Origin of the sequence: Streptomyces camelliae (assembly GCF_027625935.1) — a bacterium.
In the GTDB taxonomy this organism is placed as follows: domain Bacteria; phylum Actinomycetota; class Actinomycetes; order Streptomycetales; family Streptomycetaceae; genus Streptomyces; species Streptomyces camelliae.
The window spans coordinates 7,233,266-7,288,554 of sequence record NZ_CP115300.1 but is presented as its reverse complement, the minus strand read 5'-3'; the positions used below and the strand labels follow the sequence as shown (position 1 = coordinate 7,288,554).

At 72.2% G+C, this 55,289-nt stretch carries 53 protein-coding genes and 1 tRNA gene (2 of these 54 running past the window's edge); 26 read left to right on the top strand and 28 right to left on the bottom strand.

The features are described 5' to 3' along the window. The 3 genes from O1G22_RS33395 to O1G22_RS33385 form a co-directional block, all read left to right on the top strand. Positions 1-694, top strand: the final stretch of a protein-coding gene (locus O1G22_RS33395; RefSeq protein WP_270084716.1) for a glycerol-3-phosphate dehydrogenase/oxidase. 923 nt of this gene lie to the left of the window's left edge; 694 of the gene's 1,617 nt are visible here — the last part of the coding sequence; its start codon lies off the left edge, out of view; the stop codon is at positions 692-694. 108 nt (positions 695-802) lie between these two features. After that, positions 803-1,474 (top strand): FadR/GntR family transcriptional regulator, encoded by a 672-nt coding sequence (locus tag O1G22_RS33390; RefSeq protein WP_270084715.1) that lies wholly within the window; start codon positions 803-805, stop codon positions 1,472-1,474. A gap of 143 nt (positions 1,475-1,617) precedes the next feature. Further along, positions 1,618-2,613, top strand: a complete 996-nt coding sequence (locus O1G22_RS33385; protein ID WP_270084714.1) for a PAC2 family protein — start codon at positions 1,618-1,620, stop codon at positions 2,611-2,613. Positions 2,614-2,674: 61 nt separating this feature from the next. Here the strand turns inward: O1G22_RS33385 and mshC are convergent, their stop codons facing one another. The 6 genes from mshC to O1G22_RS33355 all read right to left on the bottom strand — a co-directional run bounded on the left by mshC (position 2,675) and on the right by O1G22_RS33355 (position 8,336). Then, positions 2,675-3,904: a cysteine--1-D-myo-inosityl 2-amino-2-deoxy-alpha-D-glucopyranoside ligase gene (gene mshC, locus O1G22_RS33380; RefSeq protein ID WP_270084713.1), complete on the bottom strand. Its 1,230-nt coding sequence runs from the start codon at positions 3,902-3,904 to the stop codon at positions 2,675-2,677. Positions 3,905-4,026: 122 nt separating this feature from the next. Beyond that, positions 4,027-4,854: an SCO1664 family protein gene (locus O1G22_RS33375; protein ID WP_270084712.1), complete on the bottom strand. Its 828-nt coding sequence runs from the start codon at positions 4,852-4,854 to the stop codon at positions 4,027-4,029. Beyond that, the gene (locus O1G22_RS33370) at positions 4,818-5,408 is read right to left on the bottom strand and encodes a DUF3090 domain-containing protein (protein ID WP_270084711.1); all 591 of its coding nucleotides are present in this window, start codon (positions 5,406-5,408) and stop codon (positions 4,818-4,820) included. Before O1G22_RS33370 ends, O1G22_RS33375 begins: the two co-directional genes overlap by 37 nt. Positions 5,409-5,515: 107 nt before the next feature. Continuing rightward, positions 5,516-6,214: a histidine phosphatase family protein gene (locus O1G22_RS33365; RefSeq protein WP_270084710.1), complete on the bottom strand. Its 699-nt coding sequence runs from the start codon at positions 6,212-6,214 to the stop codon at positions 5,516-5,518. A gap of 46 nt (positions 6,215-6,260) precedes the next feature. After that, on the bottom strand, positions 6,261-7,049 hold the full coding sequence (locus O1G22_RS33360; protein ID WP_270084709.1) for a ferritin-like domain-containing protein: 789 nt from the start codon (positions 7,047-7,049) through the stop codon (positions 6,261-6,263). Between the two features lie 231 nt (positions 7,050-7,280). After that, positions 7,281-8,336 carry an LLM class F420-dependent oxidoreductase gene (locus O1G22_RS33355; RefSeq protein WP_225098309.1) on the bottom strand — a complete coding sequence of 352 codons (1,056 nt, stop codon included), beginning with the start codon at positions 8,334-8,336 and terminating at the stop codon, positions 7,281-7,283. Between the two features lie 136 nt (positions 8,337-8,472). On the opposite strand from O1G22_RS33355, the gene O1G22_RS33350 reads away from it, so the two are divergent. Both O1G22_RS33350 and O1G22_RS33345 read left to right on the top strand, forming a co-directional pair. After that, positions 8,473-9,456 (top strand): aldo/keto reductase, encoded by a 984-nt coding sequence (locus O1G22_RS33350; RefSeq protein WP_270084708.1) that lies wholly within the window; start codon positions 8,473-8,475, stop codon positions 9,454-9,456. Continuing rightward, on the top strand, positions 9,453-12,029 hold the full coding sequence (locus O1G22_RS33345) for a helix-hairpin-helix domain-containing protein (RefSeq protein WP_270084707.1): 2,577 nt from the start codon (positions 9,453-9,455) through the stop codon (positions 12,027-12,029). The genes O1G22_RS33350 and O1G22_RS33345 overlap by 4 nt, the downstream gene beginning before the upstream one ends. A 93-nt stretch (positions 12,030-12,122) precedes the next feature. On the opposite strand, the gene O1G22_RS33340 is transcribed toward O1G22_RS33345, so the two are convergent. Beyond that, positions 12,123-12,809, bottom strand: a complete 687-nt coding sequence (locus O1G22_RS33340; protein ID WP_270084706.1) for a hypothetical protein — start codon at positions 12,807-12,809, stop codon at positions 12,123-12,125. 47 nt (positions 12,810-12,856) lie between these two features. Between O1G22_RS33340 and O1G22_RS33335 the strand changes: the two genes are divergently transcribed. After that, on the top strand, positions 12,857-13,045 hold the full coding sequence (locus tag O1G22_RS33335; protein WP_225098313.1) for a DUF5703 family protein: 189 nt from the start codon (positions 12,857-12,859) through the stop codon (positions 13,043-13,045). 111 nt (positions 13,046-13,156) lie between these two features. Here O1G22_RS33335 and O1G22_RS33330 read toward each other — a convergent pair whose 3' ends face one another. The 3 genes from O1G22_RS33330 to O1G22_RS33320 all read right to left on the bottom strand — a co-directional run bounded on the left by O1G22_RS33330 (position 13,157) and on the right by O1G22_RS33320 (position 15,879). Continuing rightward, the gene (locus O1G22_RS33330; protein WP_270084705.1) at positions 13,157-14,032 is read right to left on the bottom strand and encodes a chaplin; all 876 of its coding nucleotides are present in this window, start codon (positions 14,030-14,032) and stop codon (positions 13,157-13,159) included. Positions 14,033-14,171: 139 nt separating this feature from the next. After that, entirely contained in the window at positions 14,172-14,405 is a 234-nt protein-coding gene (chpH, locus tag O1G22_RS33325) for a chaplin ChpH (protein WP_067050615.1), read from the bottom strand. 148 nt (positions 14,406-14,553) lie between these two features. Continuing rightward, entirely contained in the window at positions 14,554-15,879 is a 1,326-nt protein-coding gene (locus O1G22_RS33320; RefSeq protein WP_270084704.1) for a M20/M25/M40 family metallo-hydrolase, read from the bottom strand. A gap of 213 nt (positions 15,880-16,092) precedes the next feature. Between O1G22_RS33320 and O1G22_RS33315 the strand changes: the two genes are divergently transcribed. The 4 genes from O1G22_RS33315 to polX all read left to right on the top strand — a co-directional run bounded on the left by O1G22_RS33315 (position 16,093) and on the right by polX (position 23,564). Continuing rightward, a tRNA-Leu gene (locus tag O1G22_RS33315) sits at positions 16,093-16,180 on the top strand. A gap of 251 nt (positions 16,181-16,431) precedes the next feature. Continuing rightward, the gene (locus tag O1G22_RS33310; RefSeq protein ID WP_270084703.1) at positions 16,432-20,295 is read left to right on the top strand and encodes a Pls/PosA family non-ribosomal peptide synthetase; all 3,864 of its coding nucleotides are present in this window, start codon (positions 16,432-16,434) and stop codon (positions 20,293-20,295) included. Positions 20,296-20,486: 191 nt separating this feature from the next. Next, on the top strand, positions 20,487-21,824 hold the full coding sequence (locus O1G22_RS33305; RefSeq protein ID WP_270084702.1) for a M1 family metallopeptidase: 1,338 nt from the start codon (positions 20,487-20,489) through the stop codon (positions 21,822-21,824). Positions 21,825-21,833: 9 nt separating this feature from the next. Then, entirely contained in the window at positions 21,834-23,564 is a 1,731-nt protein-coding gene (gene polX, locus O1G22_RS33300; protein ID WP_270084701.1) for a DNA polymerase/3'-5' exonuclease PolX, read from the top strand. 6 nt (positions 23,565-23,570) lie between these two features. Here polX and O1G22_RS33295 read toward each other — a convergent pair whose 3' ends face one another. Beyond that, positions 23,571-23,885, bottom strand: coding sequence for a dsRBD fold-containing protein (locus O1G22_RS33295; protein WP_270084700.1), 315 nt, complete (start codon positions 23,883-23,885; stop codon positions 23,571-23,573). A 94-nt stretch (positions 23,886-23,979) separates the two neighbouring features. On the opposite strand from O1G22_RS33295, the gene O1G22_RS33290 reads away from it, so the two are divergent. Then, positions 23,980-24,354 (top strand): YchJ family protein, encoded by a 375-nt coding sequence (locus tag O1G22_RS33290; protein WP_270084699.1) that lies wholly within the window; start codon positions 23,980-23,982, stop codon positions 24,352-24,354. 6 nt (positions 24,355-24,360) lie between these two features. Here the strand turns inward: O1G22_RS33290 and O1G22_RS33285 are convergent, their stop codons facing one another. Next, positions 24,361-25,062 (bottom strand): FadR/GntR family transcriptional regulator, encoded by a 702-nt coding sequence (locus O1G22_RS33285; RefSeq protein ID WP_270084698.1) that lies wholly within the window; start codon positions 25,060-25,062, stop codon positions 24,361-24,363. 140 nt (positions 25,063-25,202) lie between these two features. Here O1G22_RS33285 and O1G22_RS33280 point away from each other — a divergent pair, with 140 nt between their 5' ends. The 4 genes from O1G22_RS33280 (at position 25,203) to O1G22_RS33265 (ending at position 29,064) form a co-directional block, all read left to right on the top strand. Next, positions 25,203-25,721 (top strand): gluconokinase, encoded by a 519-nt coding sequence (locus O1G22_RS33280; RefSeq protein WP_225098323.1) that lies wholly within the window; start codon positions 25,203-25,205, stop codon positions 25,719-25,721. A gap of 103 nt (positions 25,722-25,824) precedes the next feature. Further along, a complete protein-coding gene (locus tag O1G22_RS33275; protein ID WP_270084697.1) occupies positions 25,825-27,222 on the top strand; it encodes a GntT/GntP/DsdX family permease in 1,398 nt (465 codons plus the stop codon). A 13-nt stretch (positions 27,223-27,235) separates the two neighbouring features. Beyond that, the gene (locus O1G22_RS33270) at positions 27,236-28,000 is read left to right on the top strand and encodes an SDR family oxidoreductase (RefSeq protein WP_270084696.1); all 765 of its coding nucleotides are present in this window, start codon (positions 27,236-27,238) and stop codon (positions 27,998-28,000) included. A 38-nt stretch (positions 28,001-28,038) separates the two neighbouring features. Beyond that, positions 28,039-29,064 (top strand): L-idonate 5-dehydrogenase, encoded by a 1,026-nt coding sequence (locus O1G22_RS33265; protein ID WP_270084695.1) that lies wholly within the window; start codon positions 28,039-28,041, stop codon positions 29,062-29,064. 19 nt (positions 29,065-29,083) lie between these two features. On the opposite strand, the gene O1G22_RS33260 is transcribed toward O1G22_RS33265, so the two are convergent. The 4 genes from O1G22_RS33260 to O1G22_RS33245 all read right to left on the bottom strand — a co-directional run bounded on the left by O1G22_RS33260 (position 29,084) and on the right by O1G22_RS33245 (position 31,907). Further along, on the bottom strand, positions 29,084-29,254 hold the full coding sequence (locus O1G22_RS33260; protein WP_225098327.1) for a hypothetical protein: 171 nt from the start codon (positions 29,252-29,254) through the stop codon (positions 29,084-29,086). 191 nt (positions 29,255-29,445) lie between these two features. Beyond that, positions 29,446-30,072, bottom strand: a complete 627-nt coding sequence (locus O1G22_RS33255; RefSeq protein ID WP_270084694.1) for a cytochrome b/b6 domain-containing protein — start codon at positions 30,070-30,072, stop codon at positions 29,446-29,448. Then, complete coding sequence (locus tag O1G22_RS33250; RefSeq protein ID WP_225098329.1) at positions 30,056-30,784, bottom strand: molybdopterin-dependent oxidoreductase; 729 nt, start codon at positions 30,782-30,784, stop codon at positions 30,056-30,058. Before O1G22_RS33250 ends, O1G22_RS33255 begins: the two co-directional genes overlap by 17 nt. 118 nt (positions 30,785-30,902) lie before the next feature. Continuing rightward, complete coding sequence (locus tag O1G22_RS33245; protein WP_333492402.1) at positions 30,903-31,907, bottom strand: hypothetical protein; 1,005 nt, start codon at positions 31,905-31,907, stop codon at positions 30,903-30,905. Positions 31,908-32,246: 339 nt separating this feature from the next. Here O1G22_RS33245 and O1G22_RS33240 point away from each other — a divergent pair, with 339 nt between their 5' ends. The 5 genes from O1G22_RS33240 to O1G22_RS33220 all read left to right on the top strand — a co-directional run bounded on the left by O1G22_RS33240 (position 32,247) and on the right by O1G22_RS33220 (position 36,699). Further along, on the top strand, positions 32,247-33,143 hold the full coding sequence (locus O1G22_RS33240) for a DMT family transporter (protein ID WP_270084692.1): 897 nt from the start codon (positions 32,247-32,249) through the stop codon (positions 33,141-33,143). 21 nt (positions 33,144-33,164) lie between these two features. Beyond that, the gene (locus tag O1G22_RS33235) at positions 33,165-33,680 is read left to right on the top strand and encodes an NUDIX domain-containing protein (protein ID WP_270084691.1); all 516 of its coding nucleotides are present in this window, start codon (positions 33,165-33,167) and stop codon (positions 33,678-33,680) included. Between the two features lie 352 nt (positions 33,681-34,032). Then, positions 34,033-34,332 carry a hypothetical protein gene (locus O1G22_RS33230; protein WP_270084690.1) on the top strand — a complete coding sequence of 100 codons (300 nt, stop codon included), beginning with the start codon at positions 34,033-34,035 and terminating at the stop codon, positions 34,330-34,332. 122 nt (positions 34,333-34,454) lie between these two features. Beyond that, positions 34,455-35,477 (top strand): phosphotransferase family protein, encoded by a 1,023-nt coding sequence (locus O1G22_RS33225; protein ID WP_270084689.1) that lies wholly within the window; start codon positions 34,455-34,457, stop codon positions 35,475-35,477. A gap of 7 nt (positions 35,478-35,484) precedes the next feature. Further along, on the top strand, positions 35,485-36,699 hold the full coding sequence (locus O1G22_RS33220) for an acyl-CoA dehydrogenase family protein (RefSeq protein WP_225098335.1): 1,215 nt from the start codon (positions 35,485-35,487) through the stop codon (positions 36,697-36,699). 62 nt (positions 36,700-36,761) lie between these two features. On the opposite strand, the gene O1G22_RS33215 is transcribed toward O1G22_RS33220, so the two are convergent. Genes O1G22_RS33215 through O1G22_RS33205 form a run of 3 tightly spaced genes read right to left on the bottom strand, consistent with a single transcriptional unit; the run spans position 36,762 to position 39,819 of the window. Next, entirely contained in the window at positions 36,762-37,355 is a 594-nt protein-coding gene (locus O1G22_RS33215) for a TetR/AcrR family transcriptional regulator (protein ID WP_270084688.1), read from the bottom strand. 26 nt (positions 37,356-37,381) lie between these two features. Then, on the bottom strand, positions 37,382-39,049 hold the full coding sequence (locus O1G22_RS33210) for a class I adenylate-forming enzyme family protein (RefSeq protein WP_270084687.1): 1,668 nt from the start codon (positions 39,047-39,049) through the stop codon (positions 37,382-37,384). Then, positions 39,046-39,819: an SDR family oxidoreductase gene (locus O1G22_RS33205; protein WP_270084686.1), complete on the bottom strand. Its 774-nt coding sequence runs from the start codon at positions 39,817-39,819 to the stop codon at positions 39,046-39,048. The genes O1G22_RS33210 and O1G22_RS33205 overlap by 4 nt, the downstream gene beginning before the upstream one ends. 309 nt (positions 39,820-40,128) lie before the next feature. Between O1G22_RS33205 and O1G22_RS33200 the strand changes: the two genes are divergently transcribed. Beyond that, positions 40,129-41,415 (top strand): serine-threonine protein kinase, encoded by a 1,287-nt coding sequence (locus tag O1G22_RS33200; RefSeq protein ID WP_270084685.1) that lies wholly within the window; start codon positions 40,129-40,131, stop codon positions 41,413-41,415. A gap of 24 nt (positions 41,416-41,439) precedes the next feature. Here O1G22_RS33200 and O1G22_RS33195 read toward each other — a convergent pair whose 3' ends face one another. Then, positions 41,440-44,226, bottom strand: coding sequence for a penicillin acylase family protein (locus O1G22_RS33195; protein ID WP_270084684.1), 2,787 nt, complete (start codon positions 44,224-44,226; stop codon positions 41,440-41,442). A 230-nt stretch (positions 44,227-44,456) separates the two neighbouring features. On the opposite strand from O1G22_RS33195, the gene O1G22_RS33190 reads away from it, so the two are divergent. Continuing rightward, positions 44,457-45,059 carry a hypothetical protein gene (locus tag O1G22_RS33190; protein ID WP_270084683.1) on the top strand — a complete coding sequence of 201 codons (603 nt, stop codon included), beginning with the start codon at positions 44,457-44,459 and terminating at the stop codon, positions 45,057-45,059. 541 nt (positions 45,060-45,600) lie between these two features. Here O1G22_RS33190 and O1G22_RS33185 read toward each other — a convergent pair. Beyond that, the gene (locus O1G22_RS33185) at positions 45,601-45,819 is read right to left on the bottom strand and encodes a hypothetical protein (protein WP_270084682.1); all 219 of its coding nucleotides are present in this window, start codon (positions 45,817-45,819) and stop codon (positions 45,601-45,603) included. A gap of 166 nt (positions 45,820-45,985) precedes the next feature. Between O1G22_RS33185 and O1G22_RS33180 the strand changes: the two genes are divergently transcribed. Then, positions 45,986-47,053, top strand: a complete 1,068-nt coding sequence (locus O1G22_RS33180) for an RNA ligase (ATP) (RefSeq protein ID WP_270084681.1) — start codon at positions 45,986-45,988, stop codon at positions 47,051-47,053. 173 nt (positions 47,054-47,226) lie between these two features. Here O1G22_RS33180 and soxR read toward each other — a convergent pair whose 3' ends face one another. Next, positions 47,227-47,685, bottom strand: coding sequence for a redox-sensitive transcriptional activator SoxR (soxR, locus tag O1G22_RS33175; protein WP_270084680.1), 459 nt, complete (start codon positions 47,683-47,685; stop codon positions 47,227-47,229). A gap of 106 nt (positions 47,686-47,791) precedes the next feature. Here soxR and O1G22_RS33170 point away from each other — a divergent pair, with 106 nt between their 5' ends. Continuing rightward, on the top strand, positions 47,792-48,253 hold the full coding sequence (locus O1G22_RS33170; RefSeq protein ID WP_225098344.1) for a MaoC family dehydratase: 462 nt from the start codon (positions 47,792-47,794) through the stop codon (positions 48,251-48,253). A gap of 13 nt (positions 48,254-48,266) precedes the next feature. Here O1G22_RS33170 and O1G22_RS33165 read toward each other — a convergent pair whose 3' ends face one another. From O1G22_RS33165 to O1G22_RS33155, 3 genes are all read right to left on the bottom strand, one after another. Beyond that, a complete protein-coding gene (locus O1G22_RS33165; protein WP_270084679.1) occupies positions 48,267-48,890 on the bottom strand; it encodes a TetR/AcrR family transcriptional regulator in 624 nt (207 codons plus the stop codon). A 91-nt stretch (positions 48,891-48,981) separates the two neighbouring features. Next, positions 48,982-49,269: a YiaA/YiaB family inner membrane protein gene (locus O1G22_RS33160; RefSeq protein ID WP_225098346.1), complete on the bottom strand. Its 288-nt coding sequence runs from the start codon at positions 49,267-49,269 to the stop codon at positions 48,982-48,984. A 71-nt stretch (positions 49,270-49,340) separates the two neighbouring features. Continuing rightward, positions 49,341-50,492, bottom strand: coding sequence for an acyl-CoA dehydrogenase family protein (locus O1G22_RS33155; RefSeq protein ID WP_270086616.1), 1,152 nt, complete (start codon positions 50,490-50,492; stop codon positions 49,341-49,343). An 89-nt stretch (positions 50,493-50,581) separates the two neighbouring features. On the opposite strand from O1G22_RS33155, the gene O1G22_RS33150 reads away from it, so the two are divergent. Continuing rightward, a complete protein-coding gene (locus tag O1G22_RS33150) occupies positions 50,582-51,229 on the top strand; it encodes a TetR/AcrR family transcriptional regulator (protein WP_225098347.1) in 648 nt (215 codons plus the stop codon). A gap of 41 nt (positions 51,230-51,270) precedes the next feature. Beyond that, on the top strand, positions 51,271-51,981 hold the full coding sequence (locus O1G22_RS33145) for an ArsR/SmtB family transcription factor (protein ID WP_270084678.1): 711 nt from the start codon (positions 51,271-51,273) through the stop codon (positions 51,979-51,981). Between the two features lie 77 nt (positions 51,982-52,058). Here the strand turns inward: O1G22_RS33145 and O1G22_RS33140 are convergent, their stop codons facing one another. From O1G22_RS33140 to O1G22_RS33130, 3 genes are all read right to left on the bottom strand, one after another. Beyond that, positions 52,059-53,141, bottom strand: a complete 1,083-nt coding sequence (locus tag O1G22_RS33140) for a Zn-dependent alcohol dehydrogenase (RefSeq protein WP_270084677.1) — start codon at positions 53,139-53,141, stop codon at positions 52,059-52,061. 15 nt (positions 53,142-53,156) lie between these two features. Beyond that, a complete protein-coding gene (locus tag O1G22_RS33135; protein ID WP_270084676.1) occupies positions 53,157-54,545 on the bottom strand; it encodes an aldehyde dehydrogenase family protein in 1,389 nt (462 codons plus the stop codon). 113 nt (positions 54,546-54,658) lie between these two features. Beyond that, positions 54,659-55,289, bottom strand: partial view of an ABC transporter ATP-binding protein gene (locus tag O1G22_RS33130; RefSeq protein ID WP_270084675.1) — the final stretch only. It continues 734 nt past the right edge of the window; only the last 631 of its 1,365 coding nucleotides appear in the window; its start codon lies beyond the right edge, outside the window; it ends in the stop codon at positions 54,659-54,661.

Sequence of the window (55,289 nt, the reverse complement as noted above, 5' to 3'; positions counted from 1 at the left end):
CACCGACGAGGAGTACGAGGGCGACCCGGCGGACGTCGCGGTCAACGACAAGGACATAGCCCAGATCCTGGACGAGGCCGCGTTCTCCGTCCGGGACCAGCAGCTCCAGCGCGACCTGATCACCTACGCCTTCGCCGGTCTGCGGGTGCTGCCGGGCGGCCCCGGTGACACCGCCAAGGCCAAGCGCGAGACCGTGGTGACCGAGGGCAAGGGCGGCATGCTGTCCGTCGCCGGCGGCAAGTGGACCACCTTCCGGCACATCGGCCGTACGGTCATGCAGAAGCTGGAGGCGCTGCCGGGTCACCCGCTCGGCGACGACTTCGAGCCGATCTCCTCGCTGCCGAAGAAGCTCCCGCTGCCCGGCGTCGCCAACCCCCGCGCGGTCGCGCACCGGCTGCTGGTGGACCACCCGGCCCCGGGCCCGCGCATGGCGGCGGACACCGCGAAGCACCTGGCCACCCACTACGGCTCCCTGGCCTTCGACATCGCCCGCCTGGCGAACGAGAACCCGGAGCTCGCCGAGCGCGTCCACCCGGACGCCCCGGAGATCTGGGCGCAGGTCGTCTGGGCCCGCGACCACGAGTGGGCCGAGACGGCGGACGACGTGCTGCGCCGCCGTACGACGCTGACGATCCGGGGCCTGGCCACGGACGAGGTCCGCGCGAAGGTCCAGGACGTGCTCGACAAGAAGTGACCCTGGCAGGGCAGAGGGGCGGTTCCACTCCGGTGGGGCCGCCCCTGTCGCGTACTGTGCTGAGACATCCGATGTCCGGGGCAGGGCGCGGGCGACAGGAGGCCGGTCATGGCAGTCACCGACGAGGCGATCGAGAAGATCAAGGACATGATCGTCTCCGGTGCGCTGCGGCCCGGCGACCGGCTGCCCAAGGAGAGCGAACTCGCCGCCGCGCTGGGGCTGTCGCGCAACTCGCTGCGGGAGGCCGTACGGGCCCTGTCGCTGATCCGGATCCTGGACGTGCGCCAGGGCGACGGCACCTATGTCACCAGCCTGGACCCGCAGTTGCTGCTGGAGGCGATGAGCTTCGTCGTCGACTTCCACCGCGACGACACCGTGCTGGAGTTCCTCGCGGTGCGCCGCATCCTGGAGCCGGCCGCGACGGCGATGGCCGCGTCCCGGATCAGTGAGCAGCAACTCGACGCCCTGTCGGCCCGGTTGGACGCGCTGGGCGCCGAGCCCTCGGTGGAGGAACTGGTCGCCGCCGACCTGGAGTTCCACGGCGGCATCGCACGGGCCGCCGGCAACTCGGTGCTGTGCTCGCTGCTGGACAGCCTGTCCGGCCCGACCACCCGGGCCCGGATCTGGCGGGGCCTGACCCAGGAGGACGCCGTCGGCCGCACCCTGCGCGAGCACCGGGCGATCCTGGCCGCCCTGCGCGACCGCGACGCGGAGACGGCCCGTTCCTGGGCGACCGTGCACATCGCGAGTGTGGAGCAGTGGCTGCGCAGCACGCTGTGAGGTCCCGGCGAACCAGGGGTGTTCCGCACTGACGATCGGGGCAGTGATCCGTTCACTCCCCCGTGCAAGGGGGCTGCGGGCGCCCCCGCCGGACGCCGTAAGGTTGGTGAGTCAAGCGAGGGCACGTCGGAAGGAGGCACTGGGTGATCGAGCTGGAGGGGGTTCCCGAGCTGATCGACCCAGTCATGGTGGCCGCGTTCGAGGGCTGGAACGATGCCGGTGACGCCGCCTCCACGGCGGTCGCGCATCTGGAACGCGAGTTCAAGGGCGAGGTGTTCGCGGCGCTGGACGCCGAGGACTACTACGACTTCCAGGTGAACCGTCCCACGGTGTTCATGGACGGCGGCGTGCGCAAGATCACATGGCCGACGACCCGGCTGTCGGTGGTCCGCGTCGGCGGCGAGAAGCCGCGCGACCTGGTGCTGGTCCGCGGCATCGAACCGTCCATGCGCTGGCGCTCGTTCTGCAACGAACTGCTGGGCTTCGCGCACGAACTGGGCGTGGAGCTGGTGGTCATCCTGGGCGCCCTGCTCGGTGACACCCCGCACACGCGTCCGGTGCCGGTCAGCGGGGTCACGTCCGACCCGGACCTGGCCCAGCGGATGGACCTGGAGGAGACCAAGTACGAGGGCCCGACGGGCATCGTCGGCGTCCTGCAGGAGGCGTGCACGCACGCGGGCGTCCCGGCGGTGTCGCTGTGGGCGGCCGTACCGCACTACGTCTCCCAGCCGCCCAACCCCAAGGCCACGCTGGCGCTGCTCAACCGGCTGGAGGACCTGCTGGACCTGCGCATCCCGCAGGGCGAGCTGCCCGAGGACGCGCGCGCCTGGCAGGTGGGCGTGGACCAGCTGGCCGCCGAGGACAGCGAGGTCGCCGAGTACGTGCAGACGCTGGAGGAGGCCCGGGACACCGCGGAGCTGCCGGAGGCGTCGGGCGAGGCGATCGCCCGCGAGTTCGAGCGGTACCTACGGCGCCGGGACGTGAACCCGCCGGGCGGCCACGCCACGGCGGACGGCACGGACACGGGCTCGTGGCTGCGGGACAACCCCAGCGGGAAGAGCAGGCCGCCGAAGCCGCCGAAGCCCGATGCCGATGCCTCCGGCGGAGAGGCCGACGACGAGGGCGACTCGGAGGACTGAGCAGCAGAAGGGGCGGTACGCGCGATGCGTACCGCCCCTTCGACGTCTACCGGAGCCGAAGCTACAGCGCCACGCCCAGCAGCGCGTCCACCGCCCGCGTCACCAGGCCGGGAGCACCCGTGTCCGTGCCGCCCTCCCGCTCCTGCCGCTCCGCCCAGCGGTCCACGGCGGCCAGCGCGGCCGGCGCGTCGAGGTCGTTCGCGAGGGCCTCGCGGATCTCCTCCACCAGGGCGTCGGCGGACGGGCCGTCGGGACGGGAGACCGCGGCGCGCCAGCGGCCGAGGCGGGCCACGGCGTCCTGGAGGACCTGGTCGGTCCACTCCCAGTCGGCGCGGTAGTGGTGGGACAGGAGGGCCAGCCGGATGGCGGCGGGGTCCACGCCGTCGCGGCGCAGCTGCGAGACGAAGACCAGGTTGCCCTTGGACTTGGACATCTTCTCGCCGTGCAGGCCGACCATGCCGGCGTGGACGTACGCCTTGGCCATGGGGAACTCGCCCGTGAGCACCTGGGCGTGCGAGGCGCCCATCTCGTGGTGCGGGAAGGCCAGGTCGGAGCCGCCGCCCTGGATGTCGAAGCCCATCCCCAGGTGGTCGAGGGCGATGGCCACGCACTCGATGTGCCAGCCGGGCCGGCCCCGGCCGAGGGAGCCGCCGTCCCAGCTGGGCTCGCCCTCGCGGGCCGCCATCCACAGCATCGGGTCGACCGGGTTCTTCTTGCCCGGACGGTCCGGGTCGCCGCCGCGCTCGGCGGACAGCAGCCGCATCGCGGCCGCGTCGAGGTTCGAGACCTTGCCGAAGTCCGGGTCGGACTCGACGGAGAAGTAGATGTCGCCGTCCAGCTCGTAGGCCGCGCCGAGTTCGCGCAGTCGCTCCACGAGCGGGACGATGCCGGGTATCGCCTCGACGGCGCCTATGTAGTGCCGGGGCGGGAGCAGCCGCAGGGCGGTCATGTCCTCGCGGAAGAGGGCCGTCTCCTTCTCGGCGAGGGCGACCCAGTCGATGCCGTCCCGCTCGGCCCGCTCCAGCAGCGGATCGTCGACGTCGGTGACGTTCTGGACGTAGTGGACCTGCCGCTTGGTGTCGAGCCACACGCGCTGGACGAGGTCGAACGCGTTGTAGGTCGCCGCGTGCCCCATGTGGGTCGCGTCGTACGGGGTGATGCCGCAGACGTAGATACGGGCGACGGGACCGGGGTCGAGGGTGACCGGACCGCCGGTCGCGGTGTCGTGGATCCTCAGGTCGCGGCCCTGACCAGGCAGGGCGGGGACCTCGGAAGCGGGCCAGGCATGCATGTACATGAGCCTAACCGGCCACGAGCTGCGTATACGAATGGGATCGCGTCAGATGGCCGGTTAGACGGTCTTGTACATCGTCGCCGGATGTGCTTGCCCGGAGCCCGGGGTGCCCGTCGGCGTCACACGGGCGGCCAGGGGATCGCGGGCCACTCCCCGCTCGGCTCCGGATGCACCCCTGTGGTGAGCAGATCCTCCACACGCGCGCGTGTGGCGTCGATCTCGGCCTCGGTGATCAGTCCGGTCAGCCGCTCGCCCAGCGGGCCCGCGAGGCCCTCCCGCAGGCCTCCCAGGACGTCGACGGCCTCGGGGGTCAGCGGTTCCCCGGCCCAGCCCCACAGCAGGGTGCGCAGCTTGTTCTCGACGTTGAAGGTGACGCCGTGGTCGATGCCGTAGAGGCGGCCGCCGGTGGTGGGCAGCAGGTGACCGCCCTTGCGGTCGGCGTTGTTGATCACCGCGTCGATGACGGCGAGCCGGCGCAGCCGCTCGTCGTCGGCGTGCACGAGCAGCGCCGTGCGCCCCTCGCCGACATCGGCGAGGCCGATCGCCTTCCAGCCCGGCTCCGGCTCCTCGGCGTCGACCAGGGCCAGCAGCTCCGTCTCGGCCTGGACGTCGATCCACAGCTGGCACATGCCCTCGCCGTACGGCCCGTCGCGCAGCACGGTCGGCGGGACGAGCCCCCAGCCGGTGGCCTCGGAGACCTCGTAGGCGGCCACCTCGCGGCCCGCCAGGGTGCCGTCGGGGAAGTCCCACAGCGGGCGCTCGCCGGCCACCGGCTTGTACACGCAGGAGGCTTCCCGGCCGTCGAGAGCGACCGTGCAGAACAGCGCGGCGTTCGACGCCTCGCGGATCCGGCCGCGCACGGTCAGCTCACCGCTCGCGAGCAGCTCCGCGTCGGCCGTGCCGGAGGCCGTCACGCTCCCCGGCGGTATCCGTTCTGGCGCGGACATACGTGTCCTTCCGGATCGAGCGGGAGGCTGCACAGCGGACACGGCGGCCGCCCGGCGTTGACGACGTCGAGAGCGCGCTTGGCGAAGGCCCTGGCCTGCGCGCCGGTCAGCCGGACCCGCAGCATCGGGGGCCCGTTCTCCTCGTCCTGGAGCAGTCGCTCCTCGGCCTCGGCGAGGTCCTCCTCGGTGTCGGCGTCCAGCTCCACGAGGGCCTGCGCCTCGACGATCATGCGCTGTTCCTCGCCGTCCCAGGCCAGCGCCATGGTGCCGACGCGGAACTCCTCCTCGACGGGGGTGTCCAGCGGGCCGGTGTCGGCGATCTCGGCGGGCGCGACGGCGGGGACGGCCGCGCTGCCGCCACTGCGTCGCACGACCTCGTCGAGCAGTTCGTCCATGCGCTCGGCGAGGGCGGCGACCTGGGTCTTCTCCAGTGCCACGCTGGTCACCCGGGAGCCTGACGTGGCCTGGAGGAAGAACGTACGGCGCCCGGGCAGTCCGACCGTGCCGGCCACGAAGCGGTCCGGCGGGTCGTAGAGGAACACCTGACGGGACACGTCCTGTCTCCATTGGATTCGAGAGCTTCAGCGGTGCCGGCCACGCGGGTACGCGACTGCGGTGGATCCGACTGCGGTGGATCGCTTCACCCTACTGCGGCCGACGATCACGGTGCGCCCGCACCGCCCCCGACCGGTGCGTCGCCCTCTCCGGTGTCCCCGGCCGGTTCCTCGCGCGGGACGAGGGAGGCGAAGTCCCCGGTGTCGCCGAGCCGGATCAGGAAGGGCCTGAGACGGGTGTAGCGGATCGCGGTGACGGAACAGGGCTCCACGGAGATCCGCTGGAAGAGGTCGAGATGAAGTCCGAGGGCGTCGGCGACCAGCGACTTGATGATGTCACCGTGCGAGCACATCAGGTAGACGGCGTCGGCGCCGTGCTCGCGCTCCACGCGCGCGTTCCACTCGCGTACGGCCTCGGCGGCGCGGGTCTGCATGGCCCGCAGGGACTCGCCGCCGGGGAAGGCGGCGGCCGACGGGTGGGCCTGGACGACCTCCATCAGCGGCTCGTCCTTCAGCTCGGCGAGCTTGCGGCCGGACCAGTCGCCGTAGTGGCACTCCCCGATCCGCTCGTCGGTGTGGAGGCGCAGCTCAGGGCGGGCCTCCAGCAGCGGCCGCAGGGTCTCCTGACAGCGTTGCAGGGGGCTCGTGACGACCTCGGAGAGGGGCAGGCCCGCGAGCCGTGCGGGCAGTGCGGCGGCCTGCGCGGCACCCCGCTCGTCCAGGGCGACGCCCGGTGTCCAGCCGGCGAGCACGCCAGAGGTGTTGGCAGTGGACCGTCCGTGCCTTACGAGGATCAGCGTGGGCATGCCGCCCAGGGTAGGCGTAACCGCAGGTGCACCGCTGAGCGGGAGGTCACGCGAACTCGGGGGCCGGGGTGGCGGGCCCACCGAGGGCGTCACGGCGCTCGGGCATGCGCAGATCGGCCATGCGGTGCCAGCCGGCGAGGCGTTCGTAGGCGTACACCGCGTGGATGCCGGCTGCGAGCAGCACGGACTTGGCCCGGGACCAGCCCAGGATGCGGCCCATGTGGGCCATCACGGCGAGGCTGACGTCCCGGTGGACGGCGATCTCGGCGAGCGCGTACGCGCGCAGCGTCCGCTGGATCAGCCGGCCGTGCCCGGCTGCGGCGAACCGCAGCAGTTCCTCGTGGGTGTAGGCGAGGTGGTTGTCCTCGTCGGCGGAGATCATCCGGACGGCCCGGCCGACCTCCGGGTGGCCGGCGAAGTACCGGAGGAGCAGCTCCATCTGTTCGGAGGCGCGCTGTTCGGTGACCCTGCTGTGCGAGAGGTACACGATGAGGTCCCGCTCGCCGAGCGGCTCGTCACGCCGGAGCCGGTCGTGGGCGAGACCGATGCCGCGCCGCTCCAGGAGCATCGTGTAGTCGGTCTCGGGCGGTACGGCGACGGGGGTGAGCCCGCGCCTTCTCAGCAGGGCGTGGAAGATGCGTCCGTGCTTGTCCTCGTCGGCACCGTGGCGTGCGATCTTCGGGGCGAGCGCGTGTTCCCCCGGCGGTACGAGTGCGGCGATCCGGCCGTTCTCCCAGCCGCCCTGGGACTCGCCGCCGGCGGCGATGGAGCAGAAGAGCCGGAAGGACTCGTCGTGGTCGAGGATCTCCTGGAACAGACTCCTGGCCGAAAGCATCGACGCCACCTCTCCGCAAAAAGCAAGATTCCGCAGCATTCGCGACATTCCGCAAAGGACGAGTCAAATACGGGCGGAGAGGGGCCGCAACACGGGCGCCCGAGGACTCGGCCGAAAGAAGGAACGCCGGGGTCGTAACCGTGTGGCGCCTGGCGCGTTGTTCCCCGTGACGGCCGTGGCGGGGAAGACCCCCGAGCCCCCACCACGGCCGCGGAATCCTCTGCGAGAGCCTTACGCCAGCCCGGCGCGCTCCAGGGCCTCGCTGCCGGCCCGCAGGGAGGCGAGCCGTTCCTCCAGGGTGAAGCCGGCCGGGGCGAGGCTGAGGGTGGTGACCCCGGCGTCCGCGTAGGCCTTCATCCGGTCGGCGATCCGGTCGACGGAGCCCAGCAGTGTCGTCTTGTCGATGAGGTCCTGCGGAACCGCCGCGGCGGCACCCGCCTTGTCCCCGGACAGGTACTTCTCCTGGATCTCGGCGGCCTCCTTCTCGTACCCCATGCGCCGCGCGAGCTGGTTGTAGAAGTTCTGCTTGGCGCTGCCCATGCCGCCCACGTACAGCGCGGTGTAGGGCCGGAAGGTGTCGGCGAGCCGGGCCACGTCCTTGTCTTCGCCGACGGCCAGCGGCAGCGTCGGGCAGACGTCGAACCCCTCAAGGCTCTTGCCGGCCTTCTCACGCCCCGCGCGCAGGTGCGTGATCGTGGTCTCCTCCAGGTGCTCGGCGGAGGGGAAGATCAGCAGGGCGCCGTCGGCGATCTCGCCGGTCTGCTCCAGGTTCTTCGGGCCGATCGCGGCGATGTACAGCGGGATGTGCTCGCGCTGCGGGTGCACGGTCAGCTTGATCGGCTTGCCCGGGCCGCCCGGCAGCGGCAGCGTCCAGTGCTCGCCCTCGTACGTCAGCCGCTCCCGCGTCATCGCCCTGCGCACGATCTCCACGTACTCACGCGTGCGTGCCAGCGGCTTGTCGAACCTGACGCCGTACCAGCCCTCGGAGACCTGCGGGCCGGAGACGCCGAGGCCGAGCCGGAAGCGCCCGCCGGAGAGCGAGTCGAGCGTCGCGGCGGTCATCGCGGTCATCGCGGGCTGCCGGGCCGGGATCTGGAAGATGGCCGAGCCGACGTCGATGCGCTCGGTCTGGGCGGCGACCCAGCTGAGCACGGTGGCCGCGTCGGAGCCGTACGCCTCGGCGGCCCAGCACACGGAGAACCCCAGCCGGTCGGCCTCCTGGGCCACGGCCAGATTGTCCCCGTCCATTCCGGCACCCCAGTAGCCGAGGTTGATCCCGAGCTGCATGCCCGATCCCCTTACCCGTGAGTAACGTCCCTGTGGGGCGACCTTAGCGCGGGGGTGGGCCGCGTGTCCCCGAGCTGGTCCGTCGAGTTATCCACAGGCCACCCACGGCGCAGTTCTGGCCAGTAATCTCGCCCGCATGGAGCAGAGGCATCTCGGCCGTACGGGCCTGCGCGTGTCACGCATCGGTCTGGGCACCCTCACCTGGGGCAGGGACACCGACCAGCACGACGCCGCAGACATGCTGAAGGCGTTCTGGGAAGCCGGCGGATCGCTCGTCGACACCGCGGACGTGTACGGCGACGGGGAGGCCGAGTACCTGCTCGGACAGCTCATGGACGGGCTCGTCCCGCGGCGGGACCTCGTGATCTCGACCAAGGCCGGCAGCGTCCCCGACCCCGACCGCCGCGTCGACGGCTCCCGCGGCCATCTGCTCGCCGCGCTGGACGCCTCCCTCGCCCGCCTGGGCACGGACTACGTCGACCTGTGGCACGTGCACGCGTACGACCCCGGCACCCCGCTGGAGGAGACGCTCCAGGCCCTCGACATAGCGGTGAGCAGCGGCCGCGCCCGCTACGCCGGAGTCTCCAACTTCTGCGGCTGGCAGCTGGCCAAGGCCGCCACCTGGCAGCTCGCGGCGCCCGGTACCCGGACCCGGCTGGCCAGCACGCAGCTGGAGTACTCGCTGCTCCAGCGCGGTGTCGAGCGCGAGGTGCTGCCCGCCGCGCTCGACCTCGGCGTCGGCCTGCTGCCTTCCTCCCCGCTCGGCCGGGGCGTGCTGACCGGTAAGTACCGGCACACCACTCCCCCGGACTCGCGCGGCGCCTCCGAGCATCTGGCGCCCTTCGTCGAGCCGTACCTGGACGACACCGCGACGCGCATCGTGGACGCGGTGACGACGGCCGCCGACGGGCTCGCCGTCACTCCGCTCCAGGTGGCCCTCGCCTGGGTCCGGGACCGGCCCGGCGTGGCCGCACCGATCGTCGGCGCGCGCAACGCGCAGCAGCTCACGGCGGCATTGTCAGTGGAGGCCCTTAGTCTTCCTGACGAGATCTGCCGGGCGCTGGACGATGTGTCGGCGCCCGTGCACCGCTATCCCGATCACGACTGGAGCACGCTGTGAGCACGGAGCCGGAGACCACGGAGAAGGCCGAGCCGGGGACACCGGACACCCCCGAGGCCCCGGGCGAGGACACCGCGCCCGCGCCGGAGGGGAGCCGTGCGGGACGCACCGGTGCGGGCGGGGGCGAGGACGCCGGTGCGAGCGACGCCGAGGCCGGGGGCAGCGTGGGTGCAGGCGGAGCCCAGGGTGACACCGGCTCCGGCGACGACGGGGGCGAGGCCGACGCGAACGGCAGCGCGGGGGCGAGCGGAGCCGAGGGCAGCACCGGCACGGACGCCGGCGAGGACGCCGGCAGCGACGGCGGGGCCGAAGACACGGGCACGAGCAGGGCCGAGGGCAACACCTCCAGGGACGGCAGCGCGGGTGCGACCGGCGACGACGCTGCTGGAGGCGCGAGCGCGGCCGAAGGTGAGAGCGGCGCGGACGCCGGCGCAGGCTCGGACGGTGGCGAAGCCGAGGCCGAGAGCGACGCCGACGCACGCGCGGACGGTGGCGACGCCGAGGCCGAGGGCGACGCCGGCGGGGAGGGGACCCAGCTGTCCGAGGCGGAGGCCGAGTTGGCTGCGCAGCGGGTGGAGCGGGAGCGGATCGAGCGGCGCAAGGCCGAGAGGAAGGGTCCGCTGGAGAGCGGCGCCAAGCTCAGCGGCAAGGCGGCCGACCTGCTCGCGGCGGTCCGGGCCGTGGAGAGTGGCGCGAAACCGACGGCCACGGCGTTCGCCGAGCCCGCGCCGGCTCCGCGCCGCCCGGCTCCGGAGCCGGTGCACCGACCACAGCCCACCCCTGCCCCGGCCCTCGCAGCCGTGGTGCCCGGCGCTCCCGCGCCGGAGACGGTCGAGGCCGTCCGCCGGGTGCTGACGGAGGGCGGCGCGCCCGAGGCCCTCGCCTCCCAGGTGGCGGCGGCACTCGGCGAGGGCGCCGACCGTGCCCTCCGGGAGGACCCCTGGCAGCTGCTGCGCATCGCGGGCGTACGGCCGGACCAGGCCGACGGCTTCGCGCGGGCGCTGCTCGGCGCCGGATGCCGGCCGGAGGACGAGCGGCGGGGCCGTGCGGTGACCGTCTGGCTGCTGGAGCAGGCCGCCCTGGCGGGGCACACCGCGCTGGAGCTGCCCACGCTCACCACGGCGCTGGGCCGGCAGGGCGTGCCCGACCCGGACACAGCGGTGCAGAACGCGCTCGCCGAGGGCGAGGCCCTGGCCTTCCAGGACGCCCTGGAGGACCCCGCGGGCGCTGCTCCCCGGGCGACGGAAGAAGGCGCCGAGGAAGACGACGAGGAGCGGCCGGTCCGCGTCCTCGTCGGCCTGGAGCGCTGGGCCCTGGCCGAGGAGAGCCTGGCCGACGGTCTGGCCCGGCTCGTCAACTCCCTCTCCACGGAGGCCGAGGAGGCCTGGCGGGCAGCCGCCGACACGGTCTCCGGCGGTGCCGCCGAGCTGGCCCGCGCGGTCGCCGGGCACGGCCTGGTCCTGCACACCGGCGCGGAGGCGGCCCGCGCCGAACCGGCCGCGCTGCTCGACGCCGCCCGCGCCGCCGGCCTGCGGGCCTTCGCCGTCTGCCACACACCCGACGGCCGCCGTCGCCTGGCCACGCTGCAGGGCGCGAGCGGGGACGCGGAGGCGGCGGAGCGCGGCGTGGGTACCGTCGCCGGGCTGCTGGCCGGTGCCGAAGGCCCCGGCCGGGATGCGGACGGAGCCCTGGCGCTGGATCTGCTGATCGTCATGGACGCGCCGCAGCTCGATGTGGAGAGCGCCGCGATGCTGGTGGAGTCGCTGCCGGACGGGGCCCGGCTGGTGCTCAGCGGCGACCCCGCGGTGCTGTGGTCGGCCGGTCCGGGCCGGGTCTTCGCCGATCTGCTCGCCGCCCGCACCTGCCCGCAGATCGCCTCCCGCAGGCCCGACCCCGGCCCGATCGGCGAGCTGGTCTCGGGCATCGGCATCGGCGAGCTGAACCAGGTCCACGCCCCCGGCAAGGAGATCGTCATCGTCCCGGTGCGGGACGCGGGCGAGGCGGTGCACCGGACGGTCCAGCTGGTCGCGGACTCGGTGCCGCGTGCGATCGGGATCCCGGCCGACCAGACCGTGGTGATCACCCCGGGGCACGGCGGCGCCGCGGGCACCCGCGCGCTCAACGCCGTCCTGAAGGAGCGCCTCAACCCCGGCCCCGGCCGCTTCGGCGGCTTCGACCCCGGCGACCGGATCGCCTACGCCGCCGCTCCGGGTCGTACGGTGCCGGGCGTGGTGGTGAAGGCCGACGCCGACGGACTGCACCTGTCCTGCGCCGGCGCCCCCGTGGTCGTACCCCGTGAGCGGGTGGAGGGGGCCGTACGGCACGGCTGGGCGCTCACCGCGCACCAGGCGGTGGGCATCCGCTGGCCGGCGGCGGTCGTGGTGCTGCCCGGCGACGCGGCGCAGGCGCTCAGCAGACCGTGGGTGTACACGGCGTTCGGCCGGGCGGAGCGGCATCTGTCCGTGGTCCACGGAGTGGAGCAGGCCCTGCCGAAGGCGGTGGCGGAGACCCTGGCCAAGCCCCGCACGACCCGCCTGCAGACACTGCTGCGGACGCAGGCGCCGAGCGAGTAGGTCTTTCTCGCCGCGTCAAGGAGAGAAAGCCACGACGGCGGATCCCGGCGGTGCCGTACCGGCCTCAGGCCCCTACAGCACCGCCGGTTCCGCTCACTTCCTGGTGTCCAGCGGCTCCAGATCCCCGTCCTCGTCCTCGACGAATTCGAGATCCTCGTCCTCGCCGTCTTCCTCGTCGTCGAACATCGCGCTGACGTCGAACCGGCACACCACCCCTTGCGGGTCGATGTGATCGAACGGTGTCTCCAGCCACTCCCCGGCCTCGGGGGGCTCCTCCGCCGCGGTGACCCAGAGCGTGGAGTCGCCCTCCTCCAGGCCGAACTCCTTGTGCCGGGAGGCGATCTCGTCCGGTTCGAACTCGCCGAAGAGAACGCCCAGCGCCCCGGGGACCGTACCGGCGGCGCCCTCGGCCGAGCCGCCGGTCTCGTCGTACTCCGCCGCCTCGACCCGCTGGGCCTGCGCGAGCAGCCGCTGGGGTTCCGCGACGGCGTAGTCGCGGCGGATCAGCACGCTGATCGCGTTCGGTTCCTCGGGGCCCGCGTACGGCGGCAGCTCTTCCGCACCGGGGATCTCGAAGGGCGTGACCTCGTCGTAACGGTCGTAGAGCAGCTCGTCGTACACCTCGGCGGCCGCGGCCAGCTGGTTGAACGCCTCGGAGACGGCCGGGTCGTCGTCCCCCGACCTGCGTTCGACCGCCGCCAGATGACGGTCGAGCGCGGTCTTGACCGCCTCGGCGGCCGCACGTACCTCGGCAGCGGTGGGCTGCGCAGCATCAGACATAGTGCAGACGCTATCCGTACCGGGCCCCAGCCCGCACAATAGATGCGATGCCGGAATACGAATTTGTCGACGTGTACGTACCTCGCGGGATCTCCCGCAAGGAGGCCACACGTCTGCTGACGGACCATGCCGAGTACGGACACTGGGAGTTGGACCGACTGAGCCTGATGCGCGATGGCAGCCGCAGGGTGCGGTTGCGCCGGCGGATCATCCGCCAGGTGCGAGCCACGTGGTGAGGCGGGAAAGATGAACGGAGCGGGCCCGGCCGGCATGGCAGGGCCCGCTCCGTTCACCAGGCCGTACGGCCCACAGTGCCGTACGGGCCGGTCCGTACCCGTCGTCGGCCCCTAGGCCGCGGCCCGCGCCTTGCGGTACAGCACCGCGCCCGCGATGAGCGCGCCGGCGCCGACCGGGAGCACGAGGCCGAGCGGCACATCGCTGCCGGTGTGGGCGAGCTGGGCCGTGGTCGGGAGCTGGGCGTCACGGCCGCCCTGCGGGCCGACCTGCGTGGACCCGTGGGGCCCGTGGGTTCCCGGGGTCCCCTGCGGCCCGTGTCCGCCCTTGCCGGGCGGGGTGGTCGGACCTCCCGGGTGGCCCGGCTGCCCGGGGTGACCCGGATGTCCGGGCTGCCCCGGCGGGTTGCCGTGGCCGCCACCGCCAGGCGGGTTTCCAGAGCCCCCACCGGGCGGGGTGCCCTGACCGCCCCCGGGCGGGTTCCCGTTCCCGCCCCCCGGCGGCTGGGTCTGGTGCCCGCCCCCGCCGTTGGCGCAGTCGTTGCCCGTGGCGGTGTTGCCCACACCGATGACGTTCACGCTGTTTCCGCAGACGTTCACCGGGGCGTCGATCGGCACCTGCACGGTGTTGCCGGAGCCGACGCCCGGCGAGCCGCCGGTGTGACCGCCCGCGTGTGAGCCACCAGAGCCACCAGAGCCCCCTGAACCTCCGGAGCCGCCGTAGCCGCCCTGGTCCCCGGACGCACCGCCGTGGTTGGCGCATTTGTTGCCCACCGCCGGATTGAGCAGTCCGACGACGTTCACGGTGTTGCCGCAGATGTTCACCGGCGCGTGCACCGGCGCCTGCACCGTGTTGCCGGACAGTACGCCGGGTGAGCCGGCGGCGGTGCCGGTCGCGCCGGCGTCCGCGTGGGCGTAGCCGCTCGCGGCGGCGATCACTCCGGTCGCGGCGGCCATCGTCATCAGGCCTTTGCGTGTGCTGTGTCGCATGCTGATTCCCCCCTGCCTTCGCTTCTCTTCGCTGCTTTTCGCTTCGTTTTCGGAACGAAAAGGCCGGTCGGCCCCGGAGCGCATGGAGCGCGCTCCGGGGCCGACGGCTTGTCACACACGCCCCCTCAGGGAGCCTGCGTCACTTGTTGATGCAGGTGTTGCCGAAGGCGGGGTTCAGGAGCCCGATCACGTTGATCGTGTTGCCGCACACGTTCACCGGGACGTGGACGGGCACCTGGACGACGTTGCCGGAGATGACACCCGGGGAGTGCACGGCGGCACCCTGAGCACCGGAGTCGGCGACAGCCAGGCCCGCGCCCGCGAGAACCAGCCCACCGGTGGCAGCCGCAGCAGCGACGACCTTCTTGATCATTACTTCCTCCTCGTTGGCAATGCGATCCCAAGGTGCGGGGATCACGTCAGCTGTAACGAGGAGGGAGTAATGGAGCTACGAGCTTATGGTCCGATTCACTCTTCTCATTCGGTCTCGTACGCGCGCCCGATTACTCCAGGGCAAAGCCTCACGACGCGTCGATGAACCGGTCCAGCACCCGTACGCCGAACTGCAGGCCGTCGACCGGCACCCGCTCGTCCACGCCGTGGAACATGCCGGCGAAGTCCAGCTCCGGCGGCAGCTTCAGCGGGGCGAAGCCGAAGCCGCGAATACCGAGGTCGTCGAAGGATTTGGCGTCGGTGCCGCCGGAGAGCATGTAGGGGATGGCCTTGGCGGTGGGGTCCTCGGCGAGCAGCGCGGTCTGCATGGCCTCCACGAGCGCCCCGTCGAAGCCGGTCTCGACCGCCTTGTCCGCGTGGACGTCCTCGCGCCGGACGTTCGGGCCGAGCAGCCGGTCGAGGTCACCGAGGAACTCCTCCTCGTATCCCGGCAGGAACCGTCCGTCGATGTGCGCGGTGGCCTCGCCCGGGATGACGTTGACCTTGTAACCGGCGTTCAGCTGCGTGGGGTTGGCCGTGTTGCTCAGGGTCGCGCCGATCAGCTTGGCGATGCCGCCGAGCTTGGCGAGGGTGGCCTCCATGTTCTCCGGGTCCAGCTCGGTGCCGAGCGCGTCGCCCAGCTCGTCCAGGAAGGCCCGGGTGGTCTTGGTGACCCGCACGGGGAACGTGTGCCGGCCGACCCGGGCCACGGCCTCGGACAGCTCCGTGATGGCGTTGTCCCGGTGGATCATGGACCCGTGCCCGGCGGTGCCGGCCACGGTCAGCTTCATCCAGTGCATGCCCTTCTCGGCCGTCTGGATCAGATAGAGCCGGCGCTGCTCGTTCACGGTGAACGAGAAGCCGCCGACCTCGCTGATGGCCTCGGTGACGCCCTCGAACAGCTCGGGGTGGTGGTCGACGAGGTACCGGGCGCCGTACGTGCCGCCCGCCTCCTCGTCGGCGAGGAACGCGACCACGATGTCCCGCGGCGGCCGCCGTCCGCTCCTGAGCCGGTCCCGCACGACGGCGAGGGTCATCGCGTCCATGTCCTTCATGTCGACGGCCCCGCGCCCCCACACGCACCCGTCGGCGACCTCGCCGGAGAACGGGTCGTGGGTCCAGTCGACGCCGTTGGCCGGTACGACGTCCAGGTGGCCGTGGATCAGCAGCGCGGGCCGGGACGGGTTCTCGCCCTCGATGCGGGCCACCGTCGAGGCGCGGCCCGGGTGCGACTCGTAGATCTTCGGCTCCAGCCCGACCTCGGCGAGCTTCCCGGCGACCCACTCGGCGGCCTGGCGCTCGCCGGGGCCGGAGTGGTCGCCGTAGTTGCTGGTGTCGAACCGGATCAGCTCGCGGCAGAGGTCCACGACCTCGTCCTCGCCGGTGACGCTCCTGGCCGTGTCCGTCTCGCTCACGTGCTTCCTCCCGCTGTCACTGCTGGTGGTTGCCCTCATCCTCTCTCCGCCCCCACCCGCGGCCCAAGACCGGTCCCGGCCCGTCACACGCCGTTCACGCGCGACCGGCCCGGGGCCGGGGGTGATCAGCCACCCCCGAAAGCCTGGTAATGTTTCCTTCGTCGCCGCGAGGGAAGCCCGCCGCAAGGGAATCCTCCGCACGACAGACACCTTGTCCGGGTGGCGGAATGGCAGACGCGCTAGCTTGAGGTGCTAGTGCCCTTTATCGGGCGTGGGGGTTCAAGTCCCCCCTCGGACACCACTGAGGGCCCCTGCTCGGCAGGGGCCCTCTTGCGTGTGCCTCGAGCGCACCAACTGCCCCTGAATGTCCGCTCCTTGGCTTCTGTGTGGGGCATGTCTCGTCCGGCTCGAAGATCGGCAGGTCAGCGACCTCGGTCCGGTCCCCGGCACCTGCCCGGACAGCCCTCCCGAGTGGCCGGACAAAGGGCCGGCACCTAGCGTCGTACTAAAATTTCCGGCTTGTGACTTCAGCCGGACCGACGTGAGGACCCGATGGCAGCCATAGACGAGAGCAGCGCTCTCGGCCTGCTCGACGAAGAGATCCGCACGCAGTTCGGCGACCGGGCCCGTTTCTCCGCGCGTCCCGCCGCCTCCCCGCGCACCCTGGTCGACGTCTTCGAGGCGACCGTACGGTCCCATCCGGACGAGCCCGCCCTGGACGACGGCACGGTCTGTCTCACCTATCGTGCGCTGGCCGCCGAGGTGGAGCGGCTACGGCGCAGGCTGGCCGGTGCCGGGGTCGGGCTCGGGGACCGGGTCGGGGTGCGGGTGCCGTCGGGGACCAATGAGCTGTACGTCGCGATTCTCGCCGTCCTCGCCGCCGGTGCCGCCTACGTCCCCGTCGACGCCGAGGACCCGGACGAGCGGGCCGAGCTGGTGTTCGGGGAGGCGGACGTGCGGGCCGTCGTCGGGGCCGGGCACGCCATCAGTGTGCAGGGCACGGCCGCCGGCTCCCCCGCCGCGCGGCCCGGTGCCGAGCACGACGCGTGGATCATCTTCACCTCCGGGTCCACGGGCAGGCCCAAGGGCGTCGCCGTCACCCATCGCAGCGCCGCCGCCTTCGTGGACGCGGAGGCCGCGCTGTTCCTCACGGAGGAGCCGATCGGGCCCGGTGACCGGGTCATGGCCGGGCTGTCGGTCGCCTTCGACGCGTCCTGCGAGGAGATGTGGCTGGCCTGGCGGTACGGCGCCTGCCTGGTGCCGGTGCCCCGGTCGCAGGTCCGCAGCGGTGCCGATCTCGGGCCCTGGCTGGTCGAGCAGGAGATCACGGTCGTGTCCACCGTGCCGACGCTGGCCGCGCTGTGGGAGCCCGAGGCGCTGAGCGACGTACGGCTGCTGATCTTCGGCGGTGAGGCCTGTCCGCCCGAGCTGGCGCAGCGGCTGGTCACCGAGGGGCGCGAGGTGTGGAACACCTACGGGCCGACCGAGGCGACGGTCGTGGCCTGCGCCGCCCTGCTCACCGGCACGGAGCCCATCCGGATCGGGCTGCCGCTGAACGGCTGGGAGCTCGCCGTCGTCGACGAGCGCGGGGAGCCCGTGGCCATGGGCGGCAGCGGGCAGCTCGTGATCGGCGGGGTCGGGCTCGCACGGTATCTCGACGCCGAGAAGGACGCGGAGAAGTACGCGCCGCTGGACTCCCTCGGGTGGGAGCGGGCGTACCGCAGCGGTGACCTCGTCAAGGCCGAACCCGAGGGGCTGGTCTTCCTCGGACGGGCCGACGAGCAGATCAAGCTCGGCGGGCGGCGGATCGAGCTGGGTGAGGTGGATGCCGCGCTGCAGGCCCTGCCCGGCGTCGCGGGGGCCGCCGCCGCCGTGCGCACCGCCCGCAGCGGAAACCAGCTGCTCGTCGGCTATGTCGTCACCCAGGACGGCTGGGACCACGCGGCCGCGGTCGAGAAGCTGCGGGCCGAGCTGCCCGCCGCGCTGGTGCCGCTGCTCGCGCCCGTCGCCGAGCTGCCGACCCGGACGTCCGGGAAGGTGGACCGGAACGCCCTGCCCTGGCCGCTGGAGGGCGTCGAGACGCCGAAGGCCGAGCTGTACGGCACCGAGGCCTGGCTCGCCGAGCAGTGGGCGGAGGTCCTCGGCATCCCGGTGAGCGGCGCCGGCGACGACTTCTTCGCGATCGGCGGCGGGAGCCTGGCCGCCGCCCAGCTCACGACCCGGCTGCGCACCCGATACCCGAGCGCCGCCGTCCTCGACATCTACCAGCAGCCCACCCTGCGCAAGCTGGCCCGGCGGCTGGAGGAGTCGGCGCAGGACGACGGCGGCACGCGTACCGTCGCGCCGGTGCCGGTCCGCGCCCAGGCCGTCCAGCTCCTGCTGCTCCTTCCCCTGTTCACCCTGCTCGGGCTGCGCTGGACGCTGGTCCTGGCCGCCGCCGGGAATCTGCTGCCCGGGTTCTCCTGGCTGCCGACCGCCCCGTGGTGGCTGCTCGCGGCCGGCGCGCTGGTGTTCTTCAGCCCGCCCGGCCGGATCGCGCTCGCGGCGGGCGGGGCACGGCTGCTGCTGCGGGGGCTCGAAGCGGGGCGGTATCCGCGCGGCGGCAGTGTGCACCTGCGGCTGTGGACGGCCGAGCGGCTGGCCGAGTTCAGCGGGGCCACCACCCTGACCGGTTCCTGGCTGGAGCGGTACGCGCGGGCGCTGGGCGCGAAGGTCGGGTCCGAGGTGGACCTGCACTCGCTGCCGCCGGTGACCGGCATGCTCAAGCTGGGCCGGGGCGCGGCCGTGGAGTCCGAGGTCGACCTGTCCGGGTACTGGCTGGACGGCGACCGGCTGGAGATCGGCCCGGTCAAGGTCGGCGCGCACGCCACCGTCGGCACCCGCAGCATGCTCTTCCCGGGCGCCCGGGTCGGCAAGCGGGCCGAGGTGGCCCCCGGGTCGGCGGTCACCGGGCAGATCCCGACCGGTCAGCGGTGGGCGGGCGCGCCCGCGGTCAAGCTCGGCAAGGCCAAGCGGAACTGGCCGAAGGAACGCCCGCAGCGGGGCCGGTACTGGCGGGTCATGTACGGCCTCACCGGTCTCGCGCTGAGCGCCCTGCCGCTGGTCGCGGGTGTGGCCGCGCTGCTGGTCGCCCTGCTGTTCGTGACGCCGGGCGACTCCGCCGGCGAGGTCCTGCGCGGGGCCGCGCTCGGGCTGGTGCCGGCCACGCTGGCGTACGGGCTGGCGTACGCGCTGCTGATCCTGGTCGCCGTGCGGGGCTTGAGCGTGGGGCTGCGCGAGGGCACGCATCCGACGCACAGCCGGGTCGGCTGGCAGGCGTGGACGGTGACGCAGCTGATGGACCGCTCGCGCGAGACGCTGTTCCCGCTGTACGCCGGGCTGGTCACGCCGGTGTGGCTGCGGCTGCTGGGGATGCGGATCGGGCGGGGCGCCGAGGTGTCGACCGTGCTCGCGCTGCCGAGCCTGACCACGGTCGGCGACGGGGCGTTCCTGGCGGACGACACGCTGACGGCGCCGTACGAGCTGGGCGGCGGCTGGGTGCGGATCGGGCGGGCGCAGATCGGGCGGCGGGCCTTCCTCGGGAACTCCGGGATGACCGCGCCGGGGCGCAGCGTGCCGGACGGGGGCCTGGTCGGGGTGCTGTCGGCAGCGCCGAAGAAAGCGAAGAAGGGCACCTCGTATCTGGGGCTGCCGCCGGTGAAGCTGCCGCGCAGTGCCACGGGCGGGGACCAGAGCCGTACGTTCGACCCGCCGGCCCGGCTGCTGTGGGCGCGCGGGCTGGTGGAGCTGTGCCGGATCGTGCCCGTGCTGTGCTCGGCGGCGCTGGCCGTGGCGACGGTGGCGGTGCTGTGTGCGCTGGGGGCGTGGGCGCCGCTGCTGTCGGGGCTGGTGCTGTTCGCGGCCGGTGCCACGGCGGCCGAGGTCTCGATCGTCGCCAAGTGGGCGCTCGTGGGGCGGCACCGGGCCGGTGAGCATCCGCTGTGGAGCGGCTTCGTGTGGCGCAACGAGCTGGCGGACACGTTCGTCGAGGTGCTGGCGGTGCCGTGGCTGGCCGGATCCGTGCCGGGAACGCCGGTGATGACGGCGTGGCTGCGCGCGCTCGGCGCGCGCATCGGGCGGGGCGTGTGGGTGGAGAGCTACTGGCTGCCGGAGACGGACCTGGTGACCCTGGAGGACGCCGCCACCGTCAACCGCGGCTGTGTGCTGCAGACCCACCTCTTCCACGACCGGATCTTGCGGACGGATACTGTGGTCCTCCGTGAGGGCGCCACCCTGGGCCCTGGCGGGATCGTGCTGCCCGGCAGCACGGTCGGGGCCCGTACGACCCTGGGTCCCGCGTCGCTCGTCATGGCCGCGGAGTCCGTCCCGGACGACACCCGCTGGCTCGGCAACCCGATCGAGGCGTGGCGCCCGTGAGCGCAGGCCTCTCGGCGTCCCCCCCTACCGAAGGGGCGCGCCGGGGTCGGGAGGGCGAGCACGCGGAGGCCCGAAGGGTTGAGCACGATCGCCCTCCCGGCGCCGGCTGTTGCGGCCCGGAGGCGAATGATGTGACGAGCGGTGCACCGGCGGAGCGGAGTCGTGGCACAGCGCAGGGAGCGGACACAGCAGTGGCAGTTCAGCAGTCGGCCGGCCCGGACCCGTACTTCCCGGACCACGGTGACCCGCAGTACCGGGTGCATCGCTACGAGCTCGCGCTGGACTACCGGCCCGGCCCCAACCGGCTGTCCGGCACCGCCCGGATCAACGCCATCGCCGGCCGGGCGCCGCTCACGGAGTTCCAGCTCAACCTGGCCGACTTCAGGATCGGCCGGCTCCGGGTGGACGGCCGGCAGCCGCACTACACGCACCGGGGCGGCAGGCTGCGGGTGAAGCCGGCCAAGCCGCTGCGGGCCGGAGCGGCCTTCACCGTCGAGGTGCACTGGTCCGGCAATCCGAAGCCGGTGAACAGCCCCTGGGGCGGGCTCGGCTGGGAGGAGCTGGCGGACGGGGCGCTGGTGGCGAGCCAGCCGGTCGGGGCGCCGTCCTGGTACCCGTGCAACGACCGGCCGGCCGACAAGGCGTCGTATCTGATCTCGGTCACCACGCCGTCGGCGTACGCGGTGGTCTCGGGCGGGCGGCTGCTGACCCGGACGACGAAGGCGTCCACGACCACCTGGGTGTACGAGCAGTCCGCGCCCACCTCCAGCTATCTCGTCGGGCTCGCGATCGGCAGGTTCCAGACGGTGCTGCTGGGTGATCCGGGGCCGGGCGGGGTGCCGCAGCACGGGCACATCCCGGCGCATCTGCTCCCGCAGTTCTCCCGGGACTTCGCGCGGCAGCCCGCGATGATGGAGCTGTTCCAGGAGCTGTTCGGGCCGTACCCGTTCGAGGAGTACGCGGTCGCGGTGACCGAGGAGGAGCTCGATGTGCCGGTCGAGGCACAGGGGTTGTCGTTGTTCGGCGCCAACCACGTGGACGGCGCCCGGGGTTCGGAGCGGCTGGTGGCGCACGAGCTGGCGCACCAGTGGTTCGGCAACTGTGTGTCCATCGCCGACTGGCGGCACATCTGGCTGAACGAGGGCTTCGCCAAGTACGCGGAGTGGCTGTGGTCCGAGCGTTCGGGCGGCCGTAGCGCCCAGCAACTGGCCGCCGCCGCACACCGGTTGCTCTCGACGCTGCCGCAGGATCTGCGGCTGGCCGATCCGGGCCGCCGGCAGATGTTCGACGACCGGCTCTACGAGCGGGGCGGTCTGACCCTGCACGCGGTGCGCTGCGCGCTGGGCGACGACGCGTTCTTCCGTATGCTGCGTGGCTGGGTGCGGCTGCACCGGAACGGGTCGGTGACCACGACGGCGTTCACCGAGCACGTGGCCCGGTTCGCGGACGAGCCGGTGGACGGGCTGTTCCAGGCGTGGGTGCACGGGGCGAAGCTGCCGCCGCTGCCGGTCCTCCAGGACGTTCCTTAGACTTGAAGGGTGGCCCGGCCCAACGAGGAGGTCGAGGCGCTCCTGCGGGAGTACGCGGACCTCATCGCGATCACGGGAGGCGACGCCTTCAAGGCGCGCGCCTACGAGAAGGCCGCGCGTGCCATCGGCGGGTTCCCGGCGGACGTCTCGAAGCTGGACGAGGACGGACTCAGGGAGATCCCGAACGTGGGCCGGTCGATCGCCGACAAGGTGATCGAGTACCTGCGCACGGGGAAGATGGCGGTGGTCGAGGAGCGGCGGGCGAAGATCCCCGCCGGGGTCCGGGAGCTGATCGCGATCCCCGGTCTGGGTCCGAAGAAGGCCCTGCGGCTCTACGAGGACCTGCACATCGCGTCGGTGAGCGAGCTGGCCTCGGCGATCGAGGCGGACGCCCTGGCCGATCTGCGGGGCTTCGGCGAGAAGACGCAGGAGAACATCCGGCACGGCATCGAGCTGCTCCAGCAGGCGGGGGCCCGGGTGCCGCTGTCGCTGGCTCTGGAGACGGCCGAGGAGATCGTCGCCGAGCTGTCCGAGGTGACCGGATGCAAGCGCTGCGCGTACGCCGGTTCGCTGCGCCGGATGCGCGAGACCGTGGGTGACCTGGACGTCCTGGTCGCGGCGCAGCGGTCGGAGCCGTTCATGGCGGCGCTGTGCGAGCTGCCGGGCACGGCCGAGGTGATCGCGCGGGGCTCGAAGAAGACGTCGGTGCGCACCGGCAAGGGGCTCCAGGTGGACCTGCGGGTGGTGCCGCCGGAGTCGTGGGGCGCCGCGATGCAGTACTTCACCGGTTCCAAGGCGCACAACATCCGCACCCGGACCATCGCCGTGCACCAGGGGCTGAAGCTGTCCGAGTACGGCCTGTTCGACGCCGAGAGCGGGGACTCGCTGGCCTCCCGCACCGAGGAGGAGGTGTACGCCCGGCTCGGGCTGGCGTGGATTCCGCCGACGCTGCGGGAGGACCGGGGTGAGATCGAGGCGGCCCTGCACGGCGAGCTGCCGGAGGTGGTGACCGAGAAGGACATACGGGGCGATCTGCACACCCACACCGACCTCACCGACGGCCTGGCCCCGCTGGAGGAGATGGTCGCGGCGGCCGCCGAGCGCGGTCACCGGTACTACGCGGTGACGGACCACGCGCCCAACCTGTACATGCAGCGCATGACCGACGCGAAGATCCTCGCCCAGCGGGAGCGGGTGCGGGAGCTGGACGGCGCCCACCACCGGATGCGGCTGCTGCACGGCACGGAGCTCAACATCGGCCCGGACGGCGCGGTGGACTGGCCGGACGACTTCCTGGCGGGCTTCGACCTGTGCGTGGCCTCGCTGCACTCGCACTTCGACCTGGGGCGGGCGGCGATGACCAAGCGGCTGGTGCGGGCCTGCGAGAACCCGTACGTGAACATCATCGGGCACCCCACGACCCGGCTGATCGGCAAGCGGCCGGGCGTCGACGCCGACTGGGACGAGGTGTTCGCGGCCTGCGCCCGCACGGGTACCGCGCTGGAGGTCAACGCCCAGCCGGACCGGCTGGACCTGTGCGACGAGGACATCCTGCGCGCCAGGGAGCACGGGGTGCGGTTCGCCGTGAACTCCGACGCCCACGCCGTCCCGCATCTCGCCCAGCTGCGCTACGGCGTCGGCACCGCGCAGCGCGGCTGGCTCACCCCGGAGGACGTGATCAACACGTGGCCGCTGACCCGGCTGCGCACGTTCCTGCGCAAGGGCCGCAAGGGGCGGTGAGGGTCCTCACTCCCGGTCCGTCCACAGCGGTGACAGGTCCTCCTCCGCCTCGTCCGCCCCCACCGCCTTGATGTCACCGTCGGCGGCGCGGAGCAGCATGCGGCCCATGGCGATCAGCGCCCGCCCGGCCGCGAGTTCGTCGCCGATCTCCGGTACGTCGGGGTCGTACGGGTTCCGGCGTGCCTCCGCGCAGCTCTCCAGGACGTTGTCGCCGGTGTCCAGCACGATCCGGGCGGTGGTGTCCGGGTCGTGCTCGGAGAGGTACAGGTTCAGCCGCCACTCCTTGACGGCCGGAAGACGGCTGCGCATGGGATCGGTCATCGTCCGTCTCGCCTCCCTGAACTGCTGCACTGCCCTTCCACTGTGCACCCGGCCCGAGTCGGACGCCTCCCCCGGCCCGGGCAGAATGTGCCCCATGACCTCGCGTACCTGCCCCTGCGGCCTCCCCCAGTCCTACGACGCCTGCTGCGGCCGCTTCCACCGGGGGACCGCCGCCGCACCGAGCGCCGAGTCGCTGATGCGCTCGCGGTACAGCGCGTTCGTCGAGGGGGACGCGGGGTATCTGCTGCGCACCTGGCATCCGCGGACGCGGCCGGAGCGGCTGGAGCTCGATCCGCGGATGAGGTGGACGGGGCTGGAGATCCTGGACCGCACCGACGGGTCCGCCTTCCACTCGACCGGCACCGTGACGTTCCGCGCCTCCTACCGGGGCGGTTCGCTGCACGAGCGCAGCCGGTTCGAGCGGGTCGACTGGGCGTGGGTCTACGTGGACGGGGACATTCTGGACTGACCCTGACTAGGGCGCCAGGATGTCCAGTTCGTGGAGGGCGCCCACGGTGATCTGCCGGGTCAGTTCCTCGGCGCGGACCGCGTCGGCCTCGCGGACCGCCTCCGCGACCTGGACGTGCAGGGTGACCGCCGCCGGGTCGGGGTCCTCGAACATGACCTCGTGATGGGTGCGCCCGGCCAGCACCTCCGCGACGACATCGCCGAGGCGGGCGAACATCTCGTTGCCGGACGCGATGAGGATGACGCGGTGGAAGGCCACGTCGTGGATCAGGTACTCCTCCAACTTGTGGCCGCGTGAGTTGGCCACCATGCCGAGCGCGCACTGGGTGAGTTCGGCGCACTGCTCGGCCGTCGCGTTGCGCGCGGCGAGGCCCGCGGCGACCGGCTCGATCGCGGAGCGCAGCACGGTCAGCGAGCGCAGCTGGTGCGGGCGGTCGGCGCCGGCCAGGCGCCAGCGGATGACCTGCGGGTCGTAGACGTTCCACTCGCACTTCGGGCGGACGGTCACGCCCACCCGGCGGCGGGACTCGACCAGGTGCATGGATTCGAGCACGCGGACCGCCTCACGCATCACGGAGCGTGAGACCTCGAAGTGCTGGGCGAGCTCGTCCGTACGCAGCACGCTGCCCGGCGGGTACTCGCCCGCGGTGATGGCGGGGCCGAGGGTGTCCAGTACATGGCCGTGCAGCCCCCGGCCCGGTGTGGTCATGCACTCAGCGTACGACTTGGATCACCGGCGCAAAAAGTCAGACTTATATGTCACAGACTCTTGAATTCGTCGTACCTAATGGGTTTCAGTGTGGCGACGCCGATGTGGCGTCGGATGTCGAGGAAGACAGCGAGGCAGTAATGCGTACCCCCCAGGTCGTCGTCGTGATGGGCGTCGCGGGGACGGGCAAGACCACGATCGGTCCCTTGCTCGCCGCGCGGCTGGGCGTCCCGTACGCCGAGGGCGACGACTTCCATCCGCCGGCCAACATCGCCAAGATGTCGGCCGGGACCCCGCTGGACGACGCCGACCGGTGGCCGTGGCTGGACGCCATCGGGCACTGGGCGCACGGGCGGGCCGGGCTGGGCGGGGTGGTCAGCAGCTCGGCGCTGAAGCGGTCGTACCGCGATCGGCTCAGGGCCGCCGCTCCCGGGATCGTGTTCGTGCACCTCACGGGCGACCGGAAGCTGATCGAGGACCGGATGGGTCACCGGCAGGGGCATTTCATGCCGACCGCGCTGCTGGACTCCCAGTTCGCCACGCTGCAGCCGCTGGAGCCGGACGAGGCGGGAGTCGCCGTCGACGTCAGCGGCAGCCCGGAGGAGATCACCGAGCGCGCCGTACAGGCGCTGACCGCGCTTCCGACGGCATCCGCGTGACAGCCGCATCCGCGTTATCCCCCTTGTCCGCGGACACCCCCGAAGCAGTCCCCCTTGTCCGCGGACACCCCCGAAAAATCCCCATAACCGCAAGGGAACCCCCGTGACCAGACTCAGTGTCGAGATGCTGGCAGCGGACGCGCCTCCGCCGATCACCTCCGCCGGACACGCCCAGCTGGGCATCGCCGTCCTGGTGGGCATCGCGGTGATCGTCCTGCTCATCACCAAGTTCAAGCTCCATGCCTTCCTGGCGCTGACCATCGGGTCACTGGCGCTCGGAGCGGCCGCCGGGGCACCGCTCGACAAGGCCATCACCAGCTTCACCACCGGGCTCGGTGCCACGGTGGCCGGCGTGGGCGTCCTGATCGCGCTCGGGGCGATCCTGGGCAAGCTGCTCGCCGACTCCGGCGGCGCCGACCAGATCGTCGACACGATCCTCGCCAAGGCGGGAGGCCGGGCGATGCCGTGGGCGATGGTGCTCATCGCCTCCGTGATCGGCCTGCCGCTGTTCTTCGAGGTCGGCATCGTGCTGCTGATCCCGGTCGTGCTCATGGTCGCCAAGCGCGGCAACTACTCCCTGATGCGCATCGGCATCCCGGCCCTCGCGGGTCTGTCCGTGATGCACGGCCTGATCCCGCCGCACCCCGGCCCGCTGGTCGCGATCGACGCGGTCAAGGCCAACCTGGGTGTGACCCTGGCGCTCGGCATCCTGGTCGCCATACCGACCGTGATCATCGCCGGTCCGCTGTTCTCGAAGGTCGCCGCCCGCTGGGTGGACGTCCAGGCGCCCGAGCGGATGCTGCCGCAGCGCGCCTCGGACGAGCTGGAGCGCCGCCCCGGCTTCGGCGCGACGCTCGCCACCGTGCTGCTGCCCGTGGTGCTGATGCTGGCCAAGGCGCTGGTGGACATCGTCGTGGACAACCCGGCGAACCACACCCAGCGGGTCTTCGACGTCATCGGCTCCCCGCTGATCGCGCTGCTCGCCGCTGTCATCGTCGGCTTCTTCACGCTCGGCCGGGCCGCCGGGTTCACCAAGGAGCGGCTCCAGCAGACGGTCGACAAGGGCCTGATGCCGATCGCCGGCATCCTGCTGATCGTCGGCGCGGGCGGCGGCTTCAAGCAGACGCTGATCGACTCCGGCGTGGGCAAGATGATCCTGGACATCTCCAAGAACTGGTCGATCCCGGCGCTGCTGCTGGCCTGGCTGATCGCGGTCGTGATCCGGCTGGCCACGGGCTCGGCGACGGTGGCGACGGTCTCGGCGGCCGGCCTGGTCGCACCGCTCGCGGCCGACATGTCGACCACCCACGCCGCCCTGCTGGTCCTCGCCATCGGCGCCGGCTCGCTCTTCTTCAGCCATGTCAACGACGCCGGCTTCTGGCTGGTGAAGGAGTACTTCGGGCTGAGCGTCGGGCAGACCGTCAAGACCTGGTCGGTGATGGAGACGATCATCTCGGTGGTCGCCGGCGGTCTGGTCCTGCTGCTGTCCCTGGTCATCTAGGAGGGGTACGACGATGACGGCTCACCCGCTCTTCGACATCAGCGGCCGCACAGCCCTGGTCACCGGCTCCAGCCGGGGCATCGGACTCGCGCTGGCCCGCGGTCTGGCCGAGGCCGGCTGCACGGTGGTCCTCAACGGACGGGACGGCGACCGGCTGGCCGAGGCGGCGGCCGAGCTGCCCGGGGACCGGATCCACACGGCGGTGTTCGACGTGACCGACGGCGCCTCGGTGGCCGCCGGGATCGCGGACGTCGAGGAGCGGGTGGGCCCGCTGGACATCCTGGTGAACAACGCGGGCATGCAACTGCGCGCCCCGCTGCTGGAGTTCACCGACGCCGACTGGCACCGGATCCTGGACACCAACCTCACCAGCGCCTTCCTGGTCGGCCGGGAGGCGGCCCGCCGGATGACCGAGCGGGGCCACGGCAAGATCGTCAACATCTGCTCGCTGCAGAGCGAGGTCGTCCGGCCCGGCATCGCGCCCTACGCCGCCACCAAGGGCGCCCTGAAGATGCTCACCAAGGGCATGTGCGCGGACTGGGGGCCGTACGGCGTCCAGGTCAACGGGCTCGGGCCCGGCTACATCGAGACCGAGCTGACCCGGCCCCTGGTCGAGGACGGGGAGTTCAGCGCCTGGGTGCGCCGGCGCACTCCGGCCGGCCGCTGGGGCCGTACCGAGGACCTGGTCGGCGGTGTGCTCTTCCTGGCCTCGCCGGCCGCCGACTTCGTGAGCGGTCAGATCCTGTACGTCGACGGCGGCATGACGAGCGTCCTGTGACATCCGATCCGACATCTCATCTGAAAGGGGCTGCGGGAATGCTGGGTTGTGTGATCCACGGCGCGGGCGATCTGCGGGTCGCGGAGCTGCCGGTGCCCGAACCCGGGCCCGGCCAGGCCCTGGTCGCCGTCCGCTACGGCGGGGTGTGCGGCTCGGATCTGCACTACTGGCGGCACGGCGGGGTCGGCGACTTCCGGCTCCGCGAGCCGATGCTGCTCGGGCACGAGGTGGTGGGCACGGTGGTGTCCTACGGCGCCGGGGCCACGGGTCCCGCGCCGGGTACGGCGGTCGCCGTGCACCCCGCCACCCCGTGCGGGCGATGCCCGGAGTGCGCCGACGGGCGCGCCAACGTCTGCCGGGACACCCGGTATCTGGGCAGCGCGGCCCGCTTTCCGCACGTGCAGGGCGGGTTCGCGGACCGAGTGGCCGTGCCAGCCGGGCAGTTGAGGGCGCTGCCGGACGGCCTCGGGCTGCGCCGTGCCGCGCTCGCCGAGCCGCTGTCGGTGGCGCTGCACGCGGTGCGGCGGGCCGGGGACGTCTCCGGCCGGCATGTGCTGGTGACCGGGGCCGGGCCGATCGGGTGCCTGGTGGTCGCGGCGGCGAAGGCGGCCGGCGCGGCTCGGGTCACGGTGAGCGATCTCGTGCCCCGGGCACGGGAGTTCGCGGCCGCCGCCGGGGCCGACACCCTCGTCCGGGCCGACGATCCGGCGGACGCCGGGTGGCCCGAGGAGGTGGACGTGGCCGTCGAGGCGTCGGGGGTCGCGGCCGGGCTCGACACGTGTCTGCGGCTGGTACGGCGCGGGGGCGTGGTCGTCCAGCTCGGCATGCTGCCGCCGGGACAGAGCCCGTTCGCCGGGAACCTGCTGGTCAGCCGGGAGATCGAGCTGCGGGGCGCGTTCCGCTTCGGCGCCGAGTTCGACGACGCCCTCCATCTGCTCGCTGCGCGGCCGCAGTTCGACGAGCTGATCAGTGCCGTGGTGCCGGTGCACTCGGCCGAGCACGCCTTCGCGCTGGCCGCCGACCGGAGCCGGTCCTGCAAGGTGCTGCTGGACTTCGCCGGCTGAACGGGGGCCGCCGGCGGGCCTAGTGGACGATGCGTGCCACGGCCCCGTCCTCGGGCTTCCCGTACGTCGCGATCAGCTGCGCGTCGGTCATGCGGTCGACTTCCTCGCTCCGCTCGACGGGAAAGATCACGTGGGTGTCCTGGTCCGTCCAGTACTCGACGACGCGGTGCGTGGCGGTGGCTCGGCTCATCCTGTGCTCCTCGTGGTGCGTGCGGTTCAGGGTGCGTCTGCGCACGTCCGAGGGTCAACAGGAATCGGGGCTTCCATTTTTGCCGGCACCGGCGTAGGTTCCGCATACCCCGCGACGGCGCCCTTCGAGGCGTCGGCCCGCCGGTCCCGGGACGGCGGGCCACGCGGGGGCCAACTCCATCGGGGCATCGCTCAGGGGCGCCACAACGGGTGTTCCCGCTTCGCCCACTCCCTGCTGACCGTCCCCGTGCGCAGCCCCCTGCGCGCCTCCGGGTCGCCCAGGGCCATGCCGATGTGTCCCGCGAGGACCACGCCGATCGTCAGGGCCAGCCAGTCGTGGACGAAGGTCGCCGAGGTGCGCCACATCAGCGGGGCGAGATGGGTGAACCACATCAGCAGGCCGGTGCCGAGCATGACCAGCGTGGCACCGGCGATCCAGGCGGCGTAGATCTTCTGGCCGGCGTTGAACTTGCCCGCCGGACGGGAGCTGTGGCGCTTGTCACGGACCAGCGCGGCACGCAGCCAGACCTTGTCGTGCGGGCCGAAGCGGTTGAGGAAGCGCAGGTCCGCGCGGAAGCCACGGGAGGCGAGGCCCAGCAGGACCGGCACCGGCAGGGCGAGGCCCGCGCACTCGTGGATGCGGACGACCAGTTCGCGGCGGCCGACCATGATCGCCAGCTGCGGGATGTAGAGGATCGCCGCCGTCACCACGCACACGCCCATCAGCAGGGCCGTCGTACGGTGCACCCACCGCTGGGTCCGTCCGAAGCGGCGGATCCGGGCGCTCGGCGGGGCCGGGGTGTCAGCTCGTAGGGACATCGGTCCGTCCGTTCGACTTGCCGACCCAGGCGTCGACGTCGTAGCCGAGGTGCTCCCAGTAGCCGGGCTCGACCCGGTCGGTGACCGTGATCCCGGAGAGCCACTTGGCGGACTTGTAGAAGTACATGGGGGCGACGTAGAGGCGGACCGGGCCGCCGTGGTCGTGGCCGATGTCCTTGTCCTGCATGCGCAGCGCGACCAGGATGTCCGGGCGGCGGGCCTGGTCGAGGGTGAGGCTCTCGGTGTAGGTGCCGTCGAAGCAGGTGAAGCGGATCGCCTTCGCCGTGCCGTGGACCCCCGCCGCGTCCAGCAGGCGGGAGAGGCGGACGCCCTCGAAGGGGGTGCCGGGCACCCGCCAGCCGGTGACGCACTGGACGTCCTTGACCAGCCGGGTCTGCGGCTGGGCGCGCAGGTCGTCCAGGGTGTAGGTGCGCGGGTGGTCGACCAGTCCGTCGATCCTCAGCCGGTAGTCGGCGGCGGTCTTGTGCGGCACCGACGCGGCGACGGAGTAGTAGCGGAAGCCGCCGCCGTTGGGCAGCAGACCGGTCAGGCCGGTGGGGTCCTTGCCGGCGACACTGCCGAGGAAGCCCTCCAGACCGCGTTGCAGCGTGGGCGCGGCGGCCACGCCGAGCGCGCCCAGGCCGAGCGTGCCGAGGAAGACGCGGCGGCCGATGGGCCGGCCGTCGGGCTCCTCGGATTGTTCAGAGTTCACGTATCCATTCGAGCACTCGGGGCTGTGCGGAGCCAGGGAACGGGGTCAGCGGTCAGACTTCCGTAATCACTTCTTACGTACGTCTCAGAGAGCCGTACGACTCGGCGGACCGCGCCGTTCAGCGGACCGTGCCGTTCAGCGCGCGGGCGCGGGCCTCGCGGAAGGAGGCGCGCGGGTCGCGGTGCGCGTAGGACCAGGGGGCCGGGGTGGCGTGCCGGCCGATGCGCTGGAACAGGGCCGCCGCCTCGGCCGGGCGGCCGGCGCAGGACAGCGCGAACGCCAGGTGGTTGAGGTCGATGTGGCGGCGGGGGTGCTCGTCGTGCTCCCACTCCAGCCACCAGTCGAAGCAGGCGCGCAGGATCCGGCGGGCCCGGGGGCCGGACCAGTGCCCGGAGGCGGCCGGGTCGGCGGGGGCCAGGCCGGTGGCGGCCAGCACCCGGTAGCGCTCGGCGTACGCGACAACCGGCAGCACGGCGAGCGGGGAGTCGGCGGGGGCCTCGGCGGCGGCCAGCTCGGCCACGTCGTACACCTCGTGCGCCTCGGCGCCCCGGCCGCCCGCGGGCCGTTCGGCGAGCCGGGCGAGCAGCAGATGGTGGGCGTGGTGGTGTTCGGGGTGGCGGCGGCGCAGCTCGGCGAAGGTACCGAGCAGCTCACGCTCCTGTCCGAGGGTCCGGGCCAGCTGGAGCAGGCCGAGCCAGGGGGTGGGGTCGGCGGGGGCGAGCGCGGCGGCCGCGGCACAGGCCTCGCGGGCCCGGTCGGGGTCCTCCTTGCCGCGCAGGGCACGGTCGACCAGGGCGAGGGCGGCCAGGGCGGCGGCGTCGGCGGAACCGGGCTCGGCGAGCTGCCAGTCCCGGGCCCAGGCGACGGCGTACGGCTCCCGGGCGAGCACGGTGAGGCGGTGTCCGCGGCGGTCCCAGTCGTCGCCGGTGTGCAGCAGCAGGGAACGGGCGGCCTGGCGCCTGCCCTGCGCCAACGCGGCGCGCGCGGTGCGCAGTTCGGCGTCGTCCAGGGCGTCGTCGAAGGCGCCGGAGTCGTCCGGGGCGGTGTCGTCCGGGGCGGTGTCGCCGGACTGGTCCGTGGGGGCCCGGCCCGCGCCGAGCAGGGGTGGGAGAGGTGGGGGCACCGCGGAACTTCCTGTATCTCGGGCTGCCATCGACCGATCACGCACAGCAAACCCCCAGCCAAGGTTTGCGTCAAGCGGAACGCGACCTGTTGACAGGTTCAACTTCCGGTTCTTAAGCGGAACTTGAGGGTCCCTGTGCAGGTGGGCCCGGCCGCGCGCGGGATTCCGGCCCGCAGCTGTGGCGTACGCCATGGCGCGAGAGGGCTCAGCCACGGAGCATGGCGAGCCGACTGCCCGCCGCTCCCCGATTGCGGGCACTTCCGGGTCGATACCGCCCCGGGGACGCTACAGTCGGCCATTACACGCCCGTGGTCCGGCCGGATGATCGAGGTACGCAGCGTGTCCGTTCTGGTTCTCCTGCTCGCCGTGAGTGCCGCCTGCTGTGTGGGTTTCGGGTTCGTGCTCCAGCAGGACGCGGCACAGAAGGCACCGCTGAGCGACTTCCTGTCCTTCCGGCTGCTGCTCGACCTGATGCGGGTGCCGAGCTGGCTGGGCGGGCTCGCCCTGATGGTGGCCGGCATGGTGCTGGGCGCGATCGCCCTCGGCAAGGGCGAGATCTCCCTGGTGGAACCGCTGCTCGCGACCAACCTGCTGTTCGCGCTCACCCTCTCCCGGTACCGGACCGGACAGCCACTGGGCCGCCAGGGCTGGGCGGGGCTGCTGCTGCTCGCGGGCGGGGTGAGCGCGTTCATCACGGCGGGCGAGCCACGGGCCGGCCACGCCGTCTCCGATCCGCTGCGGCACTGGCTGATCATCGGCGCGATGGTGGGCGTGGCCCTGGTGCTCACGATGTACGGCAAGCGCTCCCGGCTCAGCTGGGGACCGGTGCTGCTGGCCACCGCGGCCGGGCTGCTGTACGGCGTGCAGGACGCGCTGACCCGGGTGAGCGGCATCCGCTTCGCCGAGGGCGGCTTCGCCGAGCTGGTCACCGGCTGGCAGCCGTACGGGGTGCTGGTGTGCGGGGTCACCGGGCTGATCCTCGTGCAGAGCGCCTTCGAGACCGCCCCGCTGCGCATGTCGCTGCCCGCGCTGACCGCGGCCGAGCCGCTCGCCGGCATCCTGTGCGGGGTGGGTTTCCTCGGCGACCGGCTGCGCACCGACACCGGCGCGCTGGCCTGGGAGGCGGCGGGGCTCGCGGCCGTGGTGGGGGGCATCGTGCTGCTCGGGCTGCACCCGGCGATGCCGTGCGGCACGGCGGAGGCGGAACCCCCGGCCCGCGACCTCCAGCGCCGCTGAGTGTCCTGCTTGGATGGAGGCATGAACCCTGCTGAGGAGATCCTCGACATCGTCGACGAGCACGACCGGGTCGTCGGCCGGTCTCCGCGCGGCGAGGCGTACGCCCGGGGCCTGCGCCACCGCTGTGCGTTCATCGAGGTCCGGGACGCGTCCGGCCGGCTCTTCGTGCACCGCCGCACGGCCACCAAGCTGGTCTTCCCCTCGCTGTACGACATGTTCGTCGGCGGGGTCGTGGGGGCGGGCGAGTCCTACGACGAGGCGGCACTGCGGGAGGCCGAGGAGGAGCTGGGGGTGAGCGGGCTGCCGCGGCCGGAGTTCCTCTTCAAGTTCCTGTACGACGACGGGGCCGGGGCGAGCTGGTGGTCGGCGGTGTACCAGGTGCGCTGCGAGCTGCCGGTGCGGCCCCAGGTGGAGGAGGTCCAGTGGCACGGCTTCCTGCCCGAGGAGGAGGTCGAGCGGCGGCTCGCCGAGTGGGAGTGGGTGCCGGACGGGCGGGCGGCGTACGAGAGGCTGCGGGCGTTCCGTTCGGGCAGGTGAGATGCCGGCGGAGTCGGCGGCGTGACCGAATTCGTCGAGAACGTCCGGCTGTGGTTCGCACCGGAGCGGGTACGGGACGCGGGCGCCGCGACCGGGGGTCGCAGCCGGAGCGCACCCGGCCGGCCCGGTGTCGTACGACGCCGCCGGCCGCCGCACTCGCCGTCAGGACCGCCCTGCACGGCGGCGCCTCGGCCACCGGCCTCACCGACGGGCCCTGCGCGCTCCTCGCCATGCGACGGCGGCGGTGCTGTACGGTCGCCCACCCCGCGTCACGCGCGCCCGATTTGACGATATATGCACCGATCGCGCGTAGCCTGTGCGTCGTCAGAACCCCGATCCGAAGGTGAGCACCATGGCCACCCCTCACCAGGAACACACCGATCACGGCACCCACCGCCACGGTCCGGACTGCGGGCACACCGCCGTGCACCACGGCGACCACCTGGACTACGCGCACGACGGGCATCTGCACCGCGAGCACGCGGGCCACTGGGACGAGTGCGAGCCGGCCGGGCACGCCCCGCACAAGGACCATGAGCACGTGCACCACGACGAGTGCGGGCACGCACAGGTGCGGCACGGCGACCATGTCGACTATCTGCACGACGGACACCGGCACGCCGAGCACGGGGATCACTGGGACGACCACTGACCCCGTTCGGCCTATCGTGGCTCCGGTCACGTTTGGCCTCGTCTTCGGCCTGCGCACTGGACGGCATACCGACCGGTCGGCATCATGAACGGGTCTTGTTCACCCGTTCGTAGGAGTGCCGTATGAGCACCGACCACCCGCCCGGACTCGACCTGGACCGGCTGCGCGCCCTGCTCGACCGCGAGCGCCCCGGTCTCGTCGGCGGCCCGCTGACCGGCCGGCTGATCGAGGGCGGACGGTCGAACCTCACCTACGCGGTCTCCGACGGCACCGCGAAGTGGGTCGTCCGGCGCCCCCCGCTCGGCCACGTGCTGGCCACCGCGCACGACATGAAGCGCGAGCACCGGGTGATCAGCGCCCTGCACCCGACCCAGGTGCCGGTCCCGCGCCCGGTGCTGCTGTGCGAGGACACAGAGGTGCTCGGGGCACCGTTCTACGTCATGGAGTTCGTCGAGGGCACCCCGTACCGCACGGCGGAACAGCTCGCCCCGCTCGGCGCCGACCGCACCCGGAACGCGGTGCTGTCCCTCGTGGACACGCTGGTCGAGCTGCACGCGGTGGACCCCGCCGAGGTGGGCCTCGCCGACTTCGGCCGGCCCGAGGGATTCCTGGACCGCCAGCTGCGCCGCTGGGGCAAGCAGCTGGACGCCTCCCGCAACCGCGACCTGCCCGGCATCGACGAGCTGCACGCGGCCCTGGGCCGGGAGCTGCCCGTCTCCCCCGCACCCGCCGTCGTGCACGGCGACTACCGCCTCGACAACGTCCTCATCGGGGACGACGACCGGATCAAGGCCATCCTCGACTGGGAGATGTCCACCCTCGGCGACCCGCTCACCGACCTGGGCCTGCTGGTGATGTACAGCCGGCCGCTGGAACTGCCCGACTCCCCCATCTCCACGACCGCCACGGCCGCCGGGCACCCCTCCCCGCAGGAGCTGATCGAGCGGTACGCCACGCGCTCGGGACGGGACGTGTCGGCCGTCTCCTGGTACACGGCGTTCGCCTGGTTCAAGCTCGCCGTGATCCTGGAGGGCATCCACTACCGGTACACCCTCGGCCAGACGGTCGGGCGCGGCTTCGACCGGATCGGCGACCTCGTACCCGTCTTCATCGACCACGGACTGACCACTCTCCAGGAAGGCTGATCCAGAAATGGACTTCGCGTTCGACGCGCGCACCGAGGAACTGCGCGCCAAGCTGCTCGCTTTCATGGACGAGTTCGTGTACCCGGCCGAGCCGGTCGCCGAGGAGCAGCGGGCGCGGCTCGCCTCTCCCTGGGACACCCCGGCGGTGGTCGGGGAGCTGAAGGCCGAGGCCCGCAAGCAGGGGCTGTGGAACCTCTTCCTGCCCGACGCCGAGTACGGCGCGGGACTGACCAACCTGCAGTACGCGCCGCTCGCCGAGATCACCGGCCGCTCCCCGCATCTGGCGCCCACCGCGACGAACTGCGCTGCGCCCGACACCGGGAACATGGAGGTGCTGGCGCAGTTCGGCAACGAGCAGCAGAAGAAGCAGTGGCTGGAGCCGCTGCTGGCCGGTGAGATCCGCTCGGCGTTCGCGATGACCGAGCCGGAGGTCGCCTCCTCCGACGCCACGAACATCACCACGCACATCGAGCGGGACGGCGACGAGTACGTCATCACCGGCCGCAAGTGGTACATCTCCGGGGCGATGAACCCGGACTGCGCGATCTTCATCGTGATGGGCAAGACGGACCCCGACGGCGCCGACATCCGCCGCCAGCAGTCCATGGTCCTGGTCCCACGCGACACCCCGGGCGTCACCGTCAAGCGCGCGATGCAGGTCTTCGGCTACGAGGACCACTCGCACGGCGGCCACGCCGAGGTGATCTTCGACCACGCGCGCGTGCCGGTCACCAACCTGATCGGCGAGGAGGGCGGCGGCTTCGCCATCGCCCAGGCCCGGCTCGGCCCCGGCCGGATCCACCACTGCATGCGGCTGATCGGCATGGCCGAGCGGGCGATCGAGCTGATGTGCCGCCGGGCGGTCTCCCGCACGGCGTTCGGCAAGGCGCTGGCCCAGCAGGGAGTGGTCCAGAACTGGATCGCCGACGCGCGGGTCACCGTCGAGCAACTGCGGCTGCTGGTGCTGAAGACGGCCTGGCTGATGGACACCGTCGGCAACAAGGGCGCCCACACGGAGATCCAGGCCATCAAGATCGCCACTCCGCGGGCGGTGGTCGGCATCCTGGACCGGGCCATCCAGTTGCACGGCGCGGGCGGGGTGAGCCAGGACTTCCCGCTGGCCGAGCTGTACGCGAGCGCCCGCACCCTGATGCTGGCCGACGGCCCGGACGAGGTGCACCAGCGGTCGCTGGCGCGGCGGGAGCTGAAGAAGTACCTGTAAGAAAACGACGGTAAGGGGCGCTTGCCACGGCGAGCGCCCCTTACCCGCACAGCCGGCCGACGCTACGGCCGCAGCGCCCGCAGCAGCAGGTCGGCGAGGTGGTCGGCGACCTGCTGCGGGGTGAGCGGGCCGTCCGGGCGGTACCAGGTCGACAGATGGTGGACGGAGCCGAAGTGGTAGTCCACGACCAGGTCGGCCGGGGTCGCCGTGGAGAAGACGCCCTCCTTCTGGCCCTCCTCGATCAGCGCGCGGAACCGCTCGTGGTAGCGCCGGCGCTCGGCGCGGACCTGCTTGCTCTTCTCCGGGCTCAGGTGGTGCATCGAGCGGAAGAAGATCATCGCGTCGTCGAGGTTCTCGATCGTCGTGACGACCACGTCCGCCGCGGCGCCCCGCAGGCGCTGCTCGACCGGCGCGTCCATGTCGGCGAAGTGGTCGAGCCGCTCCTGCTGGAGGCGCAGCACGCGCGCGTACACCTCGTGCAGGAGGTCGTCCTTGGAGCCGAAGTAGTGGTACAGCGCCCCCTTGGTGACGCCGGCCGCCTCCACGATCTCCTGCACCGAGGTGCGGTCGTAGCCCTGCTCCGCGAAGAGCCGGGTGGCGGCGGCCAGCAGCCGCTGCGGGACGGGTGTCCCGTCCCCGTCCGTCGTCCTGGGCACTGCCGCCACCTGCCTTTCCGTGATGCTCAATCGTTGTCGCGCGCGCGGGAACGCAGTTCCCGACGGAGGATCTTGCCACTCGCCGTCTTGGGCAGGTCGGGCAGGATCTCCACCTGACGCGGGTACTTATAAGCCGCAAGTCTCTCCTTGCAGTACACCGCGAGTTCATCCGGGTCCGTCTCGGCACCCGGACGCAGGCTGATGTACGCCTTGACGGTCTCGCCACGATAGCCGTCGGGAACGCCGACGACGGCCGCCTCCCGCACCGCCGGGTGGGTGTAGAGCACGTCCTCGACCTCGCGCGGCCACACCTTGAAGCCGGACGCGTTGATCATGTCCTTCTTGCGGTCGACGACGTACAGCCAGCCCTGGGCGTCCATGAAGCCGATGTCGCCGGTGCGCAGCTCGCCGCCGGGGAAGGTCTCGGCGGTGGCGTCCGGGCGCCGCCAGTAGCCGGGGATCACCTGCGGGCCGCGTACGGCGATCTCGCCCTGCTCCCCGAACGGCACCTCCTCGCCCTGCTCGTCCACGATCCGCACGAGCGTGTCGGCGCCGGGCAGGCCCACCGACAGCGTCCCGGAGACGGGGTCCACGGGCGCCTCCAGGCCGGGCGGGACGGAGGCGCAGGGAGCGGTGCACTCGGTGAGGCCGTAGCCGACCCTGATGTACGGCCCGAAGCGCTCCCGGAACCCCTCCACCAGGGCCGGCGGCACGGGGGCGCCGCCCGAGGAGATGTTCACGAAGGAGGCGAAGTGCCCGGGGGTGACGTCCGGGTGGGCGGCCAGCGCCATGAAGGCGGTGGCGGGACCGACCGTGTAGTGCGGACGGTGCTCGGCGAACGCCTCCAGGACGAGTCCGGGTTCGAAGCGGAAGGTGAGCACCAGGGTGCCCGCGCTGTTCAGGCAGGCACCGAACTGGCAGACCATGCCGGTGATGTGGAACAGCGGCGCGAGCGCGTAGTAGACGGGCGCCTCGGGCAGCCCGAGCCCGGTGCTCTGCCGCTCGGCGTTGTGCATGATGTTGGCGTGCGTGTTGGTGGCGCCCTTGGGCGTGCCGCTGGTGCCGGAGGTGTAGCTGATCAGGGCGATGTCCTCGGGGCGCGGGTCGCGGCCCTCGGGCGCCGTACCGCCCTGCCGCGCCACTACGACCAGGTCGTCGGCGTCCGCCGCCTGAGGCAGCCGCTCGAACCCGAGCACGCGCGCGTCGTCGCGTGTCTGGAAGTCCAGCTCGCACCCGGTGAGTACGATCCGCACCGGCGATCCCTCGGCGGTCTCGCGCAGATACGACTCCCAGGCCCGGTCGGAGCAGACCAGCGCGGTCACCTCGCCGTCCCGCAGGACGTGCCCCACCTCGGCCGACTTGTACATGGGGTTGACCGGGACGACGGTCGCGCCCGCCTTCCAGGCGCCGAGCAGGGCGAGCACGAAGTGCGGGGAGTTCTGCAGCAGCACGGCCACCCGGTCCCCGCGCTCCAGTCCGCGCGCCGCGAGGTGGGCGGCGACGGAGTCGCTCAGCTGGTCCACCTCGCGGTAGCTCAGCCGGGCGTCGAAGTAGGCGAGGAAGGTGCGGTCGGGGGCCTCGGCTACGGCGGTGCGCAGCGCGTGCACCAGGGAGTCGGCGGGGTCGATGGGGCCGCGCTGGACGTCGTCGAGGAGCGCCAGCCAGGGCCGGTCGGCGTAGCGGAGGGTGCTCACCGGGCCTCCTCCCACTTCTGCTGGATGTGGTTCATGCCGGCCAGCCAGCGGTCGGGGGTGGCGGCGCGCGCCTGGTAGTACCCGGCCACCTCGGGGTGCGGCAGGATCAGGAAGCGGTCCTCCTCGATGCCCTGGAACAGGGCGTCCGCGACGGTGTCCGGCTCGATCGCGGTCGGCTGGAGCACCAGCTCCCCGGCGCTGCCGGTCGCGGCCAGCATGTCCGTGCGCACGCCCTGCGGACAGATCGCGTGCACCTTCAGGCCCCGGTGGCGGTACGTCAGCGACAGCCACTCGGCGAAGGCGTAGGCGCCGTGCTTGGTGACGCTGTAGGACGGGGCGCCGATCATGGTGAGCAGCCCGGCGGCCGACACGGTGGCCACGAACCGGCCGCTCCCGCGCTCCAGCCAGTCCGGCAGCAGTTCATGGGCCGCGCGGACGTGCGCCATCACGTTGACGTCCCAGGACACGGCCCACGACTTCTCGTCGAACGTCCCGCCCGCGCCGCCGTCCTCGAAGGCGACCCCGGCGTTCGCGCAGTAGACGTCGACAGTGCCGCCGAGCGCGTCCCGCGCGTCGCCGACGATCGCGGAGGCGTCACCGGGCACGGCGATCCCGCCGATCTCCTCGGCGACCGCCTTCGCCCTCTCGGCGTCCAGGTCGTTGACCACGACCCGCGCCCCCTCGGCGGCGAACCGCCGGGCCAACGCGGCCCCGATCCCCCCGCCCGCCCCCGTGACGACCACTCCCGCATCCTGCACGGCTTCCACCATCGGTCTCCTTCGACACGACTTCGCGCGGCGCGCATCGGCTCTGACCGGCCCAGACTAACCAGTCGGTATGTATGAGGGAAGGGCAACCGTCCCCACCATCGCCACCGACCCCGCCGACGTCACGCCGGGGCGAGCACCGACGAGGTGACCGATGCCTGGCGGGACGGACCGGCCGCGTTCCGGCGGACTCGAAAGGGTTGTCTCCTGTACAGGTGAAGCGCGGTGTATGGCCAACGTTGTCCCGGAGCAGGACGATGCGTCCGTGACCCATCGTCACGCGCCGTTTCCGGGAAGACGAGGGAGCCTGGCATGGCGGATCCTGGGATGAGTGTGACTCCCTACTGGGAGCTGACCTTCGACGCGGACGGGGACGTGGACGCCTCCGAGCGCGACCAGCTGGTGGCGCAGGTCACGGAGCAAGGCGTCCGTGACCTGATCGTCTTCGCCCACGGCTGGAACAACGACCGTTCGGGCGCGACCGCGCTGTACCGCCGGTTCTTCGCCCCGATCCCGGGGCTCGCGCCGAAGGCCCGTATCGGGTACGTGGGCGTGATCTGGCCGTCGATGCGCTTCAGCGACGAGCCGATCCCGGACTTCCCGAAGCCGACCGCCACGGTGGCGGCGGGGGCACTGGACGAGGACACCCGGCGTGCACTGCGGGCGGTGTTCCCGGACCGGACGGCCCTGATCGATCAGTTGGCCGGGATGCTCGACCGACGGCCGGACGGCGCCCAGGGGTTGGCACAGTTCGGGCGGCTGGTGCGGCAGCTGATCGACGGGGAGCGGCCCGCCGGTGTGGCCGACACGGAGGAGGAGGGCGAGCCGGGTGTGTTCACCGAGGACCCGGCGACGGCGTGCCAGGAGTTCGCGGAGGCGCTCGCGTCGGTCCAGGGGCCCGAGGGGTCCGAGGGGTTCAGCCTCCCGAATCCCTGGGAGGGCGCCAAGGAGCTGCTGCGGCAGGCGACGTACTACACGATGAAGCGGCGCGCCGGGACCGTCGGCGAGCAGGGGCTCGGGCCGGCGCTCGGGAAGCTGGCCGGGGCGGCGCCCGGGGTGCGGGTGCATCTGGCGGGGCACAGCTTCGGCGGCCGGCTGGTGTCGTTCGCGCTGCGCGGGCTGCCCGACGGGGTGCGTACGGTGAAGTCGGTGACGCTGCTGCAGGGCGCCTTCTCGCACTACGCGTTCGCGGAGCAGGTGCCCCAGGCTCCGGACAAGGCGGGCGCGCTGAAGGACCAGCAGCGGCGGATCGACGGGCCGCTGGTGTGCTGCCACTCGCACTTCGACCAGGCGCTCGGCACGTTCTATCCCCTGGCCTCCCGGCTGTCCGGGGACGACCGCTCGTGCGTGGGCAGCGAGATCGCGGCCGTGCTGGGGCCGGAGTGGGGCGCCATGGGGCACGACGGGGTGCAGGCGGTGCCGGGGACGGCGCGGCTGGACCTCGCGGCGGCGCTGAACGGCTCCCTGCCCGCGTCGGGGTGCGTGAACGTGGACGCGGCCTCGGTCGTGTGCCGGGGCGGCCCGCCGACCGGGGCGCACAGCGACATCGTGCACCCCGAACTGGCGAGGGTGATCCTGACGGCGGGCCGTATCACCTGAGCCCGGCCCGCCGCCGGTGCCGGTTCACCGATGTGAGGTGTACTCCACCACCTGCTGGAAGGTCGGCCGGTTCTGCCAGCTGATGTTGCCGTGCTTGATACCGCCCAGGGTGCGCTGGACGATCGAGTCGGCGCACCACTGGTCGCCGGCCGAGCACAGGGAGTCCCCGGGGTAGACCGTGGACGCGCTGGTGCCGGCCGCCTGCTTCAGGGTGCTGATCAGGATGTCCCGGCAGGAGCCGAGGTCACCTCCGCCGCAGTACTTCTCGGCGAGCCCGCCCTGCACGTTCTCCCCGAGCACGGCCCGGATGTCCTTGTCGACATAGCTCCACCAGCCGTACTGGAAGGAGCTTCCGGCGTGCGAGCCGGTCGGGCCGTGTCCGGCGGACGGGGCCTCGTCGACGGACAGGTTGCTGGTGAGGTCGGTGTAGAGGTCGCTGCCGAGGCCCGGTTCGAACTCCGCCTTGACCAGCAGCGGCCACCAGGCGTCCAGGATGCGGATCGCGTCGGCGTTGGCGTACGTCTTCGAGCCCGCCGAGGTCTCCGTGCGCTTGGCGCCCGCGGTGACCCACGCCTGGAGCTTGTTCACCGCGTCGGCGGCGGTGGAGTCGGTCACCGGCGAGGAGTTGATCACCTTGAGCAGCTTCGGCAGTACGTCCTCGGCGCGCAGGTCGGCGAGGGCCGCGTCCGCCATGGCCTGCACCAGCTTGGTCCGGGTCACCCCGCCAGCCGCGACCAGCTTCTTCACCCGGTCCTCCAGCAGATTGCCGCGGTGCACCGAGCCGTCGCCCCAGGACGCGGTCGTGTAGTCCTTGGCCTGCTTGTTGTTCCAGGAGATGTAGTAGTCCTGGTCGACGGAGTTGGGGTGGGCGGAGGCCGGGGTGTAGTCGGCCGTGTTGGTGGCCGGGTCCCAGTTCTGCCACTCGTACGCCGCTTGTGCCCAGACCGGGAACTCGGCGTCGACGCCGGCGGCCCGGACCGGGTTGTCACCGCTGTTGTAGTACGCGGTGTGCTGAGAGTCGGCGTAGAACCAGTTGAAGGTGTAGTTGATGTGCTGGGCCGCGCTCTGGAAGTCCTGCGGGCCCTTGACGAAGCCGGGGTCGTTCAGCATCTGGAAGCCGATGATCGAGTCGGCCTCGTGCAGATACGACGAGCGCAGCGTGGTGTAGGCGACCTTCTTGCCGCCGACGGTCGCGCGGTACTCCACCGGGCCGTACTTCGTGCGCCACACGCGCATGGTGTACGACCCGGCCGGGGTGCTGTCGGCCGTGGTCGGTGACCAGGAGTTCTTCTGCTCGACCTCGTCCATGGCCGTGCAGGTGCCGTGGTATAGGTAGTGGTAGTCGTCCTGGCACAGCTCGACGGCGTAGGTGTCGATGATGTCCTGGCCGGAGGTGGTCGCGGACCACGAGTAGTCCTGGCCGCGGCCGAGTTCGACGTACATGCTCAGGCCCGCGAAGGAGGCGCCGCGCGCGCTGATGCCCGGGCCCTGGATCTCCTGGAGCATGAGCAGCTGCGGGGCGAAGTAGCCGGTCTGCGGTCCGAAGACGGCGATCGGATGCCCGCTCGCGGTGTACTTGCCGCTCACCACAAGGGCGTTGGACATGCCGCGGTGGGCGGAGCTGAGCGTGGTCTTCGCGGCGCCGGCGGAGGTGCTCTTGGCGGCCGCGGTGGTCGCGCTGCCCGTGCGGTCGTAGACGAGCGGTTCCTGGGTGACCGAGCCGGCGTCGGGCAGGGCCTCGCCCTTGGCGGTGTCCGGCTTGCCGCCGTACGGGAAGCTCTGGCCGTCGTGGACGGTCAGCACGGCCTCGGGGTCGTTGCGCTCGCGGAAGGACTCCCAGACCTTGGTGCCCTCCTCGACGCCGTACTTGGCCTGCGCGGCGATCAGTGAGATGGCGTTGTCGACCTCGCCGCCTCCGCCGGAGCCGAAGAGCGAGCCGATGACCGAGGCCAGCGCGACCAGGTCGGTGATCTTGAAGTGGTTTATGGTGCCGGCGTTGGTGATCGCGTCCTTGTGCCCGGTCAGGACGTACTCGCCGGGGAAGTAACGGCCGCTGTCGGAGGCGTCGATGTACGCGTTGATGCCGTCGAGGTAGGCATTGGCGTCGGCGAGAGCCTGCTGACCGCGGGTGCCGTTCTTCGCGACGGCGTTGTCGATCTGCGCCTGGAGGTCGGCCTCGGTGTACGGCGCGTTGCGGTAGAACTCCTGCTCCAGGCCCTGGTTGGCGGCCGCGCCGCCGGCGAAGGAGGTCAGCTGGCCCCGGCCGACGTGCCGGAAGACGTCCATCAGCCACAGCCGGTCCTCGGCCGCGGCGAATCCGGCGCCGTACTCGGTGCCGTACCGGGTCGTACCTGTGATGTGTGGCACACCGGTCTTCTTGTCCCGGACGATCGTCACGTCGCTGCGCCCGCCCGGGTTCTCGGTGGAGGCGACCTGGTCGGACGGGACGCCGAACGAGGAGTCGTTGAAGAAGTTGTTGATCGTGGCGTCGGTCAGGCCCTTGTAACCGGTGGCCAGGCTGGCGTACGGGCCGAGCTGGTCCTCGGCGTGCGAAGGCTGGGTGCCGAAGGCCTGGTTGAGCAGGATCTGCGCCAGCGTCGCGTTGCCGTTCTCGCCGGGCGGCAGGATGTCCGAGCACTGGCCACCGCAGTAGTCGTTCGAGGCGGCGGCCGTGGCGGCGGACGCCGTCTGGGTGAGGGGAGAGAGCAAGCCGCCTACGAGGACGCAGATCGAGGCGGTCTTCAGGAACCTGGTGAAGGGGCGGGACGTTCTCAGTCTGTCAAGGGCGGTACGTGGGGTACGCCGTGGCATGGCAGCTCCTAGCGCCGGGGGTGCGCGAACGTTACCGCCGGTATCCCCGAGTTTGAAGATGAACATGCGTCACTTTTTGGAGCCGCCGCGAACGGCCAAGAGGCATACGCGAGAAGAGCACGCGAAGAGATGGAGCCGAATCGCCTGTCGATACGTCTACTCGACGACGTCCGTGCGACGACGCCGAAGTGACCGAAGTACAGGTGCAGGTGTGACGGAGGTGCAGGGCGATGGCCGGTTTCCGGAGTCTGGCGAGACAGGTACGCGATCCGGACTGCGATCTGGCACTGCGGCGGTACTCGCTGCGCAAGTGCCTTGAGAAGTTCGCCCCTTACGGGCATCGGGCGACCTGGGACCATCTGTGCTCCCGGGCGGGCTTCGGCCCGGAGGACCGCTCCCCCGACCCGGCGCGGCTCGTGGCCGCACTGGAGGAGCTGGAGGAGGCCCGTTCCGTCTGGCTCGCCTACGAGACCGACTTCACCGAGCGGCGCAGGAAGGAGAAGCACGACGGGCTCCGCCGGCCGGGCAGCGTGGACGACTGGCACCGGCTGACCTGGGGCGGCTTCGGGGTCGCCTGGTGCGACGACCCACGGCTGCACCCGCACGAGCCCCTGGCGGACGTACTGCGCCGCCTGATCACCGCCCTGGAGCGCACACCGGGCACGTGCTGCCCCGTGTGCGGCGCGGACCGTCTGATCTGGCGCCACGACCTGGACCACGAGCCGTCCTCCGGCCCGGTCTGCACGGACTGCGGAATCCTCGTCCCGCGCCCCGTGCTGACCCCGCAGGCGCTGGAGTACGCCCGCCGGGGGGCGCTGCTGATGTCGGCCTGAGCAGTGCGATGCAACGGGGGCCGGTCCGGGGGTGCGCTGGGGGGATGCCGCACCCCTGCGGTTGGCTGTGTGTGACATGTGACGGACCTGGCCCGCTCGGCCGGTGGCGGAAGGACTGGCCCCGTACGGATCGTTCCAGCGGTCGTCATCGGGCAGGCCGAGCAGCTCGGCACGTTGCGCCAGGTCGGCTTTCCCCAGCGCCCGCAGACGGGCGGGCGCGTGACGGGCCGGCCAGGACTGGAGTTCGGCGACGCCGGCGGCCTCGTCGTCCCGGTCCCACCAGGCGAACGGCACCCGTCGCTCATCAGGTCGTACAGCCAGGAGTCCGCGCAGCCGACGAGGTGGGTGTCGGCGACGGGATGTGCCTCCCACCGGTCGAGCAGCGGGGTCATGGTGCGCAGGATCGCGGCGCAGGTCTCGAAGACGTCCGCGACGGGATATGGCGGCTCGGAAGCGGCGAGCACGTCCTGCCACCAGGCGAGGACGAACGCCTCCACGGCCGAGGCCTGTTCGGCCGGCCAGGAGTACCGGTCCACCCGGCTCAGGCCGTTCCACCCCCAGCCGACGCTCTCCAGGGTGCCGTCGGCCATCGCCCGTGCATGTCCACCACGCCCAGGGGCACACGCACGTACGGCGTGCGCAGGTACGCGGTCTCCTCGGGGAGGTGGCAGCGGCCGCAGCCGGTCTCGTGCGGGCTCGCGAACCCGTTGAACACGGTCTCGATGTCCGCGAGCGCGGCGGCGAGGGCAGGCGTCGGCATGGGAGTGGCTCCCGTCCGTACTCCGCGCACGATGTCGCCGCCGGCCGAAGATCACGACGCTACCAGTCGCCAATCCGCTGGCTCCACCCGTTTCCGGCGTGGAGAGTAGGGCCCGATGAAACACGCCTGAGGGCCGTCAACGTGCCCAGCTTTCCGAGGAGTTGCGATGTCGACGCTGCGCGTCACCGCCGAAGTGCTGACCGTCCACGAGCATCCGAACGCCGACGCGCTCGAACTGGCCCAGGTGGGCTTGTACCGGGCGGTCGTCGCCAAGGGCGCGTACCGCACCGGTGAGGCCGCCGTCTACATCCCCGAGCAGGCGGTGCTGCCGTCCGGCCTGATCGACGAGCTGGGGCTGACCGGACGGCTGGCGGGCGGCGAGGCCAACCGGGTCAAGGCGGTGCGGCTGCGCGGCGAGCTGTCGCAGGGCATCGTGTGCCGGCCGAAGGCACTGGCCGACGTCGATCTGGCGCGCGCGGCGGCCGAGGGCACGGACTTCGCCGAGCGGCTCGGCATCACCAAGTGGGTGCCGCCGGTCCCGCCGACCATGAACGGCGAGGCCGAGTCCGCCGCCGTGTTGCTGCCGTGGGTCGACATCGAGAACATCCAGCGCTACCCGGACATGTTCACACCGGGCGAGCCGGTCGTCCTGACGGAGAAGCTGCACGGTTCCGCGTGCCTGCTGACGTATGTCGCCGACGAGGGACGCGTCTATGTGTCCTCCAAGGGCTTCGGCGCCAAGTCCCTGGCGCTGAAGGAGGATCCACGGAACCTGTACTGGCGGGCGGTGCGCGGCCACGGCGTCGCCGAGGTGGCCGCGCGGCTCTGCGAGCGACTGGGCGCCACGCGGATCGGCGTCTTCGGGGAGGTGTACGGCGCGGGCGTGCAGGACCTGACCTACGGCGCGGACGGCCGGCGGGACACGCTCGGGTACGCGGCGTTCGACGTGTCGGCCGAGATCGACGGCACGGTGCGCTGGCTGGACGCGGCCGAGCTGCTGGAGGGGGAGCTGCCGGTGGTGCCCCGGCTGTACGCGGGGCCGTACGACATCGAGCGGGTCCGGGAGTTCGCGAGCGGCCGGGAGACCGTGTCCGGGCGGGGGCTGCATCTGCGCGAGGGCGTGGTGATACGGCCCGCGGTGGAGCGGTACAGCGCGGTGACGGGGGGTCGGTGCATCGCCAAGGCGGTGAGCCCGGCGTATCTGACGCGTAAGGGCGGCACCGAGTACGAGTAAGTCGACAGTGGTGCAGTTCCCTCAGGGGCGCGGGCCTGCATCCATATGCGGCTCCGCCGCGATGGGGGTACCTCCCTGCTCGAACGAAGTCGAGAGCTTGGGGGAGCGACCAGCCACAACTGCGCCGCACCCGGCGACGCACCCGACCATCGACGGTCGAAGCCGCGCAGCGGTCATCGCCCCTCCACGAACAGCCGCGACCCCACCCGCCGTTCCCCGAACCTGTCGTCCGGGTTGGACAGCACGCACGAGTCCAGGGACAGGCACCCGCACCCGATGCAGTCGGTCAGGTGATCGCGCAGCCGGTTCAGCTGCTTGATGCGTTCGTCCAGCTCCGTGCGCCACTTCTCCGACAGCCGTGCCCAGTCCGCGCGGGTCGGCGTCCGTTCCTCGGGCAGCTCGGCCAGGGCGTCGCGGATCGTGGCCAGCGGTATGCCCACCCGCTGGGCCGCACGGACGAAGGCGACCCGGCGCAGGGTGTCACGGCTGTAGCGGCGCTGGTTGCCGGCGGTGCGGCGGCTGCTGATCAGGCCCTTGGCCTCGTAGAAGTGGAGGGCGGAGACCGCGGCGCCGCTGCGCGCGGACAGCTGGCCGACGGTGAGCTCGTGGATCTTCTCGGGAATCTGGGGCACTTCTCAGAGACTACCCACCCGATCCCCGGCGGCCTGTCGTTGACAGGTGCCGCGCACCCGACCATGCTAAGCAGTTGCTTAGACAAGCGAGCGAGAGGCCGGGAACATGGCAGAACCGAGGACCTTCACCTCCCCCGACGAGCTGAAGGCGGCCGTGGGCGAGCAGCTGGGGTACACCGACTGGCTGGAGGTCGACCAGAAGCGGATCGACCTGTTCGCCGACGCCACGGGCGACCACCAGTGGATCCACGTGGACCCGGAGAAGGCCGCCGCCGGGCCGTTCGGGACCACCATCGCCCACGGCTATCTGACCCTGTCGCTGCTGCCGCTCTTCGGCCCGCAGCTGATCCAGGTCGAGGGCGTGAAGATGGGCGTGAACTACGGCACGAACAAGGTCCGCTTCCCGGCCCCCGTCCCCGTCGGCTCCCGGCTGCGCGCCACCGCGAAGATCACCGGGGTCGAGGACGTCACCGGCGGCGTGCAGGTGACGGTCGCCTTCAGCGTGGAGCGCGAGGGCGGCGACAAGCCGGTGTGCGTCGCGGAGTCGGTGTCCCGGTACTACCTGTGAGACCAGGGGCTCGCTACTTCGCCCCGACCATCCGGAGCACGAGGTCGGCGTAGAGCGCGCCGACCTCCTCCGGGGTGCGCGAGCCGTTCACATTGAACCAGCGGGCCACGTCGATGCAGAGCGAGAGCACGGCGAGCGTGGTGCCCTTGACGTCCAGCACCTCGAACTCGCCCGCGGCCACACCGTCCTCGATGATCCCGCGCACCTCGGCGTCGACCTGGTGGCGCAGCGCGACGATCTCGGCGCGGGCCTCGGGGCCGAGGGCGTCGAGTTCGTACTGCACGACCCGCGCGGTGGTGCGCCGCCCGGCGTGCCAGCGGACGAAGGAGCTGACCGCGTCGGCCAGCCGCTCGGCCGCGCTGCCCTCACGCCGGGCCGCCGTGCGCAGGATGTCGAGGGCCTTGTCGTGGCCGATGCGGCTGATCCGGTGGAGCAGCTCTTCCTTGGTCTTGTAGTGGATGTAGAGCGCGGCCGGGCTCATGCCGGCGCGGCCGGCGATGTCGCGGGTCGTCGTCGCGTGGTAGCCGCGCTCGGCGAAGGCCTCCACGGCGGCGACGAGCAGCCGCCGGGCCGCGTCAGGGGTGACCTCTTCCCACGGCTCCATCTCGCCGCCGGTCGTCTCCTCCGCCGTACTCATCGCTTGCTCGCCCCTCTCGGTGACAGGAGCACCACCATACCGCCGAAGGTGAGCGAGCGCTTAGCGTGCCTGCTCAGATCTTTGCGCCCGCTCAGATCTTCTCGAAGGGGTCGTGCTCGGCGAGGAGCTTCTCCAGGCGGGCCTGGTCGACCCGGCTGACGATCTGCCCGGCCTCCTGCCGGTCCCGGATCACCTTGGCCAGGGTGAAGGCGGAGGTGACGAGGTACAGGACTGCGATCGCGAGGAAGGCCCGGACCCAGGCGTTGGTGTCGAGCTGGTAGATGCCGATGGCCGTGGCCGCCATGGCGATGGCGAAAGAGGCGACGGACTGGCCGTAGAACGCGGCCGTGCTCTGCTGCTTGACCGGTGTGTCACTCATGGGGAAGAGCATCGGCGGACAGGGCCCGCGCCACATCCGCACACATACTCAGATCGGCTACTCAGAACCTCTCAGAACGCCGAAACCCCGGTCAGGGAACGGCCGATGAGCAGCTTCTGGATCTGGCTGGTGCCCTCGTAGAGCGTCATCACGCGGGCGTCCCGCAGGAGTTTGCCGGCCGGGTACTCGTCGATGTAGCCGTAGCCGCCGAAGACCTGCAGGGCGTTGTTGGCGGCGCGGACGGCGGCCTCGGAGGCGAACAGCTTGGCCTTGGAGGACTCGACGGCGAACGGCTGCCCCCGGTCGATCAGGTCGGCGACCCGCCAGGTCAGCAGCCGGGCCGCGTCCACGTCGATGGCGATGTCGCTGATCAGCTCCTGCACCAGCTGGTGGTGGGCGATGGACTTGCCGAACTGCTCGCGCTCACCGGCGTAACGGACGGCCGCGTCCAGCGCGGCCTGCGCGATGCCGACACACCCGGCCGCCACCGACATCCGCCCCTTGGCCAGCGCCGACATGGCCACGGAGAAGCCCTTGCCCTCCTCCCCCAGCAACGCGGAGGCGGGCACCCGGACGTCCTGAAGGACCAGCTCGGCGGTGGCCTGGCCGCGCAGGCCGAGCTTGCCGTGGATGGTGCGGCGGGTCAGGCCGGGCGTGTCGGTCGGCACGAGGAAGGCGCTGACGCCCTTGTGGCCGGGGGCGTCGGTGGAGCGGGCGAAGAGCAGCACGACGTCCGCCCAGGTCCCGTTCGTGATGAACATCTTCGCGCCGTTGATGACGTAGTCGTCGCCGTCACGTACGGCGCGGGTGGTGAGGTTGCCCGCGTCGGAGCCGGTGCCGGGCTCGGTGAGGCCGAAGCAGCCGAGGTACTCCCCCGACGTCAGCCCCGGCAGCCAGCGGCGCTTCTGCTCCTCGTCGCCCCAGGCGGCGATCGTCTTGGCGACGAGCCCGAGGGATACGGAGACGATCCCGCGGACGGAGGAGTCGCCGCGGCCCAGCTCCTCGGTGACCAGGCAGTACGACAGATGGTCGCCGCCGGAGCCGCCGTACTCCTCGGCGACGGTCAGCCCGAGGAAGCCGACCTCGCCGAGCTTCTTCACGATCCCCCGGTCGACCTCCTCGGCCCGGTCCCACGCCACGACATGCGGGGCGATCTCGCGCGCCACGAAGTCCCGGGCGAGCTGCCGTACAGCCTCCTGCTCCTCGCTGAGCTCCAGGTTCACCACGAGATCACCCCACACAGACAGATCTTGAAAGCCGTACATTTAAATTAGCACTGCTAGTTTCCATGCGCAGCCCTACTATGTGCGCCATGGCCCGACCGCGCAAGCCCCTCCTCAGCACCGACCGGATCGTCGAGACGGCCCGGGAACTCGTGGACCGGGAGGGCCTGGCGGCGGTCTCCACCCGCCGGCTCGCCGCCGAGCTGGGGGTGAGCGGGCCCTCGCTCTACAACCATTTCCGCACCAAGGACGAGATCCTGGAGGCGGTCGCGGACTCGGTGAGCGGGCTGGTGGACCTGGCGATGTTCGAGGACGGCCGCGACTGGCGCACCGCGCTGCACGACTGGGCCGTCTCCTATCGTGCGGCCCTGCGCGACCACCCGAACATCGTCCCGGTGCTGGCCAGGGGGCCGGGCCGGCGGCCGGCCGCGCTGCGCCTGGCCGACGCGGTCTACGGCGCGATGGTCGACGCCGGCTGGCCGCCCGCCCAGGCCACCTCCATCGGCGCGCTGATGCGGTACTTCATCATGGGCTCCGCGCTCGGTTCGTTCGCCGGGGGCTTCGTGGACGACGCGAGCGCGTACGACCCCGCCGACTATCCCCACCTCGGCCAGGCCCATCTGCTCGCCGAGCAGCAGGAGAAGATCGACGAGCGGGCCTTCGAGACGGGGCTGACGGCGCTGCTGGACGGGCTGGCGCAGCAGTACGAGCAGGTGCGGCAGGGCGCGCAGCGATAGTTCGGCGGGCGCCGAAGTGTCCGTGCCGCATGCTGGGAGGCATGACTGCCAAGGATCCGCAGGCCGCCGGGCTGGCCTCGCTCGCCTCGCTGATCGCCGACGAGACCCGGGCCACGTGTCTGCTGGCGCTGCTCGACGGGCGGGCCTGGACGGCCGGTGAGCTGGCCCGGCGCGCCGGGGTCGCCGCGTCCACGCTCAGCGAGCATCTGGGCAAGCTGGTGGCCGGCGGCCTGCTCGCCGAGGAACGGCAGGGGCGGCACCGGTACGTCAGACTCGCCGACGCGCGGGTGGCACAGCTGGTCGAGGATCTCGCCGCGCAGGTTCCCCCGGCGGCGCGGCGGACTCCGCACAGCCTGCGCGAGTCGAGCGCGGGCTCGGCCATGGCCCGGGGCCGTACCTGTTACGACCATCTCGCCGGGCGGCTGGGGATCGCCGTCACGGACGCGCTGACCCGCCGGGGACTGCTGCGGCAGGACACGGGGTTCGCGCTCACGGACGCGGGAGTGGAGTGGTTCGGCACAGCGGGCATTCCTCTCGACCCCTCCACCCGGCGTCCGCTGGCCCGCGCGTGCCTGGACTGGACCGAACGGCGCCCGCATCTCGCGGGGGCGGCGGGGGCCGCGCTGTGCCGGCATGCGCTGGATGCCGGGTGGTGCGTGCGGATCGGGTCGGAGCGGGCCGTGCGGGTGACTCCGTCGGGGGAGCGGGAGTTGTCGGCCCTGTTGGGGATCGCTTCGGAGGCGTTGCGCTGAACCCGGCCACGGGGCGGGGTCCACCGCTCCGTGGCCGGGTACGGCCCGCGCGCCGTCGGGGCGTCCCCATCGGAGCGTCAGAACACCACCAGCGCCCGGCCCCCCTTCCCGGCGAGCATGTTCTCGAAGGCGGCCGGGATGCCCTCCAGGGGGATGCGTTCGGTGACCAGGGCGGACAGGTCCAGGCGGCCTTCGCGTACGTGCTCGGCGAGGACCGGCAGGTCGCGGGCCGGGTCGGTGTTGCCGTAGACGCAGCCGGACAGGGTGCGGCCCCAGTGGAAGATCTCCAGGGCGTTGAAGGTGACCTCCTGGTCCTTGCCGCCGATACCGACGACCGTCGTACGGCCGCCCCGGCGGGTGGAGTCCCAGGCGGCGCGGATGGAGACGGCCCGGCCGACGCACTCCACCGCGACGTCCACGCCCTGCTTGCCGGTGAGGGCGCGGATCTCGCGCGGGGTGGTGTCGGAGGCGAGGACGTAGTCCGTGGCGCCTGCCGCCCGGGCCAGTTCCTCCTTCTCCGCCGATACGTCCACGGCGATGATCCTGGACGCGCCCGCGATCCTCGCCGACTGAAGGGTGGCCAGGCCGACCCCGCCCGCCCCGAACACCGCGACAGTCTCGCCGGGCCGGACCTTCGCCGAATGGTGGACGGCGCCGTAGCCGGTGAGGACGGCGCAGCCGAGGAGAGCGGCGTCGGTCAGGGGGACACCCTCCGGGAGCGGCAGGACGCAGGACGCCGGGACCACCGTCTCCTCGGCGAACGCAGCCACGTTCAGGCCGGGGTGCAGGTCGGTGCCGTCGGCGGTGCGGGCGTAGACGTCGGCGGCGCCGTTCAGGGCGTTGGCGCACAGCCAGACCTCGCCGAGCGCGCAGGCGTGGCAACTTCCGCAGGACGGGGCCCAGTTGAGGACCACCGGGGTGCCCGGTGAGACGTGGGTGACGCCCTCGCCCACCGACACGACCGTGCCCGCGCCCTCGTGGCCGAGAACGGCCGGGACGGGTACCCGCATGGTGCCGTTGGACAGGGACAGGTCGGAGTGGCAGACGCCGGCGGCGGCGAGGCGGACGCGGACCTGTCCGGGGCCCGGGTCGGGCAGGTCGATGGCGGTCATCTCCAACTGCGCGCCGACGGCGGGCAGGACGGCGGCTCGTACGGCCATGGGTCGCGTACTTCCTTAGAACTGGAGGGACTTGGTCTGGAGGTACTCGCCGAGTCCGTGCGGGCCGAGTTCCCGGCCGACTCCGGACTGCTTGTAACCGCCGAAGGGGGCGAGCGGGTTGAACCGGCCGCCGTTGATGTCCACCTGGCCGGTCTCCAGCCGGCGGGCGAAGGCGACCGCCTCGGACTCGTCACCGGCCCACACGGCGCCCGCGAGGCCGTACACCGTGCCGTTGGCGATGCACAGGGCGTCCTCCTCGTCGTCGTAGGGCAGGATCGTGAGGACCGGTCCGAAGATCTCCTCCTGCGCGATGGTCATCTCCGGGGTCACGTCCGCGAAGACGGTGGGGCTGACGAAGTAGCCTTTCTCGCGCGGGGATTCGGGGCCGCCGACGACCAGGCGGGCGCCCTCGGCGACGCCCTTCTCGATGTAACCGCGCACCCGTGCCTGCTGCTTGGCGCTGACCAGCGGGCCGATCCGGTCGCCGTACTTGGCGGCGGCCGTGCGGGCCAGCTCGACGGCCTCGTCGTACCGGTCGCGCTGGACCAGCATGCGAGTCCAGGCGCTGCACGTCTGGCCGGAGTTGGACATCACGTTGGCCACGCCGACGTTCACCGCCTTGGCGAGGTCGGCGCTCGGCAGGATGACGTTGGCGGACTTGCCGCCGAGTTCGAGGGCCACCTTCTTCACGGCGGCCCCGGCCGTGGCGCCGATCTGCCTGCCGACGGCGGTGGAGCCGGTGAAGGAGACCAGGTCGACGCCCGGGTGCTCGGCGAGGGCCTGACCGGCGACCGGGCCGAGGCCGGTGACCAGGTTGAACACACCGGCCGGCACGCCCGCCTCATGGACGGCCTCGGCGAAGAGCTGGGCGGTGAGCGGGGTGTCCTCGGCGGGCTTGAGGACGACCGTGCAGCCGGCGGCGAGCGCCGGGGCGACCTTGGCGACGATCTGGTGCAGCGGGTAGTTCCAGGGGGTGATCGCGCCGACCACACCGACCGGCTCGTGCAGGACCGTGGAGTTGCCGATCCGCTCCTCGAAGGAGTGCTGCGCGGCCAGCTCGGCGTAGGACCCGGCGACCGCGATGGGCAGGCCGGCGTGCACCGCCTGCGCGAACTGCTCCGGCGCGCCCAGCTCGGCGGTGACCGTCTCGGCGATCTCGTCCTTGCGGGCCACGAGGGCGTCCCGCAGGGTGGCGAGGCGCGCGGCCCGCTCGGCCGGGGGCGTGGCGGCCCAGCCGGGCAGCGCGGCGCGGGCCGCGCGGACGGCGGTGTCGACGTCCAGCGCGCCACCGGCCGGGACGCGCCCGATGACCTGTTCGTCGGCCGGGTTCACGACCTCGATCGTGTCTGTGCTCTCGGCGGGGCGCCAGGCGCCGTCGATGTACAGGCCGTCATGTGCCTTCATGCTGTTTCCTCCCGGCGGATCCGCGTCGTCCGGCACACAAACTAGCGGCGTTAGTTTTCCCGCGCCACAGATTGCCGGCCGTCGCCGGACATCATCGCCGGGCGGGCCGGTGCTCACGCGTCCAGGTCGGGCAGCCGGTCGGGGGACGGGCAGATGCGGTCGCCGTCCTGGTCGAAGACGAAGACGCGGTCGAGGTCGACGAGCAGCGGGACCTGCATGCCGTGGTGCAGCCGGACGTCCGGTGTGGTGCGCACCACCAGGTCACCGGGAAGGCGCACACCGGACGGCGCGGTGTCGGACGCCGGGCTCCCCGGCGGGTCTTCCGGGTCCTCCAGGTCCTCCAGGACGACGACCGGTCCGGCCCGCAGGGCCGCCCCCGCCCGCCCCCGCAGCCGGTCCAGCATGCCCGGCCCCTCCCTCCTGCGCCGGCGCGGGGGCCGGGCGGCCGGGCGCGGGGCCTCCAGTTCGGGTACGACGGCGGGCCGCGAACCGGTGTTGAAGTGGACGAGGATCTCGTGCCCCTGGAACTCGACATGCTCGACCAGCCCGGTGATCAACGCCTCCCCCGGCCGGGCCGAGTCCCGGTCGGCGATGCGGACCACCTCCGAGCGCAGTCCGACGATGACCTCGCGGCCCTGCTGCACCCGCAGCAGCCGGTGGTCCAGGGAGAGCGGTTCGGGCAGCCGCAGGGCCTGCTTGCCCAGGCCGATGGTCATGGCGCCGTCCAGCGGGGCGCGGACCACG

What these genes read in the sequence shown, in the direction of transcription:
- O1G22_RS33165 (WP_270084679.1), bottom strand. Translation starts at nt 48,890, where the DNA reads ATGAGTACGGCGGAGGAGACGACCGGCGGCGAGATGGAGCCGTGGGAA.
- O1G22_RS33160 (WP_225098346.1), bottom strand. Translation starts at nt 49,269, where the DNA reads ATGAGTGACACACCGGTCAAGCAGCAGAGCACGGCCGCGTTCTACGGC.
- O1G22_RS33270 (WP_270084696.1), top strand. Translation starts at nt 27,236, where the DNA reads ATGACGGCTCACCCGCTCTTCGACATCAGCGGCCGCACAGCCCTGGTC.
- O1G22_RS33375 (WP_270084712.1), bottom strand. Translation starts at nt 4,854, where the DNA reads ATGTCCGCGCCAGAACGGATACCGCCGGGGAGCGTGACGGCCTCCGGC.
- O1G22_RS33180 (WP_270084681.1), top strand. Translation starts at nt 45,986, where the DNA reads ATGTCGACGCTGCGCGTCACCGCCGAAGTGCTGACCGTCCACGAGCAT.
- O1G22_RS33285 (WP_270084698.1), bottom strand. Translation starts at nt 25,062, where the DNA reads ATGACCACACCGGGCCGGGGGCTGCACGGCCATGTACTGGACACCCTC.
- O1G22_RS33185 (WP_270084682.1), bottom strand. Translation starts at nt 45,819, where the DNA reads ATGCCGACGCCTGCCCTCGCCGCCGCGCTCGCGGACATCGAGACCGTG.
- O1G22_RS33140 (WP_270084677.1), bottom strand. Translation starts at nt 53,141, where the DNA reads ATGGCCGTACGAGCCGCCGTCCTGCCCGCCGTCGGCGCGCAGTTGGAG.
- O1G22_RS33340 (WP_270084706.1), bottom strand. Translation starts at nt 12,809, where the DNA reads ATGTCTGATGCTGCGCAGCCCACCGCTGCCGAGGTACGTGCGGCCGCC.
- O1G22_RS33200 (WP_270084685.1), top strand. Translation starts at nt 40,129, where the DNA reads ATGGCGGATCCTGGGATGAGTGTGACTCCCTACTGGGAGCTGACCTTC.
- O1G22_RS33195 (WP_270084684.1), bottom strand. Translation starts at nt 44,226, where the DNA reads ATGCCACGGCGTACCCCACGTACCGCCCTTGACAGACTGAGAACGTCC.
- O1G22_RS33350 (WP_270084708.1), top strand. Translation starts at nt 8,473, where the DNA reads ATGGAGCAGAGGCATCTCGGCCGTACGGGCCTGCGCGTGTCACGCATC.
- O1G22_RS33220 (WP_225098335.1), top strand. Translation starts at nt 35,485, where the DNA reads ATGGACTTCGCGTTCGACGCGCGCACCGAGGAACTGCGCGCCAAGCTG.
- O1G22_RS33260 (WP_225098327.1), bottom strand. Translation starts at nt 29,254, where the DNA reads ATGAGCCGAGCCACCGCCACGCACCGCGTCGTCGAGTACTGGACGGAC.
- O1G22_RS33335 (WP_225098313.1), top strand. Translation starts at nt 12,857, where the DNA reads ATGCCGGAATACGAATTTGTCGACGTGTACGTACCTCGCGGGATCTCC.
- O1G22_RS33205 (WP_270084686.1), bottom strand. Translation starts at nt 39,819, where the DNA reads ATGGTGGAAGCCGTGCAGGATGCGGGAGTGGTCGTCACGGGGGCGGGC.
- chpH (WP_067050615.1), bottom strand. Translation starts at nt 14,405, where the DNA reads ATGATCAAGAAGGTCGTCGCTGCTGCGGCTGCCACCGGTGGGCTGGTT.
- O1G22_RS33190 (WP_270084683.1), top strand. Translation starts at nt 44,457, where the DNA reads ATGGCCGGTTTCCGGAGTCTGGCGAGACAGGTACGCGATCCGGACTGC.
- O1G22_RS33145 (WP_270084678.1), top strand. Translation starts at nt 51,271, where the DNA reads ATGACTGCCAAGGATCCGCAGGCCGCCGGGCTGGCCTCGCTCGCCTCG.
- O1G22_RS33290 (WP_270084699.1), top strand. Translation starts at nt 23,980, where the DNA reads ATGACCTCGCGTACCTGCCCCTGCGGCCTCCCCCAGTCCTACGACGCC.
- O1G22_RS33135 (WP_270084676.1), bottom strand. Translation starts at nt 54,545, where the DNA reads ATGAAGGCACATGACGGCCTGTACATCGACGGCGCCTGGCGCCCCGCC.
- O1G22_RS33170 (WP_225098344.1), top strand. Translation starts at nt 47,792, where the DNA reads ATGGCAGAACCGAGGACCTTCACCTCCCCCGACGAGCTGAAGGCGGCC.
- O1G22_RS33280 (WP_225098323.1), top strand. Translation starts at nt 25,203, where the DNA reads ATGCGTACCCCCCAGGTCGTCGTCGTGATGGGCGTCGCGGGGACGGGC.
- O1G22_RS33265 (WP_270084695.1), top strand. Translation starts at nt 28,039, where the DNA reads ATGCTGGGTTGTGTGATCCACGGCGCGGGCGATCTGCGGGTCGCGGAG.
- O1G22_RS33355 (WP_225098309.1), bottom strand. Translation starts at nt 8,336, where the DNA reads ATGCAGCTCGGGATCAACCTCGGCTACTGGGGTGCCGGAATGGACGGG.
- O1G22_RS33310 (WP_270084703.1), top strand. Translation starts at nt 16,432, where the DNA reads ATGGCAGCCATAGACGAGAGCAGCGCTCTCGGCCTGCTCGACGAAGAG.
- O1G22_RS33150 (WP_225098347.1), top strand. Translation starts at nt 50,582, where the DNA reads ATGGCCCGACCGCGCAAGCCCCTCCTCAGCACCGACCGGATCGTCGAG.
- O1G22_RS33365 (WP_270084710.1), bottom strand. Translation starts at nt 6,214, where the DNA reads ATGCCCACGCTGATCCTCGTAAGGCACGGACGGTCCACTGCCAACACC.
- O1G22_RS33235 (WP_270084691.1), top strand. Translation starts at nt 33,165, where the DNA reads ATGAACCCTGCTGAGGAGATCCTCGACATCGTCGACGAGCACGACCGG.
- O1G22_RS33230 (WP_270084690.1), top strand. Translation starts at nt 34,033, where the DNA reads ATGGCCACCCCTCACCAGGAACACACCGATCACGGCACCCACCGCCAC.
- mshC (WP_270084713.1), bottom strand. Translation starts at nt 3,904, where the DNA reads ATGCATGCCTGGCCCGCTTCCGAGGTCCCCGCCCTGCCTGGTCAGGGC.
- O1G22_RS33360 (WP_270084709.1), bottom strand. Translation starts at nt 7,049, where the DNA reads ATGCTTTCGGCCAGGAGTCTGTTCCAGGAGATCCTCGACCACGACGAG.
- O1G22_RS33255 (WP_270084694.1), bottom strand. Translation starts at nt 30,072, where the DNA reads ATGTCCCTACGAGCTGACACCCCGGCCCCGCCGAGCGCCCGGATCCGC.
- O1G22_RS33225 (WP_270084689.1), top strand. Translation starts at nt 34,455, where the DNA reads ATGAGCACCGACCACCCGCCCGGACTCGACCTGGACCGGCTGCGCGCC.
- O1G22_RS33295 (WP_270084700.1), bottom strand. Translation starts at nt 23,885, where the DNA reads ATGACCGATCCCATGCGCAGCCGTCTTCCGGCCGTCAAGGAGTGGCGG.
- O1G22_RS33390 (WP_270084715.1), top strand. Translation starts at nt 803, where the DNA reads ATGGCAGTCACCGACGAGGCGATCGAGAAGATCAAGGACATGATCGTC.
- O1G22_RS33330 (WP_270084705.1), bottom strand. Translation starts at nt 14,032, where the DNA reads ATGCGACACAGCACACGCAAAGGCCTGATGACGATGGCCGCCGCGACC.